The following is a 56,124-nucleotide window of genomic DNA, read 5'->3' as shown; positions in this document are numbered from 1 at the left end:
CAACGGCACGTCGACCATCAACCGCGCAACCGGATCGACAGCAGCCGCCACCCGCCCCGCCTTCGGCGGCGCCGAAGAACGTCGGGTGGCGGTCACCAAGCCTGCTTACCAGCGGCGAGCGACAGTTCGCGCCTCTGCATCTCGAATGTGCTGGCCGACGCTGCACGCCGTGCGCGACGACACGCCGCGAACGACCTGCCCGCGGCGCACGAACACGCGGGCGCTGCGCGCGCCGCTAGCCGTTGGCGATCTTCGCCAGCTCGTCGGCCTTGTCGGTGCGCTCCCAGGTGAAGTCCGGCAACTCGCGGCCGAAGTGGCCGTACGCCGCCGTCTGCACGTAGATCGGCCGCTTGAGGTCGAGGTCGCGGATGATCGCCGCCGGCCGCAGGTCGAAGACCTGGGTGACGGCGTCGGCGATCCGGTCCGGCGCGACGGTCTCGGTGCCGAACGTCTCGATGAACAGACCCACCGGCTCGGCCTTGCCGATCGCGTACGCGACCTGCACCTCGCAGCGCGACGCGAGCTTCGCGGCGACGACGTTCTTCGCCACCCAGCGCATCGCGTAGGCCGCCGAGCGGTCGACCTTCGACGGGTCCTTGCCGGAGAACGCGCCGCCGCCGTGCCGGGCCATGCCGCCGTAGGTGTCGACGATGATCTTGCGGCCGGTGAGGCCGGCGTCGCCCATCGGGCCGCCGATGACGAAGCGGCCGGTCGGGTTGACCAACAGCCGGTAGTCCGACGTTTCGATGTCCAGCGCGTCGACGACGGGCTTGACGACGTGCTCCTCGATGTCGGGCTTCAGCAGCGTGTCGAGGTCGATGTCGTCGGCGTGCTGGCTGGAGACGACCACGGTGTCGAGCCGGGTGGCCTTGCCGTCGATGTATTCGATGGTGACCTGCGTCTTGCCGTCCGGGCGCAGGTACGGCACGGTGCCGTTCTTGCGGACCTCGGTGAGCCGCTCGGCCAGGCGGTGGGCGAGCCAGATCGGCAGCGGCATGAGCTCGGGCGTCTCGTCGCTGGCGTAGCCGAACATCAGGCCCTGGTCACCGGCGCCCTGCGACGCGATCGCGTCCTCGCTGGATTCCACGCGCTTCTCGTAGGCGGTGTCGACGCCCTGCGCGATGTCCGCGGACTGCGCGCCGAGCGACACGCTGACACCGCAGGACTCGCCGTCGAAGCCCTTGCGCGACGAGTCGTAGCCGATCTCGAGGATCCGCTCGCGCACGAGTTTCGGGATGTCGGCGTACGCGGACGTCGTGACCTCGCCGGCCACGTGCACCTGGCCGGTCATGATCAGCGTCTCGACGGCCACCCGGCTCGCCGGGTCCTCGGCCAGCAGGGCGTCGAGGATGGAGTCACTGATCTGGTCGGCGATCTTGTCCGGATGCCCTTCGGTGACGGACTCGGACGTGAACAGGCGACGGGCCACAAGAACTCCTGCGAGGTTGGTCGGTGATTTTCGCGACGAAGTCTATCGGCGCGCTTGAAGGCGCTGCGCAACGACGTCGAGCAGTGCGGCCGCGAGCACATGCTTGGGGCCGAGGTCGACGACGCGTTCGTGGCCGGCCGCGTCCAGGATCACGCCGGCGTTGTCGCGCTGGCCGAACGCCTTGCCGGGCCCGACGGCATTGACGACGAGCACGTCGCAACCCTTGCGGGCGAGCTTGGCGCGGCCGTGCTCGAGCACCGACGCGGTGTCGTCGCCCGTCTCGGCCGCAAACCCCACGAGCACGGCGTCCCCGGCCCGTTCGGCGACGAGTTCGGCCAGCACGTCCGGGTTCTCGTCCAGCTCGATGGCCGCGGGCGGGACATCCGACTTCTTGATCTTGTATTCGGCCGCGGTGGACGGGCGGAAGTCGGCCACTGCGGCGGCCATGACCACGACGTCCGCGGTCGCGGCGTGCTTGCGCACGGCGTCGCGCAGCTCCAGCGCGGTGCCCACGCGCACGACGTCGGTGGCGGCCGGGTCCGGCAGCTCGACGTTCGCCGCTACCAGGGTGACGTGCGCGCCGCGGGCCGCGGCGACGGCCGCGACCGCGTAGCCCTGCCGCCCGGACGACGCATTGCCCAGGAACCGCACCGGATCGAGCGGCTCGCGGGTGCCCCCCGCGCTGACGACGACGTGCCGGCCGGCGAGGTCGCACGGCAGGGCGTGGGGCACGGCAAGCAACAGCTGCGCGAACTCGGCGATCTCCGCGGGCTCGGGCAGCCGCCCCTTGCCGGTGTCGGTGCCCGTCAGCCGGCCGCTCGCGGGTTCGAGCACGACGCAGCCGCGCTCGCGCAGCGTGGCGACGTTGGCGACGGTGGCCGGGTGCTCCCACATCTCGGTGTGCATCGCCGGCGCGAACAGCACCGGGCACCGTGCGGTCAGCAGAGCGTTGGTGAGCAGGTCGTCGGCGAGCCCGTGCGCGGCGCGGGCCAGCAGATCGGCCGTGGCGGGGGCGACGACCACGAGCTGCGCCGCACGGCCGAGGCGCACATGCTCGACGTCGGCCGCGCCCGTCCAGACGTCCGACGCGACGGGGTGGTGGGAGAGCGCGGACCAGGTGGGGGCGCCGACGAACTGCAGCGCCGCCGCCGTCGGCACGACGGTGACGTCGTGCCCGGCCTCGGTGAGCTTGCGCAGCAGGTCGGCCGCCTTGTAGGCGGCGATCCCGCCACCGACGCCGAGGCAGATGCGGCTCACGCGGCCAGGATCCGGTGGATCAGGCTTCGGTGGGAGCCTCGGCCGGCGGGGCCGACGGCTTGAACTCGATGAGGTCGGTGTTGATCTCGCGCATGGCGATCGACAGCGGCTTCTCCTGCGGCGCGGTCTCGACCAGCGGACCGACGTACTCGAGCAGTCCCTCACCGAGCTGGCTGTAGTACGCGTTTATCTGACGCGCCCGCTTGGCGGCGATGATCACCAGCGCGTACTTGCTCTGCGCGCGCTCGAGCAGCTCGTCGATCGGCGGGTTCGTGATGCCTTCGGCGGTGACGACGGGTTCAGACACGGTGCAGCTCTCTGTGTGACGGCATTGCGGGGGCCTCCTGGCTGCCGAATACGGCTGCCGACCTTCCCAGCGCTCGAGTTTACCAGTGACAGGCCGCACACCGGCCGCGCGCGCGGCCCGCCGGTTGGCTAGATTGCGGCAAACCCTCGAGCACCGCTGCCTGCGCGCACCCGCCGCGGCGACGGTCGGAACGGAGCATGCGTGCGGATAGCAGTGCCCCGCGAGTCGATGCCGGGCGAGACCCGCGTCGCCGCGACGCCCAAGTCCGTCGAGCAGCTGATCAAGTTGGGCTACGACGTCACCGTCGAGTCCGGCGCAGGTGGGGCATCCAGCTTCACCGACGGCGCCTACACCGAGGCGGGCGCGACGATCACGCACGACGCCGCCGACATCTGGCGCGCCGACGTCGTGTTCAAGGTCAACGCGCCGGACGACGACGAGATCGAGCGCCTCGGTGACGGCACGATGCTCGTCGCGCTGCTCAGCCCCGCGCTGAAACCCGAGCTGGTCGACAAGCTCGCGTCCCGGCCGATCACCGCCCTGGCGATGGATGCGGTGCCGCGGATCTCGCGCGCACAGTCGCTGGACGTGCTCAGCTCGATGGCGAACATCGCGGGGTACCGCGCCGTCGTCGAGGCCGCGCACGTGTTCGGCCGATTCTTCACCGGACAGATCACCGCCGCTGGCAAGGTGCCGCCGGCCAAGGTGCTCGTCGCCGGTGCCGGCGTGGCCGGCCTCGCGGCCATCGGCGCGGCCAGCAGCATGGGCGCGATCGTGCTGGCGACCGACCCGCGGCCGGAGGTCGCGGACCAGGTCAAGTCGCTGGGCGGCGAGTACCTGTCCGTCGAGGACGACACCGCCGAGGTCAGCTCCACCGGCTACGCCAAGGAGATGTCGGCCGACTACGCCGAACGCGCCGCCGCGCTCTACAGCGCGCAGGCGAAGGACGTCGACATCATCGTCACGACCGCGCTCATCCCCGGCAGGCCCGCGCCCAAGCTGATCACCGAGGCCGACGTCGCCAGCATGGCGCCGGGCTCGGTGATCGTCGACATGGCCGCGGCCCAGGGCGGCAATGTCGCGGGTTCGCGCCCGGGCGAGGAGGTCGTCACCGACAACGGCGTCACGATCATCGGCTACACAGACCTCGCGGGCCGGTTGCCGACGCAGGCCTCGCAGCTGTACTCGACGAACCTCGTCAATCTGATGAAGCTGCTGACGCCGGAGAAGGACGGGCAGGTCGTCCTGGACTTCGACGACGTCGTGCAGCGCTCGATGACGGTGGTGCGCGACGGCGAGAAGACCTGGCCGCCGCCGCCGGTGAGCGTGTCGGCCGCACCCGCGGCGAAGACCGCGTCGGCGCCTGCCGACCAGCCCGCACAGTCGGTCAAGAAGGGCCTCACCCCGCAACGCAAGTACGCAACCGTTGCCGTCGGCGTGGTGCTGCTGTTCCTGCTCACCGCGTTCGCGCCCAGCCAGCTGATCACCAACTTCACGGTGTTCGTGCTGGCGATCGTCATCGGCTACTACGTGATCGGCAAGGTGCACCACGCGCTGCACACCCCGTTGATGTCGATCACCAACGCCATTTCCGGGATCATCGTCGTCGGCGCGTTGCTGCAGATCGGCCAGCACGGAACCGTCATCCGGGCGCTGTCGTTCGTCGCGATCCTGCTCGCCAGCATCAACATCTTCGGCGGGTTCGCGGTGACCCGCCGCATGCTCGGGATGTTCAGCAAATGAGCGCCGAGACGATCGCGAAGGCGGCGTACATCGTCGCCGCGCTGTTGTTCATCCTGTCGCTCGCCGGGCTGTCAAAGCACGAGACCTCCAAACAGGGCATCGTTTTCGGCATCGCCGGCATGGCCATCGCGCTGGCGGCGACGATCGGCTACGCGACCCGTGATGTGGCGGCCGTCGCCGTCGTGCTGCTCGTCATCGCTGTCATCATCGGTGCGGGCATCGGGCTGTGGCGCGCGCGGGTCGTCGAGATGACCGGCATGCCGGAGCTGATCGCGTTGCTGCACAGCTTCGTCGGCCTCGCTGCGGTGCTCGTCGGCTGGGACGGCTACTACGCCGTGGAGGCGAAGGGCGGCGCGCAGGTCGAGGTCGCGCAGAACCTGCTGCGCATCCACCACGCCGAGGTGTTCATCGGCGTGTTCATCGGCGCGGTGACGTTCACCGGCTCGATCGTGGCGTTCCTCAAGTTGTCGGCGCGCATCAAGTCGGCGCCGCTGATGCTGCCCGGCAAGAACGCGCTCAACCTGGGTGCGCTCGCGGCGTTCGTGGCGCTGACGGTGGTGTTCGTCATCCACCCGTCGCTCGGCCTGCTCGTCGCGGTGACGGCGGTCGCGCTGGCGCTCGGCTGGCACCTGGTGGCGTCGATCGGCGGCGGCGACATGCCCGTCGTCGTGTCGATGCTCAACAGCTACTCGGGATGGGCGGCCGCGGCGTCGGGCTTCCTGCTGAACAACAACCTGCTGATCGTCACCGGCGCGCTCGTCGGCTCGTCCGGCGCGTACCTGTCCTACATCATGTGCCAGGCGATGAACCGCTCGTTCATCTCGGTGATCGCGGGCGGGTTCGGCATCGAGGCCAAGACGGGCGACGAGACCGACTACGGCGAGCACCGCGAGATCAACGCCGAGGACACCGCCGACCTGCTGCGCGAGGCCTCGTCGGTGATCATCACGCCGGGGTACGGCATGGCCGTCGCGCAGGCGCAGTACCCGGTGGCGGACCTGACCAGGAAGCTGCGCGAGCGTGGCGTCGACGTGCGGTTCGGCATCCACCCGGTGGCCGGCCGGTTGCCGGGGCACATGAACGTGCTGCTGGCCGAGGCCAAGGTCCCCTACGACATCGTGCTCGAGATGGACGAGATCAACGATGACTTCCCGGAGACGTCCGTCGTGCTCGTCATCGGCGCCAACGACACCGTGAATCCCGCGGCCACCGACGAGCCGGGCAGCCCCATTGCCGGCATGCCGGTGCTGCACGTCTGGGAGGCGGAGAACGTGATCGTGTTCAAGCGCTCGATGGCCGCGGGTTACGCCGGCGTGCAGAACCCGCTGTTCTTCCGGGACAACAGCCAGATGCTCTTCGGCGACGCCAAGGCCCGGGTGGAGGACATCCTGCGCGCCCTCTGAGCGCAGTCGGCGCCCGGCGGGCCGGCCGCCTCGCTCTTGGCCGGTCGGAGCGTGGCGACGCTGCGGGGCGACACGCCGCACGAACTCCCGCACTGTCGCCACACGACGACCGGCGCGACGCCGCCCGCCGAAAAGCTACTGCGCGAGGCGCCAGGTGCGGCCACCGTTGTGGGAGCGGTACAGCTTCGGCAGCGGCGAGCCCAGCTTGCCGCTTGACGAGCCGCCGGCCTCGACCACGGCGACCCCGTCCCGCATGCCGGTGAACCGCACCGACTCCGGCAGGCCGGGTAGGCCGTGCACCGCGAACCGCGTCGTGCCGGTCGGCGACCACACCTGCGCGTGGCGGGCGTCCGGGTCGACGACCAGCACCCGCGAGCCGGGCAGCGTAGCCGTCGGCGCGATCACGCCCGGGTTGCGGGTGCCGTGCAGCGGGAGCGTTGCCCGGCGGGCGAAGTGCGCGTTGTCGGTGGTCGTGTAGAGCGCCTCGCCGGACGGCTCGGTCACCGGGACCACCAGGGCGGTGGCGGACAGCGGCGCGGCCCGGCCCACCGTCGGTGCGGCGGTACTCGCGCCGGTCGTCGGCAGGTGCAGCAGCCGCGCGGCGCGCGCACTGCCGGCCTGCCACTGCATGCCGTGCCAGCTCACCGGCCGCTGCGCGGTCGCGAGCTCGGCCGTGGCGGCGCGGGTCGAGGCCGAGCTCGCGGTGCGCGAGCACGCCTGCGTCGTGCTGAGCCGGCTCGCGTTGCCGTACACCGCGGCGTCGGAGCAGCGGCTGTCGATGTTCAGCGTCACGCCGTTGTAGGTCGCGTTGTGCCCACCCTGGTACTGCTTGTGCCGTTGCTGGTGGGTCCAGTGCCCGCTGCTCACGCAGCTGACGTCGCCGGTGGACGGCTTGCCGTCCCAGTCCGCGGCGTCGATGAAGTCCGGCTTGTGCGTGATGACCGCGAAGTCGTCGAGGTGCCCGGCACACGACGAGGAGTAGACGCCGGCCACCTGCGCGGGCGCGACGTGCAACTGCGCGTCCCAGCCGTCGACGAATGCCTTCGCCGCAGCGCGGCAGGTCGCCGAGTCGCTCGACGGCGCCTCGAGGTCGTAGTCGATCGGTACGTCCGTCGCCGTGGAGAGCGTGCGCCACGCGTTATAAGCCGCTTTGGCCTGGGCGACGCCCTGGCTGCGCGCGGTCGTCGTGTTGGTACTGAAGTACGCCGCCTGCCCCGCCGTGCACGGGTTCTGCGGGCCGACCCAGAGCGGCAGCAGATCCCAGCCCATCTTGACCATGTCGCTGACCCAGGTCTTGGTCAGCTGCGGCTGCGAGCACCCGCGGTCCGACCCGCCGATGTAGATGCCCCAGTACGAGTACGGCGTGTTGCGCCAGAAGGCGCTCATCTGCGACTCGGTCGGCGCGGTGCACGAGTCGGCGCCGTACCCGGTGAGCTTGACCGTGCTCGCGGCATGCGCCCGCACAGCCGGTCCGGTGCTCACCACCGGCGCAGCGATGAGGGCGCCGGCAAGAACGACCACGCTGAGCAACCGAACGGCGGCGCGAATTGGTACGCGTGTTACCACGAGTGAAAGTTAGCTGCTTATGTGCGGTTTGTCCCGGCGGATCTGATTACCTTGAGTGAACAAAATGGCAACCGTGCGTCAGCTGAGCACCAGCGCGGCGACCTGCGCCGCGGCGTCGTCGATGTCGCTGTTGACGACCCGGTGGTCGAATTCGTCGGCGGCGGCCATCTCGATCTCGGCACGTTCGAGGCGACGACGCACCTGGTCGTCGGACTCGGTCGCGCGGCCGGACAGCCGCTGCACGAGCTCGGGCACCGACGGTGGCTCGAGGAACACGAAGCGGGCGTCGGGCATCGTCGTGCGGACCTGCCGCGCGCCGTCGAGCTCGATCTCCAGCAGCGTCGGCTTGCCGGCGGCCAGGTGCTCGTGCACCGGCTCGCGTGGTGTGCCGTACCGGTTGCCGGCGAACTGCGCGTGCTCGAGCAGCTCGTCGTCGGCGATCATCTGCTCGAACGTCGGGTGGTCGACGAAGCGGTACTCGACGCCGTCCCGCTCCCCCGGCCGCGGTGCGCGGGTGGTCGCCGACACCGACACCCAGATCTGCGGCACCAATTCACGCAGCCGGGCGACGACAGTCCCCTTGCCCACCCCCGACGGCCCGGAGAGCACGGTCAGTCGGGCGGGCACGCGGCCAACCTATCGGCCGCCGCGCGTGGGTACGGTCGACACATGGACTTTCGTCGTCTCGGCAATAGTGGGCTGGTCGTCTCCGTCGTCGGCCTGGGCACCAACAACCTCGGCATGAAGCTGGACATGGACGCGAGCCGCGCCGTCGTGCATGCGGCCCTGGACGAGGGCATCACGCTGTTCGACACGGCCGATGCGTACGGGCAGTCCGAGGAGCGTCTCGGTGAGCTGCTGCAGGGGCACCGCGACGACGTCGTGCTCGCCACCAAGTTCGGCAGCGACGTGCGCAGCCGCGGCAACGACAACGGCGAGGACTGGGGTGCGCGCGGTTCGCGGCGCTACATCCGCCGCGCCGTCGAGTCGTCGTTACGCAAGCTGCGCACCGACTGGATCGACCTCTACCAGATGCACCGCCCCGACCCGCAGACGCCGATCGACGAGACGCTCGCCGCGCTCGACGACCTCGTACACGAGGGCAAAGTGCGATACGTCGGCTCGTCGAACTTCACCGGCTGGCAGCTGGCGGACGCGCAGTGGACGGCCCGCACCCGCGGTTACGAGCGGTTCGTGAGCGCGCAGAACGAGTACAGCTGGCTGCAGCGCGGCATCGAGGCCGACGTCGTGCCGGCGCTCGAGGAGTACGGCATCGGGCTGCTGCCCTACTTCCCGCTCGCCAGCGGCCTGCTGTCCGGCAAGTACCGCCGCGGCGAGGCCGCGAGCGAGGGCAGCCGGATCAAGGACTGGGGCATGGAGGACACGCTCACCGATGCCGCGTTCGACGTCGTCGAGGCGCTGCAGTCGTTCGCCAAGCAGCGCGACGTCGAGATCCTGGACGTCGCGATCGGCGGCCTGGCGGCGCAGCCTGCGGTGTCCTCGGTGATCGCGGGCGCGACGTCGCCGGAGCAGATCCGCCGTAACGTCGCAGCCGGCAACTGGCAGCCGAGCCCCGCCGACCTCGTCGAACTGGACGACATCACCAACAGCTGAGCCACCCTCGGTGATCAACAGCAGGTAATGCGCACCCCAGCGACCCAATGCTGCTGTTGATCAACGGGAGGTGCGGGTCAGCGGGCCAGGGCTCGACCGGCGGCGCGACCGCTGAAGATGCAGCCGCCGAGGAACGTCCCCTCCAGCGCGTTGTATCCGTGCACGCCGCCGCCGCCGAAACCGGCGACCTCGCCTGCGGCGTACAGACCCGGGAACGGTGTGCCGTCCGGGCGGATCACCTGCGAGTCGAGGTTCGTCTCCAGACCGCCGAGGGTCTTGCGGGTGAGGATGTTCAACCGGACGGCGATCAACGGTCCGTGCTCGGGGTCGAGCAGCCGGTGCGGCTTGGCGACGCGGGTGAGCCGGTCGGAGATGGACTGCCGCGCGTTGGCGATCGCCATCAGCTGCACGTCCTTGGAGTACTTGCGGCCCATCTGGCTGTCCCGCGCGAGGACCTCGTGCTCCACCCGGTCGTAGTCGACGACGGCGCCGCCGCGGCCGATGGCGTTCATGCCGTCGACGAGCTCGCGCAGGTTGTCGGCGACGACGAAGTCGATGCCGTGCTCCTTGAACGCTTCGACCGGCGGCGGCGCGCCCTTGCTCGCCCGGCTCTTGAGCAGCAGCCGGATGTCCTTGCCGGTGACGTCCGGGTTCTGCTCGGACCCGGACAGCGCGAACTCCTTCTCGATGATCGTCTGGGTGAGGACGAACCACGAGTAGTCGTAGCCGGAGGACAGGATCTCGCGCAGCGTCGTCAGGGTGTCGAAGCCGGGGTAGCACGGCGCGGGCAGGCGGCGGCCCGTGGCGTCGAACCACATCGACGACGGGCCGGGGATGATGCGGATGGCGTGGTCGGGCCAGATCGGGTCCCAGTTGTGCAGGCCCTCGACGTAGTGCCACATGCGGTCGCGGTTGACGATGTTGCCGCCGGCGCCCTCCGTGATCTCCAGCATCCGGCCGTCGACGTGCGCCGGCACGCCGGTGATCATCGTCTCCGGCACCGGACCGAGCCGGTCGGTCGGCCAGTTCTTGCGCACGATCTCGTGGTTGCCGCCGATGCCGCCGGACGTGACGAGCACTGCCGGTGAGCGCAGCTCGAACTCCTCCACGACGGCGCGCGACGACGGCGCACCGCGCACGGCGTCGCTGGGTTCGAGGACGCTGCCGCGCACGCCGACCACCGCGGCGCCGTCGCTGGTGGCATCGATGATCAGCTCGTCGACCTGGTGCCGGAAGCGGAACTCGACGAGCCCGCGCCGCTGCGCCTCGAGCACCGGCTCGGCGAAGATGCGCACGACCTCGGGGCCGGTGCCCCACGTCAGGTGGAAGCGCGGCACCGAGTTGCCGTGGCCGGTGGCACGGCCGTCCCCGCGCTCGGCCCAGCCGACGGTCGGGGTGATGCGCAGGCCGAGCGCGTGCACGTAGTCGCGGAACTCCGTCGCGGCGAAGCGCACGAACGCCTCGGCCCACTGCCGCGGCCAGTGGTCCTCGCGCTCGCGGTCGAACTGCGCGGTGGACATCCAGTCCTGGCGGGCGAGGTCGTAGGAGTCCTTGATGCCCAGCCGGCGCTGCTCGGGACTGTCGACCATGAACAGGCCGCCGAGCGACCAGAAGGCCTGGCCGCCGAGATTGGCGCGGTTCTCCTGGTCCAGCACGAGGACGCGCCGACCGGCCCGCGTCAGCTCGTAGGTGGCGACCAGGCCGGCGAGGCCGGCGCCGACGACAATGACATCAGGCTCGGGCGACATGGCGTCACCTTAACGGCATCGGCGGCCTGACCCGGTATCGAGTCAGGCCGCCGGGAACCGTCTCAGAGCGCCTCGACCGGCGGCAGGCCGAACATCGACGGCGCGTTCTGCACGTGCTCGCGGATGTCCGCGCGCTCGCCGTCGCCGTTCTCGATCCAGCCGAACAGCGGCTCGTCGATCTCCGGGTTGACGAAGTACATGATCGACTGGCGGTCGTCCAGGCCGTGGTTGCGGACCTGGTGGTAGAGCGGCGCGATCTTCCCGCCGGACAGCGCGGTCAGCACCGAACCCGGCATGATCACGACCTCGTCCGCCGCGGGCAGCATCGGGCGGACCTCGCCTGACTCCTCGCCCTCGTGGTAGATCTCCAGCCCGGGCGCGGTGGCGTGCAGCACGGTGACCATGTGGCCGTCCTCGTGCTTGTCCTGGAGCAGGTCACGCTCGGCCGGTGCCGGCAGGCAGTAGTTGATCTGCAGGTAGGACGCCTTCTCGAACTCCGGGGCGGCCGCGGTGCCGAAGTTCTTCGCCACCTCGTCGAGGATCGCCTTGACGATCGGGGCGAGCGAATCACGCCAGTCGCGGAACGCGTCGGTCACGTCGGCGACGCCAGCCGCGTTCGGGATGAGATCGAGGCGGCTCGACCAGAGGGTGAAGCACTCGTTCATGTCCGGGCGCTCGGGCACCCGGGAGTACTCGATGCCGAACGGCCGGTAGCCGTAGTTGTGGTCCGCGCTGCCGTGCTGCTTCTTGTCCTCGAGCGGGCGCTGGAAGAACCGGACGGCGGTGGAGATGGCGTTGCGCAGGTTGCCGGCGTCGATGTCGCCGAGCTTCACGACTGCGTAGCCGCGGTCCAGGATGTCGCCGGCGGCCTTGGTGATGACCGGATCGTGCGCGAGAGTCTGCGTCACTGTCTGACCTTCCCTGTGGGGAACGATGGATGGAGGGTTCGCTTGCATGCGGGCCACAGCCCGGCGCGACCTTACCGACCGCGCGGCGGTTTTGACGCATCCGCCGGGCGCTTTTGTCAGGTTCCTGTGAGGCAATTTCACAGGTGACGGTAGCGTGCTGCGCGTGGGGCTGGTCGAGGCCGCCTGGCTCGACTGAGGTCAGGCGCGCAGGAAGTCGAACTCGTCGACGAGCCGCGCGACCGCGCCGCGCAGCGCAGCGAGGTCCGGGCCGTGCCGCAGCACCTCGCGCGACACGCTGGGGAGCACGTGGCGCAGTGCGTCGCCGAACACGGCTCGCACCGAGTCGGCCGTACCGCCCTGGGCGCCCACCCCCGGCGCCAGGATCGGCCCGCCGAGACCGCTGAAGTCGACGACGCCGGCCTCGATCGTCGCGCCGGCGACGACGCCGAGCGACCCGAGCTCTGCGGCCCCGGCGTTGTGGGCTGCGACCTCGTCGACCACGACCTGCGCGACGAGCCGGCCGGTCGAGTCCCGCGCGTGCTGCACCTGCGGACCCTCCGGGTTGGACGTCGCGGCGAGCACGAACGCTCCCGCGTCGTGCCGCTCGACGAGATCGAACACCGGGGTGAGGGCGCCGACGCCGAGGTACGGGCTCACGGTCAACGCATCCGCGGCGAGCGGTGACGCCGGGTCGAGGTAGGCCTGCGCGTAGGCGGCCATCGTCGAACCGATGTCGCCACGCTTCACGTCGAGCAGGACGAGCGCACCCGCGTCCCGGCAGGCAGCGACCGTGCGCTCGAGCACCGCGACGCCGGCCGAGCCGTGCACCTCGAAGAACGCCGACTGGGGCTTGACGACCGCGGCGGAACTGGCGAACGCCCGCACGCAGAGGTCGGCGAAGCGGGCGAGCCCGTCGACGTCGTTCGGCAGCTCCCACGCGTCGAGCAGGCCGGCGTGCGGGTCGATGCCGACGCACAACGAGCCCCGCTCGTCCAGTGCCGTGTCGAGCCGCGCACCGAACGCGGTCACGAGGCGGCGGCCTCGGCGGCGGCCGGCTCGAGCCGCAGGGCGCGCGCCGGACCGTCGAGGTGCGCGATACCGACGGCGTCGGCGAGCGATGCGAAGCCCCGCTCGGCCAGCGCGGCGGTCAGTTCGTCGAGCACACGCACCGGCGCGGTGGGGTCGCCGAACACCGCGGTGCCGACCGAGACGGCGGCTGCGCCGGCGAGCACGAACTGCAGCGCGTCCAGCCCGCTGCGGATGCCGCCCATGCCGATGATCGGCAGGTGCGGCAGCGCACGGTGCACCTGCCAGACGCAGCGCACCGCCACCGGGCGGATCGCCGGGCCGGACAGGCCACCGGTGACGCCGCCGAGCGCGGGCGCGAGCGTGTCGGTGTCGATCACCATGCCGAGCAGCGTGTTGATCAGCGAGAAGCCGTCGGCGCCGGCGTCGGCGCAGGCGCGCGCGATGAGCACGATGTCGGTGACGTCCGGCGTCAGCTTGGCGAAAACCGGTTGTGCCGGATCGGCGGCGCGGCGCACCCCGCCGATGACGCGCGACGACGCGATCGCGTCGCAGGCGAACACCTGCCCGCGCGACTCGACGTTCGGGCAGGAGATGTTGACCTCGAGCGCCGCGACGGCAGGGTGGCCGGCGAGCATGCGCGCGACCTCGGCGAAGTCGTCGGTGTGGCTGCCGGCGATCGACACGACGGTGCGCGCGTCGTGCGCGACGAGCCAGGCGAGGTCGTTGGCGATGAACGACTCTATGCCCGGGCCCTGCAGCCCGATGGAGTTCAGCATGCCGCTGGGCGTCTCGGCCATGCGTGGCGTCGGCCGCCCGGACCGCGGCTCGCGCATGATCGACTTGGTGACCACCGCACCGAGCTGCGCGACGTCGAAGAACTGGTGCAGCTCGCGGCCCGCCGCGGCGCAGCCGGACGCGGTCAGCACCGGGTTGGGCAGCGTCAGCGAGCCCAGCCGCGCTGTCATGTCCACCGTCACTACCCCCCCATCCCGGCGGCGCCGACGAGGTCCGGCGGCAGCGAGCCGACGTCGTTCCACCGCACGTCGTGCGCGTCGAACACCGGTCCCTCGACGCACGAGCGCACGAAACGCGACCTGCCGTCGCTGCCGCGCACCGGCAGCACGCAGGTCATGCACACTCCGATGCCGCAGGCCATCGACTCCTCCACGGCGACCTGCGCACGGATCGCCTTGCGCCGGGCCACCTCGCCGACGGCGCGCAGCATCGGCATCGGCCCGCACGCGTACACGACCTCGGCGTTGTTCCGTTCGATGACAGCAGGCAGGACGTCGGTGACCATCCCGCGCTCGCCGGCCGAGCCGTCGTCGGTCGTCACCGTCACCTGGCCGACCAGCCGCTTGGCGGTCAGCTCGCCGTAGAGCCGGGACACGGTGGCGGCGCCCAGCACGAACTCGACCGGCGAGCCGGCGGCGAGCAGGGCCTGCGCGAGCGGGATGAGCGGGGCGGTGCCGTAGCCGCCGCCGACGAGCACCGCGGGCGAGGCGTTGTTCGGCAGTGGGAACGGGTTGCCCAGCGGGCCGACGAGGTCGAGCCGCTCCCCCGCCTTGCGCTGTACGAGCCACCGGGTGCCCGGGCCGTGCTCGGCGACGACGAACTGCACGGTGCCCGCGTACGCGCCCGACGGGGTGGCCCCACATAACGCGAACGCGCGGCGCAGGCCCATGGCGGTGTTCTCGCCGCCGACCGCGACCGCGACGAAGTGCCCCGGCCGGAACCCCGCGGCGATGCCCGGCGCGACGACGGTGAACTCGACGTAGTCGCCCACCCGCTTGGTCGCGAAGATCTCCGCGTCCGTTATCTGCACGGGTCCACCGCTCACCGCACACCTCCCGTTACTGCATTGAGTGGCCACTTCGGGGCTGAGCGGTCACGTGTAACTGACCACTCAGCCCACAACTGACCACTCAACGTGGGGCCCCCGCGCGCCACTGGGCGAGTTGGGCATGCAGGTCCTGCAGCGAGCGGACGCCGACCTCGCCGCGGGAGATCTCCTCGATGCCCTGCACCGCCGCTGCAGCCGCCTGCACGGTGGTCAGGCACGGGATCGCGGCGGTAACCGCGGCAGTGCGGATCTCGTAGCCGTCCACGCGCGGGCCGCCGGAACCCCACGGCGTGTTCAGCACGAGATCGACCTGGCCGGCCAGGATCTTCTCGACGATGTTGCCCGGGCCGTCGCTGAACTTGCCGACGACCTCGACGTCGACACCGTTGCGGCGCAGCACCTGCGCGGTGCCGGCCGTGGCGAGCACCCGGAAGCCGAGGTCGTGCAGCCGCTTGACCGGGAAGATCGCCGCACGCTTGTCGCGGTTGGCGATGCTGACGAACACCGTGCCCTTGACCGGCAGCGACCCGTAGGACGCCGACTGCGACTTCGCGAAGGCGGTGCCGAAGGTGGCGTCGAAGCCCATGACCTCGCCGGTCGACTTCATCTCCGGCCCGAGGATCGAGTCGACCTGGTCACCGGCCGGTGTGCGGAACCGGTTGAACGGCAGCACGGCCTCCTTGACCGCGATCGGTGCGTCGTCGGGCAGGTTGCCGCCATCGCCGGTGCGTGGCAGGACGCCGTCGGCGCGCAGCTGCTCGATGGTCGCGCCGGCCGCGATCAACGCGGCCGCCTTGGCCAGCGGCACGCTCGTCGCCTTCGACACGAACGGCACGGTGCGGCTGGCGCGCGGATTGGCCTCCAGCACATAGAGGACATCGCCGCGCAGCGCGTACTGCACGTTCAACAACCCGCGCACACCGACGCCCCGCGCCAGCGCCATCGTCGACGCACGCACCGCGGCGATGTCGCCCGCGCCGAGGGTGATCGGCGGCAGCGCGCACGCGGAGTCGCCGGAGTGGATCCCGGCCTCCTCGATGTGCTCCATCACGCCGCCGAGGTAGAGCTGCTCGCCGTCGTAGAGCGCGTCGACGTCGATCTCCACGGCGTCGTCCAGGAAGCGGTCGACCAGCACCGGGTGGTCCGGCGTGATCTCGGTGGCCCGGTTGATGTAGTCGGCCAGGTGCTGCTCGTCGTAGACGATCTCCATCCCGCGCCCGCCGAGCACGTAGGACGGGCGCACCAGCACGGGATAGCCGATGCCGTCGGCCACCGCCTTCGCCTGCTCGAACGACGTCGCGGTGCCGTGCTTCGGCGCCGGCAGCCCGGCTTCCTCCAGCACCCGGCCGAACGCGCCGCGGTGCTCGGCGAGGTCGATCGCCTCCGGCTGGGTGCCGAGCACCGGCACGCCCGCGTCCTTGAGTCGCTGCGCGAGCCCGAGCGGTGTCTGCCCGCCGAGCGTGCAGATGACGCCCGCGAGATCGCCCGATGCCTGCTCGGCGTGCACGACCTCGAGCACGTCCTCGAAAGTGAGCGGCTCGAAGTACAGCCGGTCCGCGGTGTCGTAGTCGGTAGACACCGTCTCCGGGTTACAGTTGATCATGACGGTCTCGTAGCCGGCCGTGCGCAGCGCCATCACCGCGTGCACGCACGAGTAGTCGAACTCGATGCCCTGCCCGATGCGGTTCGGCCCGCTGCCGAGGATGATCACCTTCTGCCGGCCGGTCCGGTCGACCTCGGACTCCTCGTCGTACGCGGAGTAGAAGTACGGCGTCGTCGCCGCGAACTCGGCGGCGCAGGTGTCGACGGTCTTGAACACCGGCCGGATGCCCAGCCGGTGGCGCAGCGACCGCACGCCGTCCTCGCCCGCGAGCTCGGGACGCAGCGCAGCGATCTGCCGGTCCGAGATGCCGTGCCGCTTGGCGGTGCGCAGCAACGCCTCGGTGAGCGTCGGCGCATCGCGTACCTGCGTGCCGATCTCGACCACGAGCGCGATCTGGTCGACGAACCACGTGTCGATACCGGTGGCGTCGTGCACCTGCTCGACGCTCGCCCCGGCCCGCAGCGCGCGCTCGACCCAGTACAGCCGGCCGTCGGTCGGCACACCGGCGCGCTCGAGCAGTTCCTCGATCGGTAGCTCCTGCTCCGGAACCGTCCAGAACCCGGCGGCCTTCGTCTCCATCGAGCGCAGCGCCTTGCCCAGCGCCTCGGTGAAGTTGCGGCCGATCGCCATCGCCTCGCCGACGCTCTTCATGTGCGTGGTCAGCACGGGGTCCGCACCGGGGAACTTCTCGAACGCGAAGCGCGGCACCTTGACCACCACGTAGTCGAGCGTCGGCTCGAAGGCCGCCGGCGTCTTCAACGTGATGTCGTTGGGGATCTCGTCGAGGGTGTAGCCGACTGCAAGCTTCGCGGCGATCTTGGCGATCGGGAAGCCGGTCGCCTTCGAGGCGAGCGCGGACGAGCGCGACACCCGTGGGTTCATCTCGATGACGATCATGTTGCCGGTGGCGGGGTCGATCGCGAACTGGATGTTGCACCCGCCGGTGTCGACGCCGACCTCGCGCAGCACGGCGATGCCGACGTCGCGCATGTGCTGGTACTCGCGGTCGGTCAGTGTCATCGACGGCGCCACGGTGATCGAGTCGCCGGTGTGCACGCCCATCGGGTCCAGGTTCTCGATCGAGCAGACCACCACGACGTTGTCGTGCTTGTCGCGCATCAGCTCGAGCTCGAACTCCTTCCAGCCGCGCACCGACTGCTCGACCAGCACCTCGTGCACCGGGCTCACCGACAGCCCGTAGGCGACCATCCGGCGGACCTGCTCGGCGTCGTTGGCGAGCCCGGAGCCGAGGCCGCCCATGGTGAACGACGGGCGCACCACGATCCGGTAGCCGACCGTCTGCGCGAACTCGACGGCCTCGTCCAGCGTCTTGCACACCAGTGACGACGGCGTCCGGCCGCCGGCCCGCGCGACGATCTCCTTGAAGCGTTGGCGGTCCTCGCCACGCTGGATGGCCTCGATGTCCGCGCCGATCAGCTCGACGTCGTAGCGCTCGAGCACGCCGGTGTCGTGCAGCGCGACGGCCAGGTTGAGCGCGGTCTGCCCACCGAGCGTCGGCAGCAGCGCGTCCGGGCGCTCCTTGGCGATGACGCGTTCGACAAACTCCGGTGTCAGCGGCTCGACGTAGGTGGCGTCGGCGAACTCGGGGTCGGTCATGATCGTCGCCGGGTTGGAGTTGATGAGGCTGACGCGGTAGCCCTCGCTGCGCAGCACCCGGCAGGCCTGGGTGCCCGAGTAGTCGAACTCGCAGGCCTGGCCGATGATGATCGGCCCCGAGCCGATCACGAGGATGTGGCTGATGTCCGTCCGCTTGGGCACTACTTCGTCCCCTCCAATGACATTTCTCGGCTCCGCGCTCGCTCGCTGCCGCTCGCTGCGATGCTCACTCGCTGTCGCCTTCGAGCAGCTCGACGAAGCGGTCGAACAGGTACGCGGCGTCGTGCGGGCCGGCCGCGGCCTCCGGGTGGTACTGCACGCTGAACGCGCGCACGTCACGCGCGACGAGCCCCTCGACGACGTCGTCGTTGAGGCAGACGTGCGACACCTCGACGGCACCGAAGTCGGTGTCGACGGCCCGGTCGAGCGGCGCGTCGACCGCGAAACCGTGGTTGTGGGCGGTGATCTCGACCTTGCCGGTGCGGCGGTCCTGCACGGGCTGGTTGATGCCGCGGTGCCCGTAGCCGAGCTTGTAGGTGCCGAAGCCGAGCGCCCGGCCCAGGATCTGGTTGCCGAAGCAGATGCCGAACACCGGTACCTCGCGGCGCAGCAGCTCACGGACGGTGGCCACTGCGTCGTCGGCCGCCGCGGGGTCACCGGGCCCGTTGGCGAGGAACACCGCGTCGGCTCCGGTGGCCACGACGTCGTCGGCGCTCGAGGTGGACGGCAGCACGTGCGAGGTGATGCCCCGCTCCGCCATCCGGTGCGGGGTCATGGCCTTGATGCCGAAGTCCAGGGCCGCGACGCTGAACCGGGTGTCACCGATCGCGTCGACCCGGTAGGCCTCGGGGGTGGTCACCTGCGCGGAGAGGTCGGCGCCCGTCATCGGCGGGGAGTCCAACACCTTGCGCAGCAAGGCTTCCGGATCCGTGGTCGTGGTCGAGACGCCGCAGCGCATCGCGCCCCGCTCGCGGAGATGTCGGGTCAGGGCGCGGGTGTCGACGCCGCTGATGCCCACCACGCCCTGCGCGGCGAGGTCGTCGTCCAGCGACCGCTGCGAGCGCCAGTTGGACGGCCGCCGCGCCGGGTCGCGCACGACGTAGCCCGCGACCCAGATGCGGCGCGACTCGACGTCGTCGTCGTTGACGCCGGTGTTGCCGATGTGCGGCGCGGTCTGCACGACGACCTGCCGGTGGTACGACGGGTCGGTCAGCGTCTCCTGGTAGCCGGTCATGCCGGTGTTGAACACGGCCTCACCGAACGTCTCGCCGACCGCGCCATACGCGGTGCCGGTGAAGGTCCGGCCGTCCTCGAGCACCAGGATGGCGCTGCCGCTCATGCATTCACTCCTGTCATGATCTTGCCGCCGCGCACCGTCAACCGCCCGCGCAGCACCGTCGCCACGACCTGCGCCGGCAGTGACCGGCCGGCGAAGGGCGTGTTGCGCGCCCGCGACGCCAGCCTCGCCGGGTCCACCGTCCACGCACCCGCAGGGTCGATCAGCGTCAGGTTCGCCGGCAGGCCCGCGACCAGCGCGCCGCCGTGCCCGGCCACCCGGCCGATCTGCGCCGGCCGCACCGCCATCCGATCGGCCACACCGGCCCAGTCGAGCAGCCCGGTGCCGACCATCGTCTCGGCGACGACGCCCAACGCGGTCTGCAGACCCAGCATGCCGAATGCGGCGTCGGCGAACGCGTGGTCCTTGTCGTGCGCGGCGTGCGGCGCATGGTCGGTGGCGACGGCATCGATCGTGCCGTCGGCCAGGCCGGCGCGCAGGGCTTGGACGTCCTCGCTCGGGCGCAGCGGCGGGTTGACCTTGAACGCCGGGTCGTAACCGCGCAGCAGGTCGCAGGTGAGCAGCAGGTGGTGCGGCGTCACCTCGGCGGTGACGGCGATGCCGCGCTGCTTGGCCCACCGCAGCACCTCGACCGTGCCCGCCGTGGACACGTGACATACGTGCAGCCGCGATCCGGTGTGCTCGGCGAGCATGACGTCACGCGCCACGATCGACTCCTCGGCGACCGCGGGCCAACCCGGCAGGCCGAGCTCGCCGGACAGCACGCCCTCGTGCGCGCAGGCCGCGTGGTCGGCCAGCCGCGGATCCTGCGCGTGTTGCGCGATCACCGCGTCGAAGGGCTTGACGTACTCGAGCGCGCGGCGCATCAGCCGCGCGTCGTGCACGCACCGGCCGTCGTCGCTGAACACGCGCACCGCCGCGGCCGAGCGGGCCATCGAGGCGAGCTCGGCGAGCGTCTCCCCCGCCAGCCGGTGCGAGACCGCGCCGACCGGGCGCACGTCGACGAGCCCGATGTCCACGCCGCGTCGCCACACCTGCTCGACGATCTCGGCGTTGTCGGCAACCGGGTCGGTGTTGGCCATCGCGTGTACGGCGGTGAAGCCGCCCAGCGCGGCCGCGGCGGAGCCGGACGCGATCGTCTCGGTGTCCTCACGGCCCGGCTCACGCAGGTGCGTGTGCAGGTCGACGAGTCCGGGCAGCAGCACCAACCCGTCCGCGTCCATCACGTCGTCGCCGGCCAGGCGCGGACCGACCTCGGCGATCGACTCGCCGTCGATCAGGACGTCGGTCGGCTCGCCGCCGAGCGGTGCGACACCACGCAGGACCACACTCATTCGGCGACCGCCTCGGGCCCGCCGGACAGCAGCCGGTAGAGCACCGCCATCCGCACCGCCACGCCGGCCTGCACCTGGTCGAGCACCAGCGAGCGGCCGAGATCGTCGGCGGCCACCGAGGAGATCTCCAGGCCGCGGTTCATCGGCCCCGGGTGCAGGATCGGCACGTCGTCGCCCAGCAGGTCGACCCGTTCGGGCGAGAGCCCGTAGCCGGCCGCGTACTCGCGCTCGCTCGGGAAGTAGCCACCCGACATCCGCTCGCGCTGCACGCGCAGCATCATCACCGCGTCCACGTCACCGTGCGCCTTGCCGGACAGCACCGCGTCGAGGTCCCAGGACGTGTCGCACGGCCACGCGTGCACGCCGGACGGCATCAGTGTCGGCGGCGCCACGATGGTGACGCGCGCGCCGAGCGTGCGCAGCAGCAGCACGTTCGAGCGGGCAACCCGGCTGTGCGTGATGTCGCCGACGATCACGACGTGCCGGTCGGCGAGATCGCCGAGCCGCGCGCGCAGCGCGTACGCGTCGAGCAGCGCCTGCGTCGGGTGCTCGTGCGTGCCGTCACCGGCGTTGACGATCGCGCAGTCGACCCAGCCGGCGATGCGGGCCACCGCGCCGGACGCGTTGTGCCGCACGACCAGCGCGTCCACGCCCATCGCCGCGACGGTGAGCACGGTGTCGCGCAGGCTCTCACCCTTGCTGACGCTCGAACCCTTGGCGCTGACGTTGATCACGTCTGCCGACAGCCACTTGCCGGCGATCTCGAACGACGAGCGGGTTCGCGTCGAGTCCTCGAAGAACAGGTTGACGATGGTGCGCCCGCGCAGCGGCGGCAGCTTCTTGACCTCGCGGGTCTGCACGTCGTGCATGCGCTGCGCGGTGTCCAGGATCGCCAGCGCGGCGTCGCGGTCCAGGTCGGCGGCGGACAGCAGATTGCGCATCAGGCCTCCTGACGGGCGACGGGCTCGTCGTCGATGTCGCCGACATCGCCGTCGTCGACGAGCACCGCGTCGGTGCCGTCGATCTCGCTCATCAGCACCCGGACGCGCTGCTCGCGCGACGTGGGCAGGTTCTTGCCGACGTAGTCGGCGCGGATCGGCAGCTCGCGGTGGCCGCGGTCGACGAGCGTCGCGAGCTGCACGACGCGTGGCCGCCCGAGCTCGGTGAGCGCGTCCAGGGCCGCGCGGGCGGAGCGGCCGGAGCACAGGACGTCGTCGACGAGCACGACGGTGCGGCCGTCGACGCCGCCGGCGGGCTCGCAGGTCTGCGCGAGCGGACGGACGCCGCGCATCCGCAGGTCGTCGCGGTAGAGCGTGATGTCGAGTGAGCCCACCGGCAGCGCCACACCGGCGAAGCGCTCGATGCGCTCGGCGAGGCGGTGCGCGAGCGGGACGCCGCGGGTCGGGATGCCCAGCAGCACGGCGTCGAAGTCGCCCCGCGCGATGTTCTCGATGATCTGGTGGGCGATGCGATCGGTGATGCGGGCGACGTCGTCGCCGCGCAGGACGGTGCTCGCGGGCACGCCTGTACGACCGGACACAGAGCCTCCTTGTCCGCCTCACGGGACGGTCCATTAAAGGAGTGATTTGTTCGCAGACTAACAGGAGTTGCGGCGCCGGTTCGGCGCACCGCGAAGCGTGTCGACGCGTGCGGCGGCACGGCCCACAGCCCGGGCTGCGGTCTTTGACACGCCTTGTCGCCGAAGTTACGGTCTCCTGAGCTTCGGCTCGGACTTTTGTCCGACCACGGGGACCCGAGGCTGCTCACGACAGGGACGACATGACTGAGAAAGCGTTCGGCGACGACACCGTTGCCAACGACCGATACGCCAAGGCGCTGGGCGCTCGGCTGCGGGCGGTGCGGATGCAGCAGCACCTGTCGCTGCACGGCGTCGAGCGCAAGTCCGGTGGCCGCTGGAAGGCCGTCGTCGTCGGCTCCTATGAGCGCGGTGACCGCGCCGTGTCGGTGCAGCGCCTGTCCGAGCTCGCCGAGTTCTACGGCGTCCCCGTCGGCGACCTGCTGCCGCCGGAGGAGACACCGACGCCGGTCGATCGCGGTGGCGCACCGCTCTCGCGCATCGTGCTCAACCTCGACCGCGTGACCGACCTCAGCGAGGGCGAGTCCAGCATCCTGCGGCGCTTCGCGAACTCCATCCAGCGCCAACGCGGTGACGTCGGCACCCGCACCCTGTCGGTGCGTTACGAAGACTTGCGCACGCTCGCGCTAATGTACGACACGTCGATCGAGAACCTCACCGAACGGCTGGTGCGCTGGCAGGTGCTCGCGCCGGAGTCGGTCATCATCGACGGCGAGCCGTAGGCCGGCTAGGACTCGCGGCCCCCGGTGACGATGCGGCCGATACGCCGCAGCGTCTCGAGCATGTCGGCGCCGGGATCGCCGGCCAGCGGTCGGACGAGCGCCCGCTTGCGCTCCGGGCGCAGGTCCCAGGTGCCCATGACGCGGGTGCCCGACCCGTCCGGGGTCAGTTCGTAACGCCAGATGCGGCCGCCGATGAGCCACGACAGCGGCCGGGTCAGCGGCCGGGTCTGCCACGCGATGACGCGATCGGGTTGGAGTTCAACCACGGTGTTGCGGGTGCTGTAGGAGTAACCGTGCTTCATGTGCATGTCGAACACCGAGCCGGCCCGCAGCGGGGCCGTGGATGCCTGGACACCACGCACGGTGCCCGACCCGTCGATCTCCGGATGCCGGTCCGGATCGCTCAGCAGCGCGAAGATCTCGGCCGGCGGCGCGTCGATGGTCAGCTCGGCGTGCTTGAGGTACTTGTCGTCGTTCATCAGGCCTCCAGGCCGGTTTCGGTCACGGGTCGGTCGTGCGCCACCCGGCCGAGGACGCCGTTGACGAACTTCGGGCTGTCGTCGGTCGACAGCGTCTTCGCGAGCTCGACCGCCTCGTCGATCGCGACGGCGTCGGGTACGTCCGCACGCCACAGCACCTCGTACACGCCGACCCGCAGCACCGCGCGGTCGACATCCGGCATCCGGGCGAGCGCCCATCCCTCGGCGTAGTCGTCGAGGATGGTGTCGATGCGGGTCAGGTGGTCGGCCACGCCCTCGACGAGCTCGATCGTGTAGTCGTTGACCGGCGGTTCGGCCAGCGCGACCCGCTCGGCCAGCGCGGTCACCGGGGCGACGTCACGCACCTCGGACTCGTAGAGCACGTCCACGGCACGCTTGCGCGCCTTGCTGCGGGCAGCCACCAGGCGCCGGTCAGCTGTTGATGCGGCCGAGGTAACGGCCGTCGCGAGTGTCGACCTTGACCTTCTCGCCGGTGCTGACGAACAGCGGCACCTGGATCTCCGCGCCGGTCTCGACCGTCGCCGGCTTCGTGCCACCGGTGGCGCGGTCGCCCTGCAGCCCCGGGTCGGTGTGGCTGATGATCAGCTCGACGCTGGTGGGCAGCTCGAGGTAGAGCGGCGTGCCGTCATGCACCGCGACCGCGACCTCGGCGTTGTCGAGCAGGTAGTTCGCATTCGTCCCGACCGTCTCCGCGGGCACCGGCACCTGGTCGTAGGTGTCGGAGTCCATGAAGACGTAGTCGGTGCCCTCCTTGTAGAGGTAGGTCATCGCGCGCTTGTCGACGTTCGCCGTCTCGACTTTCGTGCCGGCGTTGAACGTGCGGTCGACGACCTTGCCGGACATGACGTTCTTCAAGGTGGTGCGCACGAAGGCGCCGCCCTTGCCCGGCTTGACGTGCTGGAACTCGACGACGGTCCACAACTGGCCGTCGATGTTGAGGACCATGCCGTTCTTGAGGTCGTTGGTAGATGCCACGACGGTGGAGTCTAGCCACCGTAGGGTGGGGCCGATGAGCGACCGCGTGACGCTGGAGATCGACGCGGGGGTTGCCCGCGTACGCCTCGACCGGCCGGAGAAGTACAACGGCCTCGACCTACCGATGCTGCACGCCCTGGTCGACACCGCTGCCATGATCGCCGCGGACCGTCAGATCCGCGCCGTGATCATCAGCGGCAACGGCAACGCGTTCTGCGCAGGTCTCGACTTCGCCTCGGTGGGCAGGTCTGCGGCCGCGTTCACCCGTGCCGCGCTGAAATTGCCCGGTTCGACGAACCTGTTCCAGCGCGCCTGCTGGGCGTGGCGCGAGCTGCCGGTCCCGGTGATCGCGGTGCTGCACGGCCACTGCTACGGCGGCGGAATGCAGCTGGCGTTGGCCGCCGACTTCCGCTTCGCGACGCCCGACTGCGAGCTGTCGATCATGGAGGGCAAGTGGGGGCTGATCCCCGACATGACGGGATCGGTGACGCTGCGAGAGCTCGTGCCGATGGACGTCGCCAAGCGGTTGACCATGACGGCCGAGGTTTTCGACGGCACGAGGGCCGCCGAGTACGGGCTGGTCACCGGCGTCGCCGACGACCCGATGAAAGAGGCCGACGCGCTGGCCGGCGAGCTGTTGACCCGCTCGCCGGACGCCCTCGCGCTGACCAAGCGGCTGTTCCACTCGACCTGGCACCGCTCGCCCGGCCGGGCGTTCTGGATCGAGACGGTGCTGCAGGCCCGGCTGATGCGCGGCGGCAACCACCGCATCGCGCGTACCGCGAACCTGAAGCGGCAGACTCCGCAGTTCGGCCCGCGCCGGGTGCGCTGAGCGCAGTCAGGCGTCGGCGGGCTGGGCGCTGGGCCGCTCGCTGACGTGCAACGTGATGATGCCGCGCACCGTGACGGTGCCGTCCGTACGCGTGGACTGCACCCGCACCGCGACCTCACCCGGACCGGTCCAGTCGGCCGGATCCGTGTCGGCGGTCGCGGTCATCGTGGAGTCGGACATGGCGAGGTACTCCAGCTGCATGCCCTTCGGGATCCACCGCAGGTGCGCCGGGATGCTCGCCTCCGCCAGTGCGCCCATCGCCATCTCCATGCCGTTGGCGATCGCGATGACGTGCACTGTGCCGATGTGGTTGTGCACGCCCCACCACTTGCGCACCCGCACCTCGGCGTGGTTCGGCCGCATCTCGACCAGCGACGGCGCGATGGTCAGGAAGTACGGCGCCTTGAGCGCGAAGACCAGCGAGAACGCGCCGCGGCCGAGCACCGGGATCCGCGCGGCGCGGTGGTAGAGGTCGAGCGCGTTCGTCATGGCGGCAGGGTATGCCGCCGGTCAGGATCGGCTGTCGACGACGTCCTCAGCGGTGACACCCGGCAGGTGGACGCCGTCGACCGGATCGACACGGTCGAGCGCGGAAGACGGCGGATAGACGGCCGTCGAACCGCGGTCCAGTTCGTGATCGCGGCGCAGCCAGGAGCCCAGCGTCAGGGCCGACATGGTGCTGGTGGTCGCCACCCCCACCCAGGCGGACAGCACGATCAGCAGCCCGACGTCGCCGTACGCGCGGTGCGCCGACACGAGCTGACCGGAGATCAGGAAGCGGGCCAGCACCAGCACGACCGTGAGAGCCACCAGGAAGAAGCCGACCGACGGCCAGAGCCGATGCCAGCCCACCCGCCGCGCCAGCAGCAGTCGCTGCGTCCACCAGCCGAAGACCGCGACGAGCACGATCTGGGCGATGAAGCCGAGCACCACGATCAAGGTCCGCGCATGATGCATCTGGTGGCTGCCCCGGCCGATCACCACGGTGGCCGTGATCAGCAGCGGCAACATCACCGCCCACAGGCTCTGGCGCAGCACGCTCGGCAGCGCCGGTGATCGCGGCAGCCGCCAGATCATCTCGAGGCCACGCTGCAGGCTCGCCGCGACGCCCACGCCGAACGCGACGGCGATCAGCAGATTCGTCCACAGCGCGGTGAGGCTGACGTGTGACGAGCCGGCGAACGACGCAGTGACGACGTGCTGGGCCCGGGGCGTGAGCTGCAGGACGTGCGTCAGCACTTCCGCGATGGACACGCCGGTCGCCCGCTGGCTGACCGCGGCGAGCGCGACGGCGAGCGGAGCCGTACAGAGCAGCTGCTGCGCGGAGACGGCCAACAGGTGCACGCCGAGGTCGTCCTCGCGGGCCTGGCGCAGCAGCTGCACGGCACGGTTGCCGAGGAGCCGGCCGACGAGTCGATTGCCGCGTACCCGCTCCTCGAAACGGTGCGCGCTTACCGGGCGCATGGTTCGAATGTAGAACGCCCGCGCGAACTGCGGCGGCAGAAATCAGCCCTGGTGTGCCGAGAGCCACGAGAGCGCGAGCACGTAACCCTCCACACCGAGGCCGGCGATCACCCCGGTGGCCCGGGGAGAGACGTAGCTGGTGTGCCGGTACGGCTCGCGCGCGTGGACGTTGCTGATGTGCACCTCGAGCAGCGGCGCGGTGAGCAGCGCGCACGCATCGCCCAACGCGACGGACGTGTGCGTCAGCCCGGCGGCGTTGAGCACGACCGGCACCCCCGCATCGGCGGCCTCGTGCAACCAGCCCAGCAGCTCCCCCTCGTGGTCGGTCTGCCGGACCTCGACGTCGAGACCGAGCTGCTCGCCGCCGGAGCGGCACAGCGCCACGAGCTCCTCGTACGTCGCGGTGCCGTAGACCTGCGGTTCCCGGGTACCCAGCCGGCCGAGGTTGGGGCCGTTGAGCACGAGCACGCGGCGCGCGGGTGCGGTCACGAGGAGACCTCCGAGTAGGCGTCGACCAGCAGGGCGGGGTCGGGCTCGTCGACGGCCACCGGCCGGGCCAGCCCGTCGAGCACGATGAACCGCAGCCGGTTGCCGCGCGCCTTCTTGTCGACCCGCATGGTGTCGAGCAGCGCCGGGTACGCGTCGGCGGCGTACCGCGTCGGCAGGCCGAGTGCGTCGAGCAGCTCGCGGTGCCGGCGGCGCGTCGGGTCGTCGAGGCGGCCCAGCCGGGCGCCGAGAGCCGCCGCGAAGACGAGCCCGACGGAGACGGCTTCGCCGTGCCGCCAGCGGTAGTGCTCGGCGCGCTCGATGGCGTGCCCGAGCGTGTGCCCGTAGTTGAGGATCTCGCGCAACCCCTGCTCGGTGAGGTCCGCGCCCACGACGTCGGCCTTGACGCGCACACTGCGCTCGACCAGCTCACGCTCGACGGGGTTGCCGGGCACGCTCGCGGCCGCCGGGTCGCGCTCGACGAGGTCGAGGATCTGCGGGTCGGCGATGAATCCGCATTTGACGACCTCGGCCAACCCGGCGACGTAGTCCTCGCGGGGCAGCGTCTCGAGCGTCGCGAGATCGCACACCACCGCCGCGGGCGGGTGGAACGCCCCGACGAGATTTTTACCCCGTGCGGTGTTGATCGCGGTCTTGCCGCCGACCGCGGCGTCCACCATGCCGGCGAGGGTCGTGGCCAGATGCACCACACGCACGCCACGCAGCCAGGCCGCGGCCACCCACCCGGCGAGGTCCGTGGTGGCTCCGCCGCCGAGCCCGACGACCGCGTCCGAGCGGGTGAAGCCCAGCTCGCCGAGTGCGTCCCAGCAGCGTCCGGCGACGTCGAGGCGCTTGGCGGCCTCGCCGTCCGGGACCTCGAGCAGCGAGGTCCGCAGCCCGGCGCGGTCGAGCTCGGTGCGCACCGCGGTGGCGGCGGCGAGCAGCGTCGGCGGGTGGATCACCGCCACCCGGGCGGCGCCGGCCAGCATCGGCGCCAGCGCGGGCAGCAGTCCGTGGCCGACGAGCACCGGGTACGGGGTCGCCCCGGCGACGTCGATGCGGGTGACGTCCGACATGGCTGTCATTTCTTCGCCGCGGAGGTCGCGGCGCGGTCGCGCTCGTGCAGCCGCGCGGCGATCGTCGCGGCGACCTGGCCCGGCGATCGGCCGTCGGTGTCGACGGTCAGGGTCGCGAGCTCGGCGTACAGCGGGCCGCGTTCGGCAGCCAACGCCGCCAGTCGTTCGGCCGGCGCGGCGGCGAGCAGCGGGCGGGTGCGGGCGTCGCCGATGCGCCTGCCCAACGTCGCGAGTTCGGCCTGCAGGCGGATCACCGGCACGTGCGCGGCGCGCAGAGCGGTGCAGGTCCGCTCGCTGCCGAGCGCGCCGCCACCGAGGGCGAGCACGCCGGCGAAGCGGTCCAGCGCTGCGACGACGGCCTCGGTCTCGGCGAGCCGGAACGCGGCCTCGCCGTCGTGCGCGAACAGCTCACGCACGGTGCGCCCGGTGGCCGCCTCGACGGCGTCGTCGGAGTCGAGGAAGGCCACCGACATGATCTTCGCCAGCCGACGGCCGGTAGTGCTTTTCCCGACGCCGGGCAGCCCGATCAGCACGGCGAGCGGACTCATTCCGCGGTGACCTCGAGGCCGCGTTCGGCGAGACGCTTGCGGTAGGCGTCGAGGTTGCGCCGGGTTTCGCGCAGCGAGTCGCCGCCGAACTTGTCCAGCGTCGCCTCGGCGAGCACCAGCGCGACCATGGCCTCGGCCACCACGCCGGCGGCCGGCACGGCGCAGACGTCCGAACGCTGGTTGATCGCGACCGCGGACTCACCGGTGTCGGTGTCGATGGTCTGCAGCGCGCGCGGAATGGTCGAGATCGGCTTCATGGCGGCGCGCACCCGCAGCGCCGCACCGGTGCTCATCCCGCCTTCGGTGCCCCCTGAGCGGCCCGACGTGCGCCGCACCCGGCCGTCGGCGCCGACGATCTCGTCATGCGCCTGGGAGCCGCGACTGCGCGCCAGGGCAAAGCCGTCGCCGAGTTCCACGCCCTTGATCGCCTGGATGCCCATCAGCGCCGCGGCGAGGCGTGAGTCGAGGCGGCGGTCGCCGTGCGTGTGGCTGCCGAGGCCCGGCGGCAACCCGTAGGCCAGCACCTCGACGACACCGCCCAGGGTGTCGCCGGCACGGCGCGTCTCGTCGATCTCGGCGATCATCGCGGCGCCGGCGTCGGCGTCGAAGCACCGCACGTCCGAGGCGTCGACGCGCGGCCCGTCGCCCGGTCCGGGCACGGCGTCCGGCGGCGCGGCGACGGTGCCGATGGACACCACGTGGCTGACGAGGTCGATGTCGGCGAGCTGGTGCAGGAAGGCGCGCGCGATGGCGCCGATCGCCACCCGCGCGGCCGTCTCCCGCGCGCTCGCACGCTCGAGGATGGGCCGGGCGTCGGCGACGTCGAACTTCTGCATGCCGGTGAGGTCGGCGTGCCCCGGCCGCGGCCGGGTGAGCGGCGCATTGCGGGCCTGCTCGGCCAGCACATCGGCGTCGACCGGGTCCGCGGACATGACGGTCTGCCACTTCGGCCATTCCGTGTTGCCGACGCGCACCGCGATCGGGCCGCCCATCGTGACGCCGTGGCGCACGCCGCCGGTGAACTCGACCTCGTCCTGCTCGAACTTCATCCGCGCGCCGCGGCCGTAGCCGAGGCGGCGCCGGGCGAGTGCTGCGGCGACGTCGGCCGTCGTGATCTCGACACCCGCGGGCAGGCCGTCGAGCACGGCGACGAGCGCAGGGCCGTGCGACTCCCCCGCGGTGATCCAGCGCAACACACCGCACAGTCTCCCAGACGCGCGGCGCTGCGGGCCGTGCGCGCGCCGGGCGCTACTGGCCCAGCAGCCAGCCGTCCGGCTCGGCGAGGTCCCGGGCCGCGTGCGGGCCCCACGAGCCCTGGGGGTACTGCTGCGGCGTCGGCGGGTTGTCCAGCAGCGGGCCCGCGGCTTCCCATACCGCGGCCAGGCCGTCCGGCCGGGTGAACAGCGAGCGGTCGCCGACGAGCACGTCGTGGATCAGCCGCACGTACGGCGGCAGCGGGTCGGCGCCGTTCAGCGTGTCCAGCCGCAGGCCGATGTCCGCAACGTCGAGGTTGAGCGCGGGGCCGGGCCGCTTCGCCACCAGCTCGAGGTTGAGCGCGCCGTTGCCGGACAGGTCGAAGGACAGCACGTTGCCGTCCTTCGGCAACTCGTCGAACACCTCCGGCTCGCGCAGGATCAGGCTCACCCGCTGCTCGCTGGCCGCCAGCCGCTTGCCGGTGCGCAGCAGGAACGGGACGTCGCGCCAGCGGTCGTTGTCGATGAACATCCGGGCGGCGACGTAGGTGTCGGTGCGCGAGTCCTTCTCGATGTTCGGGACGTCGGTGTAGCCGTCGAACTGGCCGAGCACGACGTCCTTCGGGTCGAGCGGCCGGAAGCAGCCGATGACCTCCTCGCGGGCGGCCTGCAGGTCCTTCGCGGACAGGCTCTTCGGCGGCTCCATGGCGATCTCCGCCGCGATCTGGAACAGGTGCGTGACGAGCATGTCGAGCACCGCGCCGGTCTCGTCGTAGAACTCCGCGCGATCGGTGATGCCGAGCTTCTCCGGCACGTCGATCTGCACGGCCCGGATGTACTCGCCGCACCATGCGGCGTTGAACAGCCCGTTGGCGAACCGCAGCACGTGCAGGTTCTGCGTCGCCTCCTTGCCGAGGAAGTGGTCGATGCGGAACACCTGATCTTCTGCGAGGGTCTTGTGCACCATCTCGTCGAGCTCGCGGAAACCCTCCGGCGAGGTGCCGAAAGGCTTCTCGTAGACGACGCGCGACCCCGTGGCGAGATCGTGCTCGCCGAGGCCCTCGGTGATCCGCTCGAACGCCGACGGCGGGACGGCGAGATAGTGCACGAGCTGCGCGTCCTTGCCGACCTTCTTGCGCGCCTCGTCCAGGACGTCGAGCAGGCTGCCCGGATCGTCCTTCGCGAACCCGCCGCCGGCGAAGCGCAACCGTTCGCTGAACTCGTCCCACGGACCCTCGTCCGGTTTCGGGCCGAACTCGGAGAGCACGTCGTGCACGTGCTTGCGGAAGTCGAGGTGCGAGACGTCGCCGCGGCCGTTGCCGACGAGCAGCCAGTCGGACGGCAGCAGGCCTTCGATGGCCAGCTTGTAGAACGCCGGCAGCACCATGCGCTTGGCGAGGTCGCCGGTGGCGCCGTAGAGGACGAAGACGGTGGGGCCCGGACGGGCGGCGTCGGTCATGGTTCGACGATAGGGCCTGCCGCGCTGCGGTTCAGAACGCGGTCGACGGCACCAGCCGGAAGGCCAGCACCACCAGCGCACCGATGATCATCATCGGACCGAACGGGATGGCTGATTTCATCGAGGCGCGGCGGGTCATCAGCAATGCGACGGCGACCACCGCACCGAGCAGGAAGCCGGCGAAGATCCCGTAGTAGACGTAGCCCCAGCCGAACCAGCCGAGATAACCGCCCAGCACGCCGCCGAGGCGCACGTCGCCGGAGCCGAACGATCTCGGCGCGAGGAGCTGGAACACGAACAGCACGGCGTACACCGCGGCGCCGCCCTCGACGGCGCGCAACAGGTTGTGCCAGTCACCGCGCACGAGCGCCGCGAGCACCAGCAGCACGGCGCCGGCCGCGGCAAGCGGATAGACGAGCCGGTTGGGCAGCCGGTGGTCGGTGTAGTCGATGACGACCAGTGGGGTGGCCAGCAGGCTCAACGCGAGGAACGCCGGCAGCAGTGCGCTCCAGCCCGCCGCCGCGCCGCCCAGCGCGCCCAGCACCGCGCCCAGGACGGCCGTGACGGCGGTCCGCGTCGTCGATGCCGGCCGCCCGCGCCACCAGTCGCGCATCTCGCGGTCCGGGACGCTGTGCGTCAGCCGCGCGAGGTAGGGCCCCGGCAGGGCACAGACAACCGCGCCCACCACTGCACCCACCGCCGTCGCCGACACGGGGCGAGAGCCTACGGGCGTCGTTACCGTGGACGCGTGTACGACGCGATCGTGCTCGCCGGCGGGGCGGGGCGCCGGCTCGGCGGCACCGACAAACCGGCGCTCGACGTCGGCGGCGCGAGTCTGCTGGCCCGCGTGCTCGACGCCGCGGCGGGTGCCACCCGTATCGTGGTCGTCGGGCCGCAGCGCGAGATCGCCGGGCGCGCCGTGCAGTGGTGCCAGGAGCAGCCGCCCGGCGGCGGCCCGGTGGCCGCGCTCGCCACCGCCGCGCCGCACATCAGCGCGGACACCGTGCTCGTGCTCGCCGCGGACCTGCCGTGGATCGCCGGTGCCGTTCCCGCCCTGCTGGGCGCGGTGCCCGACTCCGGCGCGGCGCTGCTCGTCGACGCCGACGGCCGGGTCAACAACCTCGCCGGTGCGTGGCGGCGGGCGGCGCTGCTCGACGCGCTGGCCGGGCTCGGCGAGACCCGCGACGCGTCGATGCGTGCACTGTTGCGTGACGTGCCGCAGGTGCTGGTGCGCGACGTCGAGGGGCACGGCGCCGACTGCGACACGTGGACCGACGTCGAGGCCGCGCGCCGGGCGAGCACACTTCGACCATGAGCTCACCCCACGAGAACGCTCCGCTCGACGTCCCCGCGGGGGCTCCGAAAAATACTCTCGACGACTGGATCGACTCGTTGGCGGCCCGGCTCGGCGTCGATGCCGACGTCGTCGACCGCACGCTGCTGCTCGACGTCGCGCGCGACGCCGCGCACAACGTGGCGCGACCCGCGGCACCGCTGACCACGTTCCTGGTCGGCTACGCCGCGGCGTCGCACGGCGGCGGTGCGCAGGCAGTGGCCGACGCGAGCGCTGCGGCCAGCGCACTGGCCGCCGAGCACCAGCCCTCAGACGACTGAATCCTCGCCCGCGTAGAGGTTGCACCGGCCGTTGCGCACCATGCCGGCCAGCAGCAGGCCGTGCTCGCGGGCGAGGTCGACGGCGAGGCTGGACGGCGCGGACACCGCGACGATGCCGGCCACCCCGGCCGCGACGGCCTTCTGCACGATCTCGAAGGACACCCGCCCGCTGACGACGAGCAGCTGGTCGGTGGCGGGCAACCGGCCGACGAACAGCGCCGCGCCGACGACCTTGTCGACGGCGTTGTGCCGGCCAACGTCCTCACGCACGTCGGCCAGGGTGCCGTCGGGTGCAGCCAGCGCCGCGGCGTGCACGGCGCCGGTGCGCTCGAAGGTGCGCTGCCGCTTGCGCATGGTGTCGGGCAGTCGCACGAGCACGTCGCGCCGCGCACGCCACCCGTCGGTGTGCGGAGCGCTGGTGGCCAGCGGGTGCAGGTCCAGCACGTCGGCGCTGCACACGCCGCAGGCGGCACTCGTGACGAACGCGCGCGCCCGCGGGGGGCGCACACCGGCACGCAGGGTCATGTGCACGCGGTCGGTGTCGTCCTCGCGGCAAGCCCGCAGTGTTGCGACGTCCTCCGCCCGGCGGACCCCGGACTCGACGACCAGCCAGCCCGCGGCGAGCTCGAGATCGTGCCCGGGCGTGCGCATCAGGGTGGCGATGACGTCACCGTCGGCCGCGAGCACGAGCGGGGATTCGACGGCCAGGTCGTCCGGCGTGCGGGCCGGCTCGCCGTCGACGGGCAGCCGGACGATCGCGCGCCGTGTCGTGCTGACCGCCATGGCGTCGACGATACGTCGGGAACCCGCTCGCTAGGGTCGGGCGCATGCGAGCGATCCGGGTGACGGCGTTGGACGGACCACGAGCGGTGCAGGCACTGGAGGTCGACGACCCCGCGCCCGACGACGAGCAGGTGCTCATCGAGGTACACGCCGCGGGCGTCACGTTCCCCGACGTCCTGCTGACCCAGGGCCGTTACCAACTCAAGCCGGAACCGCCGTTCACGCTGGGCGGCGAGGTCGCGGGCGTCGTGCGGTCGGCCCCGGACGGTGCCGCGGTGTCCGTGGGTGACCGCGTCTGCGCGCTGACCATGTTCGGCGGCTTCGCCGATCTCGCGCTCGCGCCGGCGCACATGGTGTTCCCGATCCCGGACGACGTCTCGTTCGCCACCGCCGCGGCGCTGCCGATCAATTACCTCACGGTCCACTTCGCGCTGACCCACCGGGTGCAGCTGACCGAGGGAGACGTCGTGCTCGTGCACGGCGCGGCCGGTGGCGTGGGCACGGCGGCGATCCAGTTCGCCCGCGCCCACGGGGCCACGGTGATCGCGGTCGCGTCCACCGACGCGAAGGCCGAGCTGGCCCGCAAGGCCGGCGCGCAGCACACCGTCGGGGTCGACGGGTTCCGCGACGCCGTCGACGAGCTGACGAGCGGGCACGGCGCGGACATCGTCATCGACCCGGTCGGCGGCGACCGCTTCACCGACTCCCTGCGCAGCCTGGCCACCGACGGTCGGCTGCTCGTGCTGGGCTTCGTCGGCGGCGAGATCCCCACCGTCAAGGTCAACCGGCTGCTGCTGAACAACACGTCGCTCATCGGTGTGGTGTGGGGCCAGTACGCGCTCGCCCGGCCGGACTACCTGCAGCAGCAGTGGCGCGAGCTGTCGCCGCTGGTCGCCTCCGGCGCTCTTGCCCCGCCGATCGGGCACGAGTTCGCGCTGGCCGATGCCGGCGAGGCCGTTGCCCTGATGGACGAGCGCGGCGCCGTCGGCAAGGTCGTGCTCACCCTCCGCTGACGGCGCTCCGGTGTCTCGCCGCCTCGACACACCTTCGGTGATCAACAGCAGCTTCTGGTCGCCCTAGCGACCAGAAGCTGCTGTTGATCACCGTTGTACTTGGGTCCGGGCTGCGGGCAGCAGTGCCCGCTGGGGTTACGGTCAGGCGCCGCAGTCGGGCTCGGCCGCGAGCAGGGCCGCACGCATCGCGTCGACGGGCGCCGGACAACCGGTCATCAGCCGCACCTGCTCGGCTGCCTGGTGCAGCAGCATCGTCGCGCCGCCGCGCACCTGCGCGCCCGCGGCGGCCGCCGCGCCAGCCAGCGGTGTCGGCCAGCCCGCGTAGATGACGTCGAGCAGCGTCTGCCGCGGCGCCCAGCGGCGCGGTGCGAACGGATCCGCAGCGCCGGCGGGCAGCGTCGACACCACGAGGTCGGCACCCAATGCGTCGGCGTCGACGTCCAGGAGCGCCACCGTCACGTCGACATCGCAGCGCGTGGCCGTGGCGCGTACCTCGGCCGTGCGCGCCCGGTCGCGCACCAAAACCGTGCAGCGCGTGACGCCGAGGTGCGGCAGCGCGGCGAGCACTGCCTGCGCCGTGCCACCGGCACCGAGCACCGTCGCCGTCCGCGGTGACGCAGGCAGATCGGCGAGCGTCGCGGTGATGCCCGCGACATCGGTGTTGTCGGCGAGCCACCCGCCGGCTGCGGGCAGCAGGGTGTTCGCCGCACCGACCGTGCGGGCCAGTGCACTGACGTCGTCAGCAACGTCGAGCAGCGCGCGTTTGACCGGCATGGTCGCCGAGAAGCCCAGCCAGTCGGCGCGCGCGGCCAGCACCTCGGGCAGCTCGGCCACACCGCAGTCCAAGGCGGTGTAGTCGACGTCCAGACCGAGCGCCGAATACGCGGCGCGGTGCAGCACCGGCGACAGCGAGTGCGTGATGGGCCGGCCGAGGACGCCGGCATGCCGACGCGCGGTGGATGCCGCCACGGCCTAGCCGCAGCCCCAGCCGTGCGCCCGACAGGTGGCCACGGCGCGGGCGAACACGTTCTCGTCGTTCGTGAACACCAGGTGCCCGGCCGCGTCCCCGTTGACGTAGTACAACGCGTTGCCGGCGGCCGGGTGTGCCGCACCGTTCATCGCCGCGGTGCCGGGGCTCGCGATCGGCGTCGGCGGCAGCCCGACGTGCGTGTACGTGTTGTACGGCGAGTTGATCTGCGAATAAATGACCTTCGCCGGGTCGAGGCCCTTGAGCTTGGCGGCGTAGGCGCTGGTGGCGTCGATCTGCAACGGCTTGTGCGCAGCCAACCGGTTGAGGATCACCCGGGCCACCCGCGGGTAGTCGGCGGCGAACTTCGCCTCTTTCTCGGCAATCGAGGCAACGATCAGCTCCTGGTACGGCGTGAGGCTCAGCGCGCGGGCCGACGCGGTGAAATCGGTCGTGCGCGCGACGTCGGTGAAGTTGCTGATCATCTGCTGCAGAACCGCGGACGGCGCGGTCCGCCCCGCGACCGTGTACGTGGCCGGGTAGAGGAAGCCCTCGACCGAGGCCGGCGTCTTACCGTTGACGGTGTAGTCGGTCGGCATGCCCAGCCCGCGGGTGCTGCGGAAAGCCCGGGCCACCGCGGCGGCGTCGAGACCCGGCCCGCAGGTGGCGTCGGCCGGCGAGCTCGCGGTGCACGGTTTGGCCACCAGGCGTTGCTTGACGTCGACCACCGTCGCACCTTCGAAGACGACCACGTCCGAGTTGACGCGCGCGGACGGCGTCAGCAGCAGCGCCAGGGCCTTGGTCGCGGGCAAATGTGCCCGCAGCCGGTAGGACCCGGGCTGGATGTTCTGCGACTTCGCGTTGTCGCCCGCGGCATCGGTGAACGCGCGGGTACTGGCCACAACACCGCGCGCGTGCAGCGTGTTGCCGATGTCGGTGGCGTCGTCGTCGGCCTGCACGGTGACCAGCACCGGTTTGCCGCCGTTGCCGCTGTAATCGTCCGGCTCGAGGTAGTGGTAGACGGGCAGGACGACCAGCCAGGTGGCCACCGCGACGAGCGCTACCACCAGAACGGCGAGGATGACGAAGAAGCGCCGGTTCTGCCGACGCCGTGCGTGGGCGCGGCGTTCGGAGCGCGTCGCGGCCGGCCCGGTCGCGCGGGCCGCGCGCTCGCGGCGCGACACCCGGGTCACGCGCGGCAGCGGACCGTCGTCGCCGTCGTCGGCGTCGTAGTCGCCGAGCAGGGTGTCGTGGAACAGACCGTCGCCGTCGTGGTCGTCGTGCGATCCGTGGGCGTCGCCGTCGAAACGACCTTCGGCGTCATCATCGAAACGGCCGTCGGCGAAGCCGTGGCCGTACGCCGGTGCGTCCGGGGACGCGTAGGCGTCGTCGGCGTAGGCACTCGCCTCGCGGTCGCGTTGCCTCACGCATCTACCTCACTTGTTGTGCGGTCCACGGGGACGTACGGCTTGCGTCAGCTGCGCCTGCTGGGGTCGGAATCCAGCCAGTGCTGCAACAGTTCCACGGCGGCGGCTTGATCGATGATGGCGCGCCCGGTTTGGCCCCTGATTCCGCCTTGCGAGAGCTTACGCTGCGCGCTCACCGTGGTCAGGCGTTCGTCCAGATATTCGACGACGGGGGTGGACCCGTCCGGCGCGGCACTGAGCCGCCGCTCCAGCGCCGTCCCGAACTCACGCGCCATGGCCGCGGACGGGCCCTCCCGGCCGGCGAGGGTGCGCGGCAGCCCGACGACGAAGCCGACGGCCTCGTACTCCCGGCCGAGGTCGACGAGTTCGGCGACGTCGGTGTTGCGCTTGCGGTCGCGACGCAGGGTCGTGACGGGCAGTGCGAGCACGCCGCGCGGATCGCTGCGCGCGATCCCGACGCGCACGGTTCCGACGTCGACGGCGAACCAGACGCCCGCCGGGCGCGGGGTCGGCTCAGGCACCGGCCACGTAGGACTTGGCTGCCGCAAAGGCGGCGTCCAGCTGGGACACATCTCCCCCGGCACCCTGGGCGAGGTCGGCCTTGCCGCCGCCACGTGCCCCCAACGCGGGCGCGAACACCTTGACGATGTCGCCGGCGCGCACCCCTGCCTGCTGGCCGGTCTCGTTCACCGCGGCCACGAACGCCGCGCCGCCGGCGTCGTTCGGCGAGGCGAGCAGCACAACGGCCGGTTGGCCGGCGGGCAGCTTGCCGCGCACGTCCAGGGCGAGCGAGCGCAGGTCGTTGCCGGCGACCCCCGCGGGCGCCGCGGTGGCCACCACCCGGATCGAGCCGATCTGCTCGGCACTGGCGGCGAGCGCGCCGGCCGCGGCAAGCACCTGCCCGGCCCGCAGTCGGGCCAGCTCACGCTCGGCGTCGCGCAGCCGATCGACGAGCCCGGCGACCCGATCGGGCACCTGGTCGGCCGGCACCTTCAACGTGTCGGCGAGCCCGTTGAGCAACGCGCGTTCGGTGGCGAGGTAGCGCATGGCCTCGATGCCGACATAGGCCTCGACGCGACGCACGCCCGAGCCGACCGACGACTCGCCGATCACCGTGATCGTGCCGACCTGCGACGCATGGGCGACGTGCGTGCCGCCGCACAGTTCGCGCGACCAGGGGCCGCCGATCTCGACGACCCGCACGATCTCGTCGTAGGTCTCGCCGAACAGCGCCAGCGCGCCCATCTCGCGTGCCTGCACCAGCGGCACGTACTCCACCGTGACGGGCAGGTCGCTGCGCAGGGCCTGGTTCGCGACGTCCTCGATGTCGCCGCGGGTGGCGGCGTCCAACGCCCGGCCCCACGCGAAGTCCAGGCGCAGGTAGCCGGGCCGGTTGAACGAGCCGCTCTGCAGCGCCGACGGGCCGAGCACGTGCCGCAGCGCGGCATGCACGATGTGCGTCCCCGAGTGGGCCTGCCGCGCAGAGGTGCGCCAGTTGGCGTCCACGGCGGCCAGCGCTGCGGCGCCGCTGACGACCTCGCCGTCCTCCACCACCGCGCGGTGCACGATCAGGCCCTTCAGCGCCTTCTGCACATCGGTGACCCGCAGCCGTGCGCCGTCGACGGTGATGACGCCCTCGTCGGCGATCTGGCCACCCGATTCGGCGTAGAACGGGGTGCGGTCGAGCACGATCTCGACGGTCTCGCCCGGCTGCGCCGCACGCACGAGCTCGCCGTCGCGCAGCAGGCCGCGCACCGTCGTCTCGGTCTCCAGCTCGTCGTAACCGGTGAACGGCGTCTCACCCTGCTCACGCAGTTGGCGCAGCGCGGCGCTGTCGGCGTGCGCGGACTTCTTCGAACGGCTGTCGGCCTTGGCCCTCGCCCGTTGCTCGCCCATCAGCTCGCGGAACTTCGCCTCGTTGACCTGCAGGCCCTGCTCGGCCGCCATCTCCAGCGTCAGCTCGATCGGGAAGCCGTAGGTGTCGTGCAGCCGGAACGCGGTGGTGCCGGGGACGGTGTCACTGCCGTCCTGACGCACCTCGGTGACGGCGGTGTCGAAGATGGCGGTGCCGGCGGTGAGGGTGCGCAGGAACGCGTCCTCCTCGGCGTAGGCGATCATCGCGATGCGCTCGTAGTCGGTGCCGAGCTCGGGATACGACGGCGCCATGCAGTCGCGCGAGACGGGCAGCAGGTGCGGCAGCACCGGCTCGTGCACGCCGAGCAGTCGCATGGCGCGCACCGCGCGGCGCACGATGCGGCGCAGCACGTACCCGCGCCCCTCGTTCGACGGCGTCACGCCGTCGCCGATCAGCATCAGCGCGGTGCGGACGTGGTCGGCCACGACGCGCAGCCGCACGTCGTCGGGGTGCGATTCGCTGGCCGCGTGCCCGGAGTGCACGCCGTATGCCTTGCCCGACATCGACGCCGCGAGGTCGAGCACCGGGCGCGTCTCGTCGATCTCGTACATGTTGTCGACGCCCTGCAGCAGCGTCGCCATGCGTTCCATGCCCATACCGGTGTCGATGTTCTTGCGTGGCAGGTCACCGAGAATCTCGTACTCGCCCTTGCCCGTGCCCGTGGCGTCGCCGCGCTCGTACTGCATGAACACGAGGTTCCAGTACTCCATGAACCGGTCCTCGTCGACGGCCGGGCCGCCCTCCGGGCCGTACTCCGGGCCGCGGTCGTAGAAGAGCTCGCTGCACGTGCCGGCGGGGCCGGGGATTCCCATGTCCCAGGTGTTGTCGGCCTTGCCGCGGCGCACGATGCGCTCGGCGGGCACGCCGATCCCGCGGCGCCAGATCTCGAACGCCTCGTCGTCGTCGGTGTAGACGGTCGGCCAGATGCGCTCCGGGTCCAGCCCGAAGCCACCGTCGGCCAGCGGCAGCGTGGACAGGTTCCAGGCGAGCTCGATGGCGCCCTGCTTGAAGTAGTCGCCGAAGCTGAAGTTGCCGTTCATCTGGAAGAACGTGCCGTGCCGGGTGGTCTTGCCGACCTCTTCGATGTCCTGCGTGCGGATGCACTTCTGGATGCTCGTCGCGCGCGACCACGGCGGGGTGAGCTGGCCGATGAAGTACGGCACGAACTGCACCATGCCGGCGTTGGCGAACAGCAGGTTGGGGTCGTCGTAGGGCAGCGGGACGCTGGGCACGACGCTGTGCCCGTTGACCTCGAAATAGCCGAGGAAGCGGGACCGGATTTCGGCAGACTTCACGGTGTCAACTCTGCCAGACGACGGTGCGCGGATTGCCCGCGCAGGCGGTCTACTGCGCTTCGCGCGGCGCCGGCCGCGAGCCGGGGCTGCCGGGTTTCGCCGGGCGCTGGCCGAGTTGGCCGTCCAGGCCCGTGCTCTCGCGCAGCTGCGCCTCGCGCTCGCTCATCGCCGCGCGCACGTCGGCGCCGAACTCGCCCACCGCATCGGCGATGTCACTGAGACCCTGGCCGATCGACGAGGCGACCCCCTGCGGCGTCAACTTCTCGGCCGCGCGGGAAATCTTGCGCATGGTCAGCACCCCGAGGGTGATCCCCAGGGCGAGCCAGAAGAGGCGCTTCACCCGCGGGCCCGGCGATCACTGCGGTGCTTGCGCCGCGCGGTGCGCACGGCCTCGGCGTCGCGCCGGTCGGAGACGGTTTTGCGCACGCCGTAGGTGAACGCCGCAGCCTTGATCATCGGGCTACCCAGCGTGCTGGAGACGACCGATGTCATCGCGGCGACATTCGTCGTCATCGAGTTGACGTTCTGCGCGATGCCCTCGACCTGCACGAGCTGCACATTGATCGCTTCGACGGTCTGCTTGGCGTCGGCCAGCAGCGGAGCGACGCCGTCGTTCGTCGTGCGGATCGCCAGGGTGGCCTCGTCCAGCGTCCGGCCGGCCTTGAGCAACGGGACGGCCAGTAACAGGACGAGCACGACGAAGGCACCGGCCGCGATCAGCGCAGCAATGGCGCCACCGGACATCTGCAACTCCTCGGTTCGCATTCGGCACCGGAGGTGTTGTCCGGTGCGCAGACCCTATCGGTTACCGGGCCCTGCGAACCGGTCAGGCCGAGCGCTCGACGGCGACGTCGGCTGCCAGCGCGGCGCCGAACTCGGTGTCCGGCATCGGTCGGCCGTGCAGGTAGCCCTGCGCGAACCCGGCGCCGAGCACCGTCAGGGCCTGGTGCTGCTCGATGGTTTCGACGCCCTCCGCGATCCAGGTGAGCCCGAGGTCCGCGGCCAGGCCCGTGACGGCACGCACGATCGCGCGGTCGCTGGGCTCGAACATCATGCCGGCGACGAACGAGCGGTCCACCTTCAGCACCGACACCGGGAAGTGCCGGAGGTAGGTGAGCGAGGAGTATCCGGTACCGAAGTCGTCGAGGGAGATGCCCACCCCGGCCTCTCGCAAGGTCTTGAGCTGACGCAGGGTCGATTCGTCTGCGGCCAGCAGAGCCGACTCGGTGAGTTCGAGCGCGAGAGCGCCGGCCGGCAGTCCGGCCGTGGTCAATGCGTCGACGACCGACGCGGCGAAGTCCGGCCGCGCCGCCTGCCGCGCCGCCACGTTGACCGACACCGTCAGGGGGCGGCCGGTTTCGGCCCGCAAAGCGGCGATCCGGGCGCAGCTTTCCCGCAGCACCCACGCGCCCAGCGGGACGATCAGCCCGCTCTGCTCGGCGACCTCGATGAACGCCCCCGGGCTGACGAGCGCACCGTCCTCGTCGATGAGCCGGACGAGCGCCTCGCACCCGACGATCCGGTCGTCGGCCAGATCGACGACCGGTTGGTAGTAAACCCGCACGCGGCCCTCGTCCAACGCATTGCGCAGGATCAGCTCGGTCCGTTTGCGATTCACCGCACGCCGGCGCATCGGTTCGTCGCATACCGCGTGCCGGTCCTTGCCCAGGCGCTTGGCCTCATACATCGCAGCGTCGGCGCGCTCGACCAGCAGCTGCGGGCACTGCTCGTCCACGAGACCGTGTGCGATACCGATGCTGGCCGTCACGTTCGCCGTACCGCCACTGGTGGCGATGACGGGTGCGAGCGCGGCGCGCACGCGAACGACGTACTCGTTCGTGCCGAGGTCGGCGGGTGTCGGACACACGACGACGAATTCGTCACCGCCGAAGCGGGCGACAAGGTCGTCGTCGCGGACCGCCCGGCGCAGCCGTTGCGCGACGGCGACCAAGACCTCGTCACCGACGTCGTGACCACGCGTGTCGTTGATCAGCTTGAAGCCGTCGAGGTCGATGAACAGCACCGTGCAGGTCAGTCCCTGCCGGCCGTGCTCGGCGAGAATGCGGGCCAGCCGAGCGCGGTTGGCGAGGCCGGTGAGTCCGTCCTCCTCGGCCTGTCGGCGCAACAGCGCCTCTGCGGTGCGCCGGCCGGTCACGTCCGCCATGTGCGCGAGCAGCTGCAGGTCGCCGTTCGCCCCGCGCATCCACGTCAACGTGACGTCCGCGAACACGACCGCGCCCGACGAGTGCAGCAAGCGGATCTCCACCTGGTGCGTGCCGTCCGGCGACGCCAACGCCGCCGCCCCCGCGGGGTCGGTCAGCCCCACGTCGTCCGGATGGCACAGGTCGCGCGCGGAGCGGCCGATCAGCTCTTCGCGGGTGCGGCCGACCAGCGTGCAGAGCGCTTCGTTCACCGCCCCGAACGTGCCGCTGTCGCCGAGCGTCAACGCCATCGGCAACGGCGACGAGTCGAACACGGAGCGGAAGCGCAGCTCGCCGCGTCGCAAGCGCTCGCGGGTGGTCTCTCGTTCGACAACGCGCGAGACGTCGCTGCCGACGAGCGCGAGCAGCTCCAGCTGTTCGGTATCCGGCCGACCGGTACCGCGGAAGACGAGTGCGAGGCGCGACTCGGCGCCGCTGAGCGGGACAACTACCGTCATGCCCTGCCCGGACACGGTGTCCGGACCTGCGGCGGCCGCGACGACGACGTTGCAGTCCACCGGACGGACGACGGACGTCCACGAGCACGTCGCGCCGACGGAGTGCAGCACCTGCGCGGGCTCCGTGGTCTCCGGCGGCCACTGCAGCAGGGCACCTGCCGAACTTTCCAGGTAGTCGGCCAACAACCGCAGGACGACCGGCGCGATCGTGTCGATGCCGGACGCCTCGTTGGCGGCCATCGAGGCGGCGTGCAGGACACGCAGCCGCGCTGCTGTGCGCACCGAGCGCCGGTGCGCCTGCTCGAGCGTGAGCCGCGCGCGTTCCTCATCGCTGACGTCGCGCACCATGGAGACCCAGCCGTGCAGATCGCCGTCGATGTCGCGCAGCGCAGCGCTCGTCACCGCTACGGGTACGTCGTGGCCGAGGCGGTGCCGGAAGAGCCGTCGGGCGGTCACGGCGTTCACGGCGCCGGCGGCGAGGCCCGCGATGTCGGCAATCACCCGGGCGTCCTCGCCGTCGGCCAGGAAATCGCGGGTGGAGCGCCCGACCATGTCCGCCGGGCGGTAGCCGAGCATCGCCGCCATCGGCGGGTTCGCCGCGGTCACCGTGCCGTCGGCGTCGGACAGGATCTGCCCGATCGGCGCGACGTCGAAGATGGTCCGGAACCGTGTCTCGGACTCGTGCCCGTTGCGCCGTTGGGCGACGAGTTCGGTGACCTCGAACGCGTGGCCGCCCACCGCGAGCACGGTGCCGTCGGCGTCGGTGATCGGGAAGCGGTGGGTGACGAATTCGCGTGCGTCGTCACTTCCGAAGACCAACGTCGACACTTGCGCGCTCGGCTCGCCGGTGCGCCAGACCGCCAGGTCGCGGGCCCACTGCTCCTCGGCAAATGGAGCGGGCAGCACCTCACTGACCGTCCGACCCACGACATCGTCTGCGGCTGCGCCGATGATGTCGGCGAAATCGTCGCTGGCGAGCAGGAAGCGTCCGTCGCGGTCGCGGACGAACATGGCGCCGCGCCCACGTTTCTGCAAGGACTCGACTATGGGCAACTGGTCGGCGGATGCCGCCGAGCCACTGGCATCCCAGGTCGCAGCGACCACTGCGTCACCGGCGTCCACCGGCGGTTCGAGCAACATGAGTCACACCGTTGGACGGGTGCGCAGGCTGATCACTATTTGTTGATCGACAACTGCGCGCCGAACTTGAGGCGATGCAAGGGTCGTCGTCAGTGACCACGCAGGATCTCGCGAAGCCTGGCCAGCCGTTCGGCGACAGTGCGCTCGGCCCCGCGGCCGGCGGGCACGTAGTAGTCGCGACCCACCAGTTCGTCGGGCGGATACTGCTGGGCAACGACGCCGTCGGGCGTGTCCGGTGGGTAGACGTAGCGCTTACCCGCGCCCAGCTTGTTCGCGCCCGCGTAGTGCGCGTCGCGCAGCGCGGGAGGTACGGCGCCGGCGAGGCCCGCGCGAACGTCGGCTGCAGCCGCGTCGATGGCACGAACCACGGCGTTCGACTTCGGCGCCAGCGCGAGGTGGATGGTGGCCTGTGCGAGGTTGATCCGTGCCTCCGGGAGGCCGATCAGCGCCACGGCCTGGGCTGCCGCGGTTGCGGCCAGCAGCGCGCCCGGGTCGGCCAGGCCGATGTCCTCGGACGCGTGCACGACCAGTCGGCGGGCGATGAACCGCGGGTCCTCCCCGGCTTCGAGCATGCGTGCCAGGTAGTGCAGGGCGGCGTCGGCATCCGAGCCACGGATGGACTTGATGAACGCGCTGATCACGTTGTAGTGCTGGTCCCCGTCGCGGTCGTAACGCACCGCGGCGGTGTCGACGGCCTGTTCCAGCGCGTCCAGATCGACCGTGTCCCGGCCCTCGGCCAGCACCGTGCCAGCTGCGGCCTCCAGCGCGGTCAGCGCGCGGCGCGCGTCGCCGCCGGCGAGCCGCAGCAGGTGGGCGCGGGCGTCCCCGGCGAGCGTGACGGCGCCGTTCAACCCGCGTTCCTCGGTCAGCGCGCGGTCGACGAGTTCGCCGACAGCGGCGTCGTCGAGTGGTTGCAGGGTCAACAGCAGGCTGCGGGACAGCAGGGGCGAGACGATCGAGAAGAACGGGTTCTCCGTCGTTGCCGCGACCAGCGTGACGTGCCGCGCCTCGACCGCGGCGAGCAACGAGTCCTGCTGGGTCTTCGAGAAGCGGTGGATCTCGTCGATGAACAACACCGTCTGGCGGCCTATGCGGCCCAGCTCGGCCTTGGCGCGGGCGATGACCTCGCGGACGTCCTTGACGCCGGCGTTCAGGGCGGACAGTTGCTCGAAGCGCCGGTTGGTCGCGCTGGACACGATGAGCGCGAGCGTGGTCTTCCCGGTGCCCGGCGGCCCGAACAGGATCAGCGACATCGGCGCATCGCCCTCGACCAGGCGGCGCAGCGGCGATCCGGCGGCAAGCAGATGCTGCTGGCCGACGACCTCGTCGAGCGTTCGCGGCCGCATTCGCGCGGCCAGCGGGGCTGACGGGTCCAGCGGTTCGGCGTCGGCCGGCGCCCGCGGTGAGTCCGGCTCGAACAGGGTCACGGAGGTCAGCTTAGGAACCGCGGCCGACCTATCGGCACAATGGCCGGATGACTGAGCAGAACAATCCGACCGGCGACGACCTCGCTGACGTCGACGCCCGCATCGCCGAGATCGAGACGCAGATCGACGAGTTGCGCCGGCAGGTCGGCGGCCAGGACGAAGGGCCGCAGGATCCCGAGGACACGGCCGCGGCGCTGACCAACGTCGAGGAGCTGCAGGGCGTGCTCGAGGCGCTGCGGCAGCGACGGGAGCGTCTCGCCGGTCAGAGCTGACCGGTCGACCCACGGTCAGGTGGGTCACCAGCCGTACCCGGTCATCTCGTCGGCGACGAGGGCCCCTCAGGTGATGGCCGTCCCAGGAGACGGCGGCGCAAATGATCGGCTGGGCTCCCTCGCGCACGTCCTTGATCTCGCGCACGTCCTTCTCCCCGCGCCCGGTGCTCAACAAAATGCGGGTCGGTCAGGGAGAAGAGCTGGTCGATAGCGGCGGCGCACTCTTGCGACCGCTCAATGTCGATCACCGCACCGGCCGAATGTTGCACATTCCGCCAATTCGCGTCCGCGTGGTGTACGTTGTAAACGTTCGGTCGGGCATGTCTACCTGAACCGACGAGCGTCGACCTGCTCCCCCGCGGACGGTCAGGCCCTCACCCGAATTGCCCTGGAAGCGGGCGTCGTCGCGCACTAGCGCGACGTACCAATTGCGTCGCGTTCTACGCGGGAGCCATCCGGGCCTTTCCCACGGTCTGCGCCTCTCCATAGCACCGAGTGATCTCCGCGCGTGCGGTGAGCAATCAGCCTTCGGCCAATGCGCGATGCGCTCGACCGCGCTCGCGCACATGCACCCACCAAGACCTAGAAGGAGCACGCCACACATGGCGAACAAGCACGAACAGAATGAACCCGATCTGCACGGTGGCCGGATGCGCGTCCCGCGTTCGCGAGGCGCCGTCAGCGGCTTGCTGTTGATCGTGCTGGGTGTGTGGGGTCTGCTGATCCCGCTCATCGGTCCGTACGTGGGTTTCGGCTATACGCCGGACAAGACCTGGACGATCACCGCCGCACGGTTCTGGCTGGAGATACTCCCGGGTGCGGTGACTGCCGTCGGTGGCCTGCTGCTCCTCGTCGCCGCGAACCGCATCGTCACCAGCCTCGGCGCTTGGCTGGCCGTCGCGGGCGGTGCGTGGTTCCTGGTCGGCCCGACGTTGCGCGCATTGCTGCACTTGGGAACGGCCGGCGCGCCGATCCACAAGACGACGGTCGGCTCGACCCTCGAGACCTTGTTGTTGTTCACCGGGCTCGGCACGCTGATTCTTTTCGTCGGTGCGAGCGTCCTCGGCCGACTTGCCGTGGTCAGCGTTCGCGACGTCCGCGCTGCGCAGCGCAGAGAGCGCGACGGACGCGATGATGACGACCGGGCACGCGAGCATCGCGATCACGACGATCATCCCCAACCGACCGGCGGACGCCGCGAAGCCGATTCCGACACGGTCTACGCCGGATCCCGATCCACCACAGACGACGACGGCGGTTCCCACTCGTTGTCGGAGATCCCGCGGCGCCGGCGCAACGCGCGGCAATGAACGACCGCGTCATGACGCAGACCGCCGATCAGTTCCATTCCACTCACCCGCACCCGAACCGGAGAAACCGATGAACATCGACAAAGATCAAATCTTGCAGCTGCTGAAGAGCCAGGGCGACCACGACAAGGCTGCCCAGGCAAACGACGAACTACCGGACACGGTCGACACCGACGACGACGGACACAAGAACCTCTTGTCGAAGTTCGGCGTCGACCCGTCGAGTCTCGGCGACAAGCTCGGCGGCCTGGGGAAAATGTTCGGATGATCGGGTTGATAGTCAGTCTGATCGTCGTCGGCTTGATAGCCGGTGCGCTTGCCCGATTGATCATCCCCGGCAAGCAGGACATCTCGATCCCCATGACGATCCTGCTGGGCATCGTCGGGTCTTTCGTCGGCGGTTTCCTGGGCTACCTGATCTTCCACAAGGATTCGGCCAACGGCTTCCTGCAACCGTCCGGAATCATCGGTTCGGTCATCGGTGCGGTGATCGTCCTGTTCATCTGGACTCGTGTCGCCGATCGGCGCAGCGTCCGGCGCTAGGCCGTCCGAAGGCACTTAACCGCGCACCGATTCCGACAACTCGGTGACCTGACATCGGGTCCGTTCATGGACCCCGCACGACGTCTCGAGCGACTTCCGTCGGCGCAGGCGGCACGACACATCTCGCAATACAACAGGGGGGAACCGTCATGAGTCATCCCATAGGAGCCGGTGCCGCACCGGGTGGAGCCCACCCGGTCGGCGGCGACGACGATCACCGACGACGCGGATGGCTCTGGTGGCTGTGCGGTCTGTTGGCCCTGCTGGTGATCGCGTTACTCGTCGTTCTGCTCGTACGGCACTTCACTAACGACGACAAGACCTCCGCGGCCAAGCCGGCTCCCAGCACGAGCGTTGCGGCGCCGGCGAGTACGCCCGCGGCGACGAGCGCCGCACCGAGCGCGACGCCGTCGAGCTCGGCCCGGGTCGTCGCCACGTCCGCATGCCGGAAACCGACGCTGCAGGTCATGCCCGCGGCCGTACACGCCGGGCAGACCGTCACCGTAATCGGGCGACACTTCTCCGGCTGTCACGCCACGACCGGTAACGCCACCCCCGCAGTCAGCCTTCCCGTGCAGGTCGGTGTCAAGGGCAGCACCGCCCTTGCGACTGCACTGGCGAAGGCTCGGACGAGTTCGAGCGGATACTTCAAGGTTCGCTTCGCCATCCCGGTCGGCATGACCGGCCAGGCCAGGAGCCTCACCCTGGGTGCCGCGACCCGCGATGCCAGCACGACCCTCGCGTATGCGGGCGCGACGACGGTGGCCTACTCCAACAGCAACGCATCCGCCGGCGGCGGGATGCCGACCGGTGTGCCCGCAGGCACGGGTGGGCAGGCCGCACCGACCAGCGCGGCAGATCGCGACGGGCTCCTCGGCCTCCTCGCGGGCGGTCTGCTGCTCGCCGCAGGCGGCACGACCGTCCTGACCAGGCGCAGGCACGCCGTCCGCTGAATGTTCCGCGCCCTTCGCACACCGGTGTCCTGCGTGATTGTCCTGGTGGGTCTTGCGCTCGCGCTGGTCGCGCTGGTCCTGCTGCGGCGGGATACGCGCACACCAACCGCCTTCGGTTCCATCGCGTCAGGAACGCCACCGGGTACGGCGCCGGCACGGCGTGCTCCGACGCCGACCTCGCCGAGGTCAGCCGCGGGTGCGTCCGGCGCCCCCGGGGACCTCGACGTGCTCACGTCGCGGCCGACCCGGCTGCGTGTGCCCGGGCTGGGGGTGTCCGCACCGGTGGAGCAGGTCGTCACTCGGGGCGGGCAGCTCACGGTGCCGGACGACATCACGCACGTCGGCTGGTGGGTCGGCAGCGTGCCGCCGGGTTCACCCGCCGGCGCGACTGTCATCGACGGGCACGTCGACTCCCGGGTCGACGGACAGGGCGCGTTGTTCCACCTCACGCAACTGCGGGCAGGAAGGCGGATCACGCTGGCGACCAGCGCGGGGCACACCGTCACGTATCGGGTCTACGCCCGTCGGGTCTATTCAAAAGCCAAGGCGCTACCGCATGCGTTGTTCACGAATGCCGGTGCCCCTCGACTGGTGGTCATCACCTGCGGCGGCCCGTTCGACGCTGCCCAGCACTCCTACCGCGACAACATTGCCGTCTTCGCCCGCCCGGTGCAGTAGTTCGTCGAGCGCGGGTGTCAGGGCAAGGCCGACAATGACACCGTGGTCCGAGAACGCGACGAACCGCTGCTGGGTGGCGCGCAGACGGCGGGCATCGTTCGACGCGGCGCGGTAGTCGTCCGGCCCCGGCACGACCGGTCGGATTACGTCCAGGCAGTACTGCGCCACCTCGAGGCGGTGGGCTTCACCGGCGCGCCACGGGCGATGGGTTTCGACGCCGACGGTCGAGAGATGGTGAGCTACCTCGCCGGCTACGTGCCGCCCCGGCAGCCGTACAACCTGACCGACGAGCAGCTGGTCAGCTCAGCCATGCTGGTCCGCAGTTTCCACGACGCGATAGCCGGCTCGGTGTTGTGCGGCGATTCCGAGATCGTGTGCCATGGCGACCTGGGACCGCACAACACGGTCTTCGACGGAGGATCCGCCGTGGCGATCATCGACTGGGACAGCGATGTCTCGCCCGGTTCGCGCGTCGTCGACTTCGCGCACGCCGTGTGGTGCTGTGCAGACGTGACCGATGTCGGCGTTCCTGTCGACGAGCAGTCGCGCAGGATCACGCTGATGTGTGCGGCGTACGGGTTGCTGAGGCCGACAGACGTAGTAGACGAACTGGCGGATCGTTTTCATCGAGCACGCACGGACCACCTGAACGCTGGGCGCGCCGGCGCCGTCGAAGTCTTCGACGGGTTGACGCGCTGGCTGACAAACAATCGGGACCAGCTCCTGCGGCGTCCGTAGCGCCAGCCGACTCCCCCGCCACGAGGGAGATCGCTATCGCGGGCTGATCCGTAACGCGGCAGCGTCGTCGATGGTCAATCCGCCGGACGTCCACCGCACCGAACGTAGGTCCTCGACCACGGCGTCGGCGTCGGTGGCCAGGGCGCGCTCGCTGACGCCGATGACGGCGCCCACGCCCGCGGCGCGGGCGGCATCGACTCCGCTGACGCTGTCTTCGATGACGATCGCGGACGTGATCGGGACGCGTAATGAGGCTGCGGCCGCGAGGTAACCGGCCGGGTCGGGTTTGCCGGCCGGGACGTCCTCGGCCGCGACCACCACCGCGGGAATCGGCAGGTCGGCGGCAGCGAGCCGCGCAAGCAGCAACGCACGCTTGGCCGAGGTCACGACCGCTCGAGCGTCTGCCGGTATGTCGGCGACGAGCGCGGCGGCGCCGGGGACCGCGGTCACGAGAGCGGCGTCGTCGACCTCGTAGGTGTCGATGTCGATCAGTGCTTGCGCCTGCAGGTCGGGAGCGATGAGCGCGGCGATGGTGTCGGCTGATCGGCGGCCGTGCACGCTGGCGATGACGCTGTCGGCGTTCTGGCCGTACTGGCGCGACCAGCGGTCCCAGGCGCGGACGACGCTGGCGTCGGAGTCGACCAGCACGCCGTCGCTGTCGAAAAGGACGGCCCGGCAGGACAGGTGCACGATCAACTTCCTTCGTCGTCGGACGTCGTGCCGAGGACCTCGCTCACGGGACGAGATCGGTAGCGGGTGACGAGTTCGCGGGCGGCGACCTGCATCCGGGCCGGCGGCAGGCCGCGCCGGATGAGGGTCAAGTCGTCGAGCACCATCGCGCCGATGTCGTGAAAGGCCTCGCGGATACCGCCGGCGCGGTGCGCCGAGAGCGTCGCGCCGTCGAGGCCTCGCGCTGCGTCGTCGGCGGGCATGGGTTCGGTCGGCCACACGTCGATGGCGGCGATAAGTCGACCTGACGCGATGCGTTCGTAGAGCGCGTCGAAGTCGGCCGCAGCGGCACGGCTGAGCAGGACGAGCCGGGCCTTGTCGGGCAGCAGGTCGAGCCGGGCCGCGTCGAGCAGCTGGGTGCTCTCGTCGGTGATGGTGGCGAGCACGAACACCAGCTTGCTGTGGGTCAGCAGTTCCTCGAGTCCGGACGGTTGCACCCCTGCGTCGCGGAGGACGGCGTCGGGCAGCCACGGGTCGTGCACCCGAATTGTGGCGTCGAACGGCGCGAGCAGCCGAGCAAGGGCCCGGCCCAGGTTGCCGAATCCGATCAGCCCGATGTCGGCGCGGCGCAGCAGCATCGCGTCGGCGTTGCCGGCTGCGGTGTATTGCTCGTCGCCGACGCGAAATAGCCGGTCGGCACGGGAGATGCCACGCGCGATGTCCAGACCGAGCCCGAGGCCGTACTCGGCGACGGGCTGGGCGTAGGCGGGGCCGCACCCCAGCACGTACACACCCCGGTCGGCGCAGGTCTTGTAGTCGACGTTGGGGAAGAAGTTGCCCTCCACGTTGCACACCGCCCGCAACTCGCGTGCGGTTTCGAGTCGTTCGCGGGGCAGGTCGGGTTGGCCGACGACGGCGAACGCGATCGGAAGCAGTTCGTCGAACTGCTCGGTTCCGGCGGTCGTCGTCAGGTCCGGCTCGATCACGGTGAACGTCTGCTGCATCAATCGCCACGTGTCTGGCGTGAAGATGACGTCACGGGACTGCGGCGCGGGCGCCAGCAGGACCAGCGGGGACGGTGTCGACGTCACGACGATCCTCTCGTTGATCGACTTCCGGTCTGGGTTGAGTGATGGCGCGCGGTCAGGGCAACGAACGGTACGGGTGTTCAGTGTGCAGAGCCGTCGAGCCCCGCAACGCGAAGGCGGCGTTGCGCCACGACTTCGCGCCGATCATGACGACGTCAGCCAGCCCAGGGGCGACGAGCAGCCATGGAGACCGCCCGGTTCCGCGACATTTCCAACTGCATCGGACCTCTCCAGTCCATCGGCGATCGCACTCCTCGGGCGGCCCGTCTCGGCTTGGTGTGACCGTCCCGCTTGGCGCACCCATGCGGGAATCTTCTCCGGGCGGGGCTACCGGGACGACATCTCCTGGCCTGAGCCGGTGAACGCCACAAGACAGTCGCCCGTCGCAGTGACGGGTCCGTTTGCGGGCATGTCGCGCCGGTTGTCGTTGGACAGCGCGACGTTGAAGTGAGGAACCGGTACTTCTTGTTGAGCACCTCGAAGGTGCCGCCGCCGGAGAATTCCATGTCGCTGAGCTTGGCGCCGGCCCGGAAAGCCATCGGCTTGAGGGCGGTGCATGTCCGCACGGCGTCGAGTAGCACCATGGTAGTACTGCAGTAGCATTGTCCGTGTGAAGCTGAGTGTGAGCATCCCGGAGGAGTACGTGGCCGTCCTTGACGAGTACGCCCGATTATCGGGACTGCCCTCGAGGTCCGCGGTCGTCCAGCATGCAATCCGCATGCTTCGACAGGACGGTCTGGACCATGACTACGCCGCGGCCTGGGACGACTGGTCGGTTTCGGGTGAGCAGGCAGCCTGGGATGTCACTGTGGCGGACGGAGTCGCCGATGCAGCGGGGTGAGGTGCGCCTGACCGACCTGGAGCCGGTGCGGGGTAGCGAGGCGAGCAAGCGACGCCCGGCCGTTATCGTCAGCAACGACCGCGCGAACATGACCGCCGATCGTCTCGGGCGGGGTGTCGTCACGGTGGTGCCGGTGACCAGCAACGTCGAGCGCGTGTTTCCGTTCCAGACTCTGCTCACGGCCGAGGCGACCGGCTTGCGGATGGATTCGAAGGCGCAGGCCGAGCAAGTGCGCTCTGTGGCCGTAGAGCGGCTCGGGCCCATCCTGGGACGGGTTCCTGCACAGGTCATGGCTCAACTCGACGACGCACTGCGGCTGCACCTGGCGCTGTAGACGCGAGCCGGCAATTCGGCGCGGCACCCGGACCGAGGGGTCGAGCAACAGGGCCCGCAAGCGGCCCCGCCTGCGGGCACTACCCGTCGAGCTGAGCCGAGCGTCGAGCGAGCGGAGCCGGTCGTCACAAACGGGATCCCCTGCGGGCACTTGTGGTCATCTCAACGTCTCCAGAGACGAACCATGCTCGAGAGGCCTGGGAGCGCCCGTGAGCGGTCCGCTTCCGGACGGTTGTCAACGTATCGGAACCGATCGCTCAGTTGGCGACGGCAAGAGCCAGTCCGCCTAGTAGGTCGCGCGGGTCGTACAGGACGGCCAGGCCGTCACTGACCACCCGTCGAGTTCCTGGATCGACGGGATTGACGGCTGCCCAACTCGGCCGCCCAATACCCACGTCGACTACGAGCCCACGGGGCAGCCGCAGGCGCCGCTCCTGGATCGCTCCGAAGTCTTCGCTTCGAATCAACTCAGCGTGTGGGTCAAACAGGCGGAACCAGTCGTCGCTTTCGAGCAGCGCTTGCGGACGGTCAGTCAGAACGACGAAGTCAATGTCGGAAGTCGGTCCGGCGGCGCCTCTGGCGTACGACCCAACCAGGCCGACAGCGGCGACACCCGCGATGGCCGTGGCAAGCCGTACGGCGACTTCCACAACCGCTTCAACGTCCTCAGGCAAGGTCAGCGACACCGAAACATCATCCGCCGCTCGCGCGCGTTCACCTCCTGGCGCGTGCCACGCCGTCGAGGGCGTTCATCTGCTTGCGCGGGTGACACGTCTACTTGGTGCCTACGGTCCAGGTGGCCACCGATCCGGACGGGCTTCCACCAGGTCGGGAATCGGTGTCGTTGTCTTGATAGGTGATCTTGGACAACGCCGCGCCCTTCGGTAATTGAAAGACAACGCAATCGACTGTCTTCTGGCCTGGGTGCAACAGTTGCGCCCCTAGTTGGGAATCGGGTACGGCACCGCTGACAGCGCATCCCACCAGACTCCCGAAAGTGGTCCCGTCGACAATCCCATGGATCTTCACGCCGTTCCTGGCGACGACCGTCAGTTCGGTGTCCGCGTACTCCTCTTCGGTCTCGGCGATGGGACTGGCAGGCGCGGTGTCAGCTCGGTCGAACTCGACCCCGACGAACCGGTCACCGTCGGTTGGGACTTGATTTGCTGGCGTGACGCGCGCGGGGTCGATCACTCTCGCGACAGTCACTGAGGTCGCAAAACGGCCGTTGTTCAGATCTACGGTCGCGCCTATGGGCATTGCTCTACGGGTCGATCCGGGACTTGTTTTCGGGACTGATGCTCTCGCGCTGGCTTGTGTGGCCGCGGGCTTGTTTGTGGTCGGGTTGGCCGACGATCCCGTGGGCTTGGTTGACGCGACCGACGGATCAACGGTTGTCGACGTGGGTCCGCTCCCCCCGCTCGTGCTGCATCCAGCGAGCATCAACCCGGCGACGCAGGCGGCCACCGCCGCGGCGATCGAGAACCTGTATGCCACAACAGTTCCTCTCATGACTCATCGTGTCCACAAGCCGTCACAGCGCCAGAACGCGCACAGGGTCTGACTACATAGGTGATCCGTTCCGGGATCTTGGGTGGCGGGTTCCTGCGGGTCGGCGACCAGGTCACTGGGCCGCGCTTGCGGGCCGCGCGTCAATGGTTCCGGCGACCGGGAGGGCGCCGGTCTGAAAGAGCATGCCGAGTTGGTCGAGTACCCCCCAGTGTTCTGCGAGCCGGTCGCCGCGGGCCCGGTACCAGTGCATCGTGCGCATCTCGAACGATCGACCGGTGGCGGGGAGGCCGGCCAGGGGAATGTCGTGGCGGCCGCGAGCGATCGCGTGGACGACGACGTCGTCCCCACGTGCCACGACGTCGGCTACCTCGTAAGCAATGCCCAGTTGTTCGCCGACAAAACGCATCGTCGCGACGTATCCGTCGGCACCGTCGAACGTTCCCGGCGGGGCGCTGTGATCGACGAAGTCGTCGGTGACGATCTCGCGCAGGCGCTCGTAATCCCGTGCACGCAAGATTGTATCGATTTCACGCGCAGCGCGTTCGGCGACGGTCACGGCGGTCCTCCATACACTTGAGACTCGGTATGTATCAGATTGAAGCCGATTCAAGTCAATGTCAAGGAGGGGACCGGGGTGTGACTCCGCGCCGGTATACCAGCGACAGCCGAGTCGAACAGGCCCGCTTGACGCGGCGTCGCATCCTCGAGCATGCCGACCAGTTGTTCAGAGCTGGTGGTTACCTGGGAACCACCCTCGCGGACGTGGCACGTGCCAGTGGCGTGAGTGTTCAGACGGTGTACAACCTTGTCGGCGGTAAGGACATCGTCCTCAAGGCCGTTTACGACATCGCCGTAGCCGGCGACGACGATCCGGTCTCGATGGCGGACCGCCCCCTCGTGCGGGCAATGGTGGCCGCTGACTCTGCCGAGACCGCACTCGCGTTCTACGCAAGGATGGCCCGGGAGATCAACGAGCGAGTCCTGTCCTTGGTCATCGTGGTGCTGGCCCAGGCCGCCGCCGGTGACCCGCAGCTGGCAGAGTTCGCCGCGACCATCGAGCACGAGCGCGGTCTCGGAACGGCGGCGACCGCACGACAGATCGCGGCGAGGTTTACGCTCCGCTCCGGCCTCGACCGCGCCAAGGCGGCTGACGTTCTGTGGACGCTCACCGCTCCCGACATCGCCGACCGTCTGGTGCACCATCGCGGATGGAGCTGGAACCGGTACGAGCGCTGGCTCGCCCAGACAATCACCGATGCTCTGGTCGGCCCCACGGGCGGACCGCGGGCGTCGTGACATTGGCCGGACCCGACGACTTGAGCCACCGGGCGCCCCGGTGAAGGATCCCTGGGTTCTAGCGGTCGTTGCATCACCCTCAATTTCGGGGTTGGTGGTTG

The 56,124-nt window shown here is 70.6% G+C and carries 59 protein-coding genes and 1 pseudogene (1 of these 60 only partly in view); 19 read left to right on the top strand and 41 right to left on the bottom strand.

The annotated features are described in order from the left end of the window. The 4 genes and pseudogenes from ACFFCN_RS07495 to rpoZ form a co-directional block, all read right to left on the bottom strand. Positions 1-96 (bottom strand): annotated as a pseudogene (locus tag ACFFCN_RS07495) (primosome assembly protein PriA); its annotated part reaches 417 nt to the left of the window's first position; the annotation flags it as partial. A 139-nt stretch (positions 97-235) separates the two neighbouring features. Beyond that, the gene (metK, locus tag ACFFCN_RS07490) at positions 236-1,429 is read right to left on the bottom strand and encodes a methionine adenosyltransferase (protein WP_375490520.1); all 1,194 of its coding nucleotides are present in this window, start codon (positions 1,427-1,429) and stop codon (positions 236-238) included. A 42-nt stretch (positions 1,430-1,471) separates the two neighbouring features. After that, entirely contained in the window at positions 1,472-2,686 is a 1,215-nt protein-coding gene (gene coaBC, locus ACFFCN_RS07485; protein WP_375490519.1) for a bifunctional phosphopantothenoylcysteine decarboxylase/phosphopantothenate--cysteine ligase CoaBC, read from the bottom strand. A gap of 19 nt (positions 2,687-2,705) precedes the next feature. Then, positions 2,706-2,993, bottom strand: coding sequence for a DNA-directed RNA polymerase subunit omega (rpoZ, locus tag ACFFCN_RS07480; RefSeq protein WP_375490518.1), 288 nt, complete (start codon positions 2,991-2,993; stop codon positions 2,706-2,708). 201 nt (positions 2,994-3,194) lie between these two features. Here rpoZ and ACFFCN_RS07475 point away from each other — a divergent pair, with 201 nt between their 5' ends. Then, positions 3,195-4,736, top strand: a complete 1,542-nt coding sequence (locus ACFFCN_RS07475; protein ID WP_375490517.1) for a Re/Si-specific NAD(P)(+) transhydrogenase subunit alpha — start codon at positions 3,195-3,197, stop codon at positions 4,734-4,736. Further along, positions 4,733-6,139: a Re/Si-specific NAD(P)(+) transhydrogenase subunit beta gene (gene pntB / locus ACFFCN_RS07470; protein ID WP_375490516.1), complete on the top strand. Its 1,407-nt coding sequence runs from the start codon at positions 4,733-4,735 to the stop codon at positions 6,137-6,139. The genes ACFFCN_RS07475 and pntB overlap by 4 nt, the downstream gene beginning before the upstream one ends. Positions 6,140-6,274: 135 nt before the next feature. On the opposite strand, the gene ACFFCN_RS07465 is transcribed toward pntB, so the two are convergent. Together ACFFCN_RS07465 and gmk are read right to left on the bottom strand one after the other, a co-directional pair. Further along, the gene (locus tag ACFFCN_RS07465; protein ID WP_375490515.1) at positions 6,275-7,660 is read right to left on the bottom strand and encodes a DUF1906 domain-containing protein; all 1,386 of its coding nucleotides are present in this window, start codon (positions 7,658-7,660) and stop codon (positions 6,275-6,277) included. Positions 7,661-7,783: 123 nt separating this feature from the next. Next, complete coding sequence (gmk, locus tag ACFFCN_RS07460) at positions 7,784-8,332, bottom strand: guanylate kinase (protein WP_375490514.1); 549 nt, start codon at positions 8,330-8,332, stop codon at positions 7,784-7,786. Positions 8,333-8,374: 42 nt separating this feature from the next. On the opposite strand from gmk, the gene ACFFCN_RS07455 reads away from it, so the two are divergent. Beyond that, positions 8,375-9,319, top strand: coding sequence for an aldo/keto reductase (locus tag ACFFCN_RS07455; RefSeq protein WP_375490513.1), 945 nt, complete (start codon positions 8,375-8,377; stop codon positions 9,317-9,319). 77 nt (positions 9,320-9,396) lie between these two features. Here the strand turns inward: ACFFCN_RS07455 and ACFFCN_RS07450 are convergent, their stop codons facing one another. The 10 genes from ACFFCN_RS07450 to pyrR form a co-directional block, all read right to left on the bottom strand. Continuing rightward, on the bottom strand, positions 9,397-11,067 hold the full coding sequence (locus tag ACFFCN_RS07450) for an FAD-binding dehydrogenase (RefSeq protein WP_375490512.1): 1,671 nt from the start codon (positions 11,065-11,067) through the stop codon (positions 9,397-9,399). 62 nt (positions 11,068-11,129) lie between these two features. Beyond that, the gene (locus tag ACFFCN_RS07445) at positions 11,130-11,975 is read right to left on the bottom strand and encodes a 2-oxoglutarate and iron-dependent oxygenase domain-containing protein (RefSeq protein WP_375490511.1); all 846 of its coding nucleotides are present in this window, start codon (positions 11,973-11,975) and stop codon (positions 11,130-11,132) included. A 198-nt stretch (positions 11,976-12,173) separates the two neighbouring features. Then, positions 12,174-13,004, bottom strand: a complete 831-nt coding sequence (gene pyrF / locus ACFFCN_RS07440) for an orotidine-5'-phosphate decarboxylase (RefSeq protein ID WP_375490510.1) — start codon at positions 13,002-13,004, stop codon at positions 12,174-12,176. After that, positions 13,001-13,969, bottom strand: coding sequence for a dihydroorotate dehydrogenase (locus ACFFCN_RS07435; protein WP_375490509.1), 969 nt, complete (start codon positions 13,967-13,969; stop codon positions 13,001-13,003). Before ACFFCN_RS07435 ends, pyrF begins: the two co-directional genes overlap by 4 nt. Before the next feature lie 11 nt (positions 13,970-13,980). Beyond that, positions 13,981-14,844, bottom strand: coding sequence for a dihydroorotate dehydrogenase electron transfer subunit (locus ACFFCN_RS07430; protein ID WP_375490508.1), 864 nt, complete (start codon positions 14,842-14,844; stop codon positions 13,981-13,983). Between the two features lie 85 nt (positions 14,845-14,929). Then, the gene (gene carB, locus ACFFCN_RS07425; RefSeq protein WP_375490507.1) at positions 14,930-18,229 is read right to left on the bottom strand and encodes a carbamoyl-phosphate synthase large subunit; all 3,300 of its coding nucleotides are present in this window, start codon (positions 18,227-18,229) and stop codon (positions 14,930-14,932) included. Between the two features lie 64 nt (positions 18,230-18,293). Then, a complete protein-coding gene (carA, locus tag ACFFCN_RS07420; protein ID WP_375490506.1) occupies positions 18,294-19,406 on the bottom strand; it encodes a glutamine-hydrolyzing carbamoyl-phosphate synthase small subunit in 1,113 nt (370 codons plus the stop codon). Continuing rightward, positions 19,403-20,698 (bottom strand): dihydroorotase, encoded by a 1,296-nt coding sequence (locus tag ACFFCN_RS07415; RefSeq protein WP_375490505.1) that lies wholly within the window; start codon positions 20,696-20,698, stop codon positions 19,403-19,405. The genes carA and ACFFCN_RS07415 overlap by 4 nt, the downstream gene beginning before the upstream one ends. Then, positions 20,695-21,639, bottom strand: a complete 945-nt coding sequence (locus tag ACFFCN_RS07410; protein ID WP_375490504.1) for an aspartate carbamoyltransferase catalytic subunit — start codon at positions 21,637-21,639, stop codon at positions 20,695-20,697. Before ACFFCN_RS07410 ends, ACFFCN_RS07415 begins: the two co-directional genes overlap by 4 nt. Further along, positions 21,639-22,238, bottom strand: coding sequence for a bifunctional pyr operon transcriptional regulator/uracil phosphoribosyltransferase PyrR (pyrR, locus tag ACFFCN_RS07405; RefSeq protein WP_375490503.1), 600 nt, complete (start codon positions 22,236-22,238; stop codon positions 21,639-21,641). The genes ACFFCN_RS07410 and pyrR overlap by 1 nt, the downstream gene beginning before the upstream one ends. Positions 22,239-22,477: 239 nt before the next feature. Between pyrR and ACFFCN_RS07400 the strand changes: the two genes are divergently transcribed. After that, positions 22,478-23,017, top strand: coding sequence for a transcriptional regulator (locus ACFFCN_RS07400; protein ID WP_375490502.1), 540 nt, complete (start codon positions 22,478-22,480; stop codon positions 23,015-23,017). Positions 23,018-23,022: 5 nt separating this feature from the next. Here ACFFCN_RS07400 and ACFFCN_RS07395 read toward each other — a convergent pair whose 3' ends face one another. The 3 genes from ACFFCN_RS07395 to efp are packed head-to-tail and all read right to left on the bottom strand — an operon-like array spanning position 23,023 to position 24,492. Next, entirely contained in the window at positions 23,023-23,496 is a 474-nt protein-coding gene (locus ACFFCN_RS07395; protein WP_375490501.1) for an SRPBCC family protein, read from the bottom strand. After that, positions 23,496-23,918 carry a transcription antitermination factor NusB gene (gene nusB / locus ACFFCN_RS07390; RefSeq protein ID WP_375490500.1) on the bottom strand — a complete coding sequence of 141 codons (423 nt, stop codon included), beginning with the start codon at positions 23,916-23,918 and terminating at the stop codon, positions 23,496-23,498. Before nusB ends, ACFFCN_RS07395 begins: the two co-directional genes overlap by 1 nt. Positions 23,919-23,928: 10 nt before the next feature. After that, complete coding sequence (gene efp / locus ACFFCN_RS07385; RefSeq protein ID WP_375490499.1) at positions 23,929-24,492, bottom strand: elongation factor P; 564 nt, start codon at positions 24,490-24,492, stop codon at positions 23,929-23,931. A gap of 34 nt (positions 24,493-24,526) precedes the next feature. On the opposite strand from efp, the gene ACFFCN_RS07380 reads away from it, so the two are divergent. Next, on the top strand, positions 24,527-25,324 hold the full coding sequence (locus ACFFCN_RS07380) for a crotonase/enoyl-CoA hydratase family protein (protein ID WP_375490498.1): 798 nt from the start codon (positions 24,527-24,529) through the stop codon (positions 25,322-25,324). A gap of 6 nt (positions 25,325-25,330) precedes the next feature. Here the strand turns inward: ACFFCN_RS07380 and ACFFCN_RS07375 are convergent, their stop codons facing one another. Genes ACFFCN_RS07375 through ACFFCN_RS07340 form a run of 8 tightly spaced genes read right to left on the bottom strand, consistent with a single transcriptional unit; the run spans position 25,331 to position 32,262 of the window. After that, positions 25,331-25,813, bottom strand: coding sequence for a hotdog fold domain-containing protein (locus ACFFCN_RS07375; protein ID WP_375490497.1), 483 nt, complete (start codon positions 25,811-25,813; stop codon positions 25,331-25,333). A gap of 21 nt (positions 25,814-25,834) precedes the next feature. Next, positions 25,835-26,788 carry a hypothetical protein gene (locus ACFFCN_RS07370; RefSeq protein ID WP_375490496.1) on the bottom strand — a complete coding sequence of 318 codons (954 nt, stop codon included), beginning with the start codon at positions 26,786-26,788 and terminating at the stop codon, positions 25,835-25,837. A 42-nt stretch (positions 26,789-26,830) separates the two neighbouring features. After that, entirely contained in the window at positions 26,831-27,277 is a 447-nt protein-coding gene (gene aroQ, locus ACFFCN_RS07365) for a type II 3-dehydroquinate dehydratase (protein WP_375490495.1), read from the bottom strand. Next, a complete protein-coding gene (gene aroB, locus ACFFCN_RS07360; RefSeq protein ID WP_375490494.1) occupies positions 27,274-28,350 on the bottom strand; it encodes a 3-dehydroquinate synthase in 1,077 nt (358 codons plus the stop codon). The genes aroQ and aroB overlap by 4 nt, the downstream gene beginning before the upstream one ends. 5 nt (positions 28,351-28,355) lie before the next feature. Beyond that, a complete protein-coding gene (locus ACFFCN_RS07355) occupies positions 28,356-28,898 on the bottom strand; it encodes a shikimate kinase (protein WP_375490493.1) in 543 nt (180 codons plus the stop codon). Then, positions 28,895-30,094 carry a chorismate synthase gene (gene aroC, locus ACFFCN_RS07350; RefSeq protein ID WP_375490492.1) on the bottom strand — a complete coding sequence of 400 codons (1,200 nt, stop codon included), beginning with the start codon at positions 30,092-30,094 and terminating at the stop codon, positions 28,895-28,897. Before aroC ends, ACFFCN_RS07355 begins: the two co-directional genes overlap by 4 nt. A gap of 52 nt (positions 30,095-30,146) precedes the next feature. After that, complete coding sequence (locus ACFFCN_RS07345; RefSeq protein ID WP_375490491.1) at positions 30,147-31,550, bottom strand: glucose-6-phosphate dehydrogenase (NADP(+)); 1,404 nt, start codon at positions 31,548-31,550, stop codon at positions 30,147-30,149. Positions 31,551-31,581: 31 nt separating this feature from the next. After that, complete coding sequence (locus ACFFCN_RS07340) at positions 31,582-32,262, bottom strand: prepilin peptidase (protein WP_375490490.1); 681 nt, start codon at positions 32,260-32,262, stop codon at positions 31,582-31,584. A gap of 36 nt (positions 32,263-32,298) precedes the next feature. Here ACFFCN_RS07340 and ACFFCN_RS07335 point away from each other — a divergent pair, with 36 nt between their 5' ends. Continuing rightward, on the top strand, positions 32,299-32,865 hold the full coding sequence (locus tag ACFFCN_RS07335) for a molybdenum cofactor guanylyltransferase (RefSeq protein ID WP_375490489.1): 567 nt from the start codon (positions 32,299-32,301) through the stop codon (positions 32,863-32,865). Beyond that, a complete protein-coding gene (locus ACFFCN_RS07330; protein ID WP_375490488.1) occupies positions 32,862-33,164 on the top strand; it encodes a DUF6457 domain-containing protein in 303 nt (100 codons plus the stop codon). The genes ACFFCN_RS07335 and ACFFCN_RS07330 overlap by 4 nt, the downstream gene beginning before the upstream one ends. On the opposite strand, the gene ACFFCN_RS07325 is transcribed toward ACFFCN_RS07330, so the two are convergent. Next, positions 33,153-33,947: a formate dehydrogenase accessory sulfurtransferase FdhD gene (locus ACFFCN_RS07325; protein ID WP_375490487.1), complete on the bottom strand. Its 795-nt coding sequence runs from the start codon at positions 33,945-33,947 to the stop codon at positions 33,153-33,155. The genes ACFFCN_RS07330 and ACFFCN_RS07325 overlap by 12 nt on opposite strands. Before the next feature lie 44 nt (positions 33,948-33,991). Between ACFFCN_RS07325 and ACFFCN_RS07320 the strand changes: the two genes are divergently transcribed. Then, positions 33,992-34,960: an NADPH:quinone oxidoreductase family protein gene (locus ACFFCN_RS07320; protein ID WP_375490486.1), complete on the top strand. Its 969-nt coding sequence runs from the start codon at positions 33,992-33,994 to the stop codon at positions 34,958-34,960. 141 nt (positions 34,961-35,101) lie between these two features. Here ACFFCN_RS07320 and ACFFCN_RS07315 read toward each other — a convergent pair whose 3' ends face one another. From ACFFCN_RS07315 to ACFFCN_RS07280, 8 genes are all read right to left on the bottom strand, one after another. Beyond that, a complete protein-coding gene (locus ACFFCN_RS07315) occupies positions 35,102-35,929 on the bottom strand; it encodes a shikimate dehydrogenase (RefSeq protein ID WP_375490485.1) in 828 nt (275 codons plus the stop codon). 3 nt (positions 35,930-35,932) lie between these two features. After that, entirely contained in the window at positions 35,933-37,354 is a 1,422-nt protein-coding gene (gene mltG, locus ACFFCN_RS07310) for an endolytic transglycosylase MltG (protein WP_375490484.1), read from the bottom strand. Positions 37,355-37,401: 47 nt separating this feature from the next. Continuing rightward, the gene (gene ruvX, locus ACFFCN_RS07305; protein ID WP_375490483.1) at positions 37,402-37,875 is read right to left on the bottom strand and encodes a Holliday junction resolvase RuvX; all 474 of its coding nucleotides are present in this window, start codon (positions 37,873-37,875) and stop codon (positions 37,402-37,404) included. Beyond that, on the bottom strand, positions 37,868-40,564 hold the full coding sequence (gene alaS, locus ACFFCN_RS07300) for an alanine--tRNA ligase (RefSeq protein WP_375490482.1): 2,697 nt from the start codon (positions 40,562-40,564) through the stop codon (positions 37,868-37,870). The genes ruvX and alaS overlap by 8 nt, the downstream gene beginning before the upstream one ends. Before the next feature lie 49 nt (positions 40,565-40,613). After that, positions 40,614-40,904 (bottom strand): hypothetical protein, encoded by a 291-nt coding sequence (locus ACFFCN_RS07295; protein ID WP_375490481.1) that lies wholly within the window; start codon positions 40,902-40,904, stop codon positions 40,614-40,616. Then, the gene (locus tag ACFFCN_RS07290; protein WP_375490522.1) at positions 40,901-41,308 is read right to left on the bottom strand and encodes a DUF948 domain-containing protein; all 408 of its coding nucleotides are present in this window, start codon (positions 41,306-41,308) and stop codon (positions 40,901-40,903) included. The genes ACFFCN_RS07295 and ACFFCN_RS07290 overlap by 4 nt, the downstream gene beginning before the upstream one ends. A gap of 82 nt (positions 41,309-41,390) precedes the next feature. Continuing rightward, positions 41,391-44,363, bottom strand: a complete 2,973-nt coding sequence (locus ACFFCN_RS07285) for an EAL domain-containing protein (protein WP_375490480.1) — start codon at positions 44,361-44,363, stop codon at positions 41,391-41,393. A gap of 89 nt (positions 44,364-44,452) precedes the next feature. Further along, positions 44,453-45,709 (bottom strand): replication-associated recombination protein A, encoded by a 1,257-nt coding sequence (locus tag ACFFCN_RS07280; RefSeq protein WP_375490521.1) that lies wholly within the window; start codon positions 45,707-45,709, stop codon positions 44,453-44,455. Between the two features lie 128 nt (positions 45,710-45,837). Here ACFFCN_RS07280 and ACFFCN_RS07275 point away from each other — a divergent pair, with 128 nt between their 5' ends. From ACFFCN_RS07275 to ACFFCN_RS07245, 7 genes are all read left to right on the top strand, one after another. Beyond that, complete coding sequence (locus ACFFCN_RS07275; RefSeq protein ID WP_375490479.1) at positions 45,838-46,062, top strand: hypothetical protein; 225 nt, start codon at positions 45,838-45,840, stop codon at positions 46,060-46,062. Between the two features lie 602 nt (positions 46,063-46,664). After that, positions 46,665-47,372 (top strand): hypothetical protein, encoded by a 708-nt coding sequence (locus ACFFCN_RS07270; RefSeq protein WP_375490478.1) that lies wholly within the window; start codon positions 46,665-46,667, stop codon positions 47,370-47,372. Between the two features lie 70 nt (positions 47,373-47,442). Further along, a complete protein-coding gene (locus ACFFCN_RS07265) occupies positions 47,443-47,640 on the top strand; it encodes a hypothetical protein (protein WP_375490477.1) in 198 nt (65 codons plus the stop codon). Continuing rightward, positions 47,637-47,915: a GlsB/YeaQ/YmgE family stress response membrane protein gene (locus tag ACFFCN_RS07260; RefSeq protein ID WP_375490476.1), complete on the top strand. Its 279-nt coding sequence runs from the start codon at positions 47,637-47,639 to the stop codon at positions 47,913-47,915. The genes ACFFCN_RS07265 and ACFFCN_RS07260 overlap by 4 nt, the downstream gene beginning before the upstream one ends. 149 nt (positions 47,916-48,064) lie before the next feature. Beyond that, positions 48,065-48,868, top strand: coding sequence for a hypothetical protein (locus ACFFCN_RS07255; protein WP_375490475.1), 804 nt, complete (start codon positions 48,065-48,067; stop codon positions 48,866-48,868). A gap of 225 nt (positions 48,869-49,093) precedes the next feature. After that, entirely contained in the window at positions 49,094-49,546 is a 453-nt protein-coding gene (locus tag ACFFCN_RS07250) for a class F sortase (RefSeq protein ID WP_375490474.1), read from the top strand. Between the two features lie 42 nt (positions 49,547-49,588). Next, the gene (locus tag ACFFCN_RS07245) at positions 49,589-50,284 is read left to right on the top strand and encodes a phosphotransferase (protein ID WP_375490473.1); all 696 of its coding nucleotides are present in this window, start codon (positions 49,589-49,591) and stop codon (positions 50,282-50,284) included. Between the two features lie 33 nt (positions 50,285-50,317). Here ACFFCN_RS07245 and ACFFCN_RS07240 read toward each other — a convergent pair whose 3' ends face one another. Beyond that, on the bottom strand, positions 50,318-50,974 hold the full coding sequence (locus ACFFCN_RS07240) for an HAD-IA family hydrolase (RefSeq protein WP_375490472.1): 657 nt from the start codon (positions 50,972-50,974) through the stop codon (positions 50,318-50,320). 2 nt (positions 50,975-50,976) lie between these two features. Further along, positions 50,977-52,044, bottom strand: a complete 1,068-nt coding sequence (locus ACFFCN_RS07235; protein WP_375490471.1) for an NAD(P)-dependent oxidoreductase — start codon at positions 52,042-52,044, stop codon at positions 50,977-50,979. Between the two features lie 607 nt (positions 52,045-52,651). Between ACFFCN_RS07235 and ACFFCN_RS07230 the strand changes: the two genes are divergently transcribed. Together ACFFCN_RS07230 and ACFFCN_RS07225 are read left to right on the top strand one after the other, a co-directional pair. Then, the gene (locus tag ACFFCN_RS07230) at positions 52,652-52,882 is read left to right on the top strand and encodes a ribbon-helix-helix domain-containing protein (protein ID WP_375490470.1); all 231 of its coding nucleotides are present in this window, start codon (positions 52,652-52,654) and stop codon (positions 52,880-52,882) included. Next, entirely contained in the window at positions 52,869-53,216 is a 348-nt protein-coding gene (locus ACFFCN_RS07225) for a type II toxin-antitoxin system PemK/MazF family toxin (protein ID WP_375490469.1), read from the top strand. The genes ACFFCN_RS07230 and ACFFCN_RS07225 overlap by 14 nt, the downstream gene beginning before the upstream one ends. 256 nt (positions 53,217-53,472) lie before the next feature. Here ACFFCN_RS07225 and ACFFCN_RS07220 read toward each other — a convergent pair whose 3' ends face one another. Further along, positions 53,473-53,901 (bottom strand): nucleotidyltransferase domain-containing protein, encoded by a 429-nt coding sequence (locus ACFFCN_RS07220; protein ID WP_375490468.1) that lies wholly within the window; start codon positions 53,899-53,901, stop codon positions 53,473-53,475. 88 nt (positions 53,902-53,989) lie between these two features. Continuing rightward, positions 53,990-54,409, bottom strand: a complete 420-nt coding sequence (locus ACFFCN_RS07215; protein WP_375490467.1) for a hypothetical protein — start codon at positions 54,407-54,409, stop codon at positions 53,990-53,992. A 58-nt stretch (positions 54,410-54,467) separates the two neighbouring features. Between ACFFCN_RS07215 and ACFFCN_RS07210 the strand changes: the two genes are divergently transcribed. Then, positions 54,468-54,779 carry a hypothetical protein gene (locus ACFFCN_RS07210; protein ID WP_375490466.1) on the top strand — a complete coding sequence of 104 codons (312 nt, stop codon included), beginning with the start codon at positions 54,468-54,470 and terminating at the stop codon, positions 54,777-54,779. A 60-nt stretch (positions 54,780-54,839) separates the two neighbouring features. On the opposite strand, the gene ACFFCN_RS07205 is transcribed toward ACFFCN_RS07210, so the two are convergent. Next, positions 54,840-55,283 (bottom strand): ester cyclase, encoded by a 444-nt coding sequence (locus tag ACFFCN_RS07205; protein ID WP_375490465.1) that lies wholly within the window; start codon positions 55,281-55,283, stop codon positions 54,840-54,842. 80 nt (positions 55,284-55,363) lie between these two features. On the opposite strand from ACFFCN_RS07205, the gene ACFFCN_RS07200 reads away from it, so the two are divergent. Next, on the top strand, positions 55,364-56,023 hold the full coding sequence (locus ACFFCN_RS07200; protein WP_375490464.1) for a TetR/AcrR family transcriptional regulator: 660 nt from the start codon (positions 55,364-55,366) through the stop codon (positions 56,021-56,023). The last annotated feature ends 101 nt before the right edge of the window (positions 56,024-56,124 follow it).

The sequence above is a fragment of the uncultured Jatrophihabitans sp. genome (assembly GCF_964246335.1).
GTDB lineage: Bacteria > Actinomycetota > Actinomycetes > Mycobacteriales > Jatrophihabitantaceae > Jatrophihabitans.
The sequence above is the reverse complement of the archived record's forward strand: the minus strand, read 5'-3'. Positions and strand labels throughout refer to the sequence as shown.

Excerpts from the sequence above, each read along its gene's own strand:
- pntB (WP_375490516.1), top strand. The coding sequence starts at position 4,733 with ATGAGCGCCGAGACGATCGCGAAGGCGGCGTACATCGTCGCCGCGCTG.
- ACFFCN_RS07455 (WP_375490513.1), top strand. The coding sequence starts at position 8,375 with ATGGACTTTCGTCGTCTCGGCAATAGTGGGCTGGTCGTCTCCGTCGTC.
- ACFFCN_RS07450 (WP_375490512.1), bottom strand. The coding sequence starts at position 11,067 with ATGTCGCCCGAGCCTGATGTCATTGTCGTCGGCGCCGGCCTCGCCGGC.
- ACFFCN_RS07435 (WP_375490509.1), bottom strand. The coding sequence starts at position 13,969 with ATGACAGCGCGGCTGGGCTCGCTGACGCTGCCCAACCCGGTGCTGACC.
- carA (WP_375490506.1), bottom strand. The coding sequence starts at position 19,406 with ATGAGCGGCAGCGCCATCCTGGTGCTCGAGGACGGCCGGACCTTCACC.
- ACFFCN_RS07415 (WP_375490505.1), bottom strand. The coding sequence starts at position 20,698 with ATGAGTGTGGTCCTGCGTGGTGTCGCACCGCTCGGCGGCGAGCCGACC.
- ACFFCN_RS07410 (WP_375490504.1), bottom strand. The coding sequence starts at position 21,639 with ATGCGCAATCTGCTGTCCGCCGCCGACCTGGACCGCGACGCCGCGCTG.
- ACFFCN_RS07400 (WP_375490502.1), top strand. The coding sequence starts at position 22,478 with ATGACTGAGAAAGCGTTCGGCGACGACACCGTTGCCAACGACCGATAC.
- ACFFCN_RS07395 (WP_375490501.1), bottom strand. The coding sequence starts at position 23,496 with ATGAACGACGACAAGTACCTCAAGCACGCCGAGCTGACCATCGACGCG.
- ACFFCN_RS07380 (WP_375490498.1), top strand. The coding sequence starts at position 24,527 with ATGAGCGACCGCGTGACGCTGGAGATCGACGCGGGGGTTGCCCGCGTA.
- ACFFCN_RS07375 (WP_375490497.1), bottom strand. The coding sequence starts at position 25,813 with ATGACGAACGCGCTCGACCTCTACCACCGCGCCGCGCGGATCCCGGTG.
- ACFFCN_RS07370 (WP_375490496.1), bottom strand. The coding sequence starts at position 26,788 with ATGCGCCCGGTAAGCGCGCACCGTTTCGAGGAGCGGGTACGCGGCAAT.
- aroB (WP_375490494.1), bottom strand. The coding sequence starts at position 28,350 with ATGTCGGACGTCACCCGCATCGACGTCGCCGGGGCGACCCCGTACCCG.
- ACFFCN_RS07355 (WP_375490493.1), bottom strand. The coding sequence starts at position 28,898 with ATGAGTCCGCTCGCCGTGCTGATCGGGCTGCCCGGCGTCGGGAAAAGC.
- ACFFCN_RS07345 (WP_375490491.1), bottom strand. The coding sequence starts at position 31,550 with ATGACCGACGCCGCCCGTCCGGGCCCCACCGTCTTCGTCCTCTACGGC.
- ACFFCN_RS07330 (WP_375490488.1), top strand. The coding sequence starts at position 32,862 with ATGAGCTCACCCCACGAGAACGCTCCGCTCGACGTCCCCGCGGGGGCT.
- ACFFCN_RS07325 (WP_375490487.1), bottom strand. The coding sequence starts at position 33,947 with ATGGCGGTCAGCACGACACGGCGCGCGATCGTCCGGCTGCCCGTCGAC.
- ACFFCN_RS07320 (WP_375490486.1), top strand. The coding sequence starts at position 33,992 with ATGCGAGCGATCCGGGTGACGGCGTTGGACGGACCACGAGCGGTGCAG.
- ACFFCN_RS07290 (WP_375490522.1), bottom strand. The coding sequence starts at position 41,308 with ATGTCCGGTGGCGCCATTGCTGCGCTGATCGCGGCCGGTGCCTTCGTC.
- ACFFCN_RS07285 (WP_375490480.1), bottom strand. The coding sequence starts at position 44,363 with ATGTTGCTCGAACCGCCGGTGGACGCCGGTGACGCAGTGGTCGCTGCG.
- ACFFCN_RS07280 (WP_375490521.1), bottom strand. The coding sequence starts at position 45,709 with ATGCGGCCGCGAACGCTCGACGAGGTCGTCGGCCAGCAGCATCTGCTT.
- ACFFCN_RS07275 (WP_375490479.1), top strand. The coding sequence starts at position 45,838 with ATGACTGAGCAGAACAATCCGACCGGCGACGACCTCGCTGACGTCGAC.
- ACFFCN_RS07270 (WP_375490478.1), top strand. The coding sequence starts at position 46,665 with ATGGCGAACAAGCACGAACAGAATGAACCCGATCTGCACGGTGGCCGG.
- ACFFCN_RS07265 (WP_375490477.1), top strand. The coding sequence starts at position 47,443 with ATGAACATCGACAAAGATCAAATCTTGCAGCTGCTGAAGAGCCAGGGC.
- ACFFCN_RS07260 (WP_375490476.1), top strand. The coding sequence starts at position 47,637 with ATGATCGGGTTGATAGTCAGTCTGATCGTCGTCGGCTTGATAGCCGGT.
- ACFFCN_RS07255 (WP_375490475.1), top strand. The coding sequence starts at position 48,065 with ATGAGTCATCCCATAGGAGCCGGTGCCGCACCGGGTGGAGCCCACCCG.
- ACFFCN_RS07225 (WP_375490469.1), top strand. The coding sequence starts at position 52,869 with ATGCAGCGGGGTGAGGTGCGCCTGACCGACCTGGAGCCGGTGCGGGGT.
- ACFFCN_RS07210 (WP_375490466.1), top strand. The coding sequence starts at position 54,468 with ATGGGCATTGCTCTACGGGTCGATCCGGGACTTGTTTTCGGGACTGAT.